The organism is Aeromonas sp. 3P (genome assembly GCF_051919745.1).
Classification (GTDB): Bacteria; Pseudomonadota; Gammaproteobacteria; order Enterobacterales; family Aeromonadaceae; genus Aeromonas; species Aeromonas veronii.
On record NZ_JBQBED010000001.1, the window covers coordinates 3,019,769 to 3,072,500 of the forward strand.

Below are 52,732 nucleotides of genomic sequence, written 5' to 3' on the forward strand. Positions count from 1 at the left end.
CGCCCTGCCGGTGCTGGTGCGCAAGGGGGAGCCTGCCGCTTATCGTGAACTGGAGTTCTGGTTTGCCACCGAGGCGGGCATGGCCATCGACCTCAACGAGCTCAAGCGGGCGGCCAAGCAGCAGCAAGCGCTCGCCTTGCTGCGCAAGGGGCCGCAGACCCCCTCCGCTCTCAAGCAGGAGGAGATCCAGAGCGCAGCTCTCACCGCGCTGGAGAAGAAGGGGCTGCTGGAGAAGCGTTCGCTGGAGCCGAGCCATGATGGCGATTGGGCTGCCCGCTTCGAGCCGGGGGAGGGGCTGCGCCTCAATGGCGAACAGGCGTTGGCCGTCTCTGCCGTTACCAGCCAGAGCGACAAGTTTGGTGCCTTCCTGCTGGATGGCATCACAGGTTCTGGCAAGACAGAGGTGTATTTAAGCATCCTCGAGCCCCTGCTCAAGGCGGGCAAACAGGCGCTGGTGATGGTGCCGGAGATCGGTCTTACCCCGCAGACCATCAACCGCTTCCGGCGCCGCTTCAACGTGCCGGTGGTGGCGATGAACTCTGCTATGAACGATCGGGAACGGCTTGACGCCTGGCTCGCCTGCCGCGACGGCGCCGCCGCCATCCTGATCGGCACCCGCTCTGCGGTGTTCACCCCGTTTCACAACCTCGGCATCATTATCATCGACGAGGAGCACGACGGCTCCTTCAAGCAGCAGGACGGTTTTCGCTACCACGCGCGGGATCTGGCGGTGATGCGGGCTCATCGTGCCGGTATTCCCATCCTGCTTGGCTCGGCCACCCCGTCGCTGGAGACGCTGCACAACGCCCGCACCGGCAAGTATCACCACCTCACCCTGACCCGCCGCGCCGGTAACGCCCAGACCGCCCGTCAGGTGATCCTGGATATCAAGAGCGTGCGGCTGCAGGCCGGGCTCTCTCCCCAGCTGGAGCAGCTGATGGCAGAGCATCTGGCGGCGGGCAATCAGGTGATGCTGTTTCTCAACCGCCGTGGCTATGCCCCGGCTCTGATCTGCCACCAGTGTGGCTGGAGCGCCGCCTGTGAGCGCTGTGATGCCTGGTACACCTGGCATCAGGCCGGACGACGGCTGCACTGCCATCATTGCGACAGCGTGCGCCCCTTGCCCCACCACTGCCCCGAGTGTGGCAGCAACGAACTGATCGGATCGGGAGTGGGCACCGAACAGCTGGAACAGCTGCTTACCACAGTGTTCCCGCAATATCCGGTGGTGCGCATCGATCGGGACAACACCCGTCGCAAGGGGGAGCTGGAGACCCATCTCGGCGACATCAAGGCGGGCAAGTACAAGATCCTGATCGGTACCCAGATGCTGGCCAAGGGCCACCACTTTCCGGATGTGACGCTAGTGGGTCTGCTGGATGTGGATGGTGCCCTGTTCAGCGCCGATTTTCGCGCCGCCGAGAAGCTTGCCCAGCTCTACACCCAGGTGGCGGGTCGCGCCGGTCGCGCCAGCAAACCCGGGTTGGTAGTGCTGCAGAGCCACCATCCCGAGCACGCCCTGCTGCAGGATCTGACCCAGAATGGTTACGGCCACTTCGCCGATACGGCGTTGAAAGAGCGCCGCCTGCTGGGGTTGCCGCCCTTCAGCTATCAGGGGCTGTTCCGCGCCGAGGCCAATGGCCGTGACGAGGTGCAGCTATTCCTCTCCCGTCTCGCCGATACCCTGCGCAGCGCCCGTTATCCCCACGTTCAGGTGCTGGGGCCCATCAGCGGCTTTATGGAGCGCAAGGCGGGCAAGTTCCGCATGCAGTTGCTGGTGCAGGGGCCGAACCGGGCACCGCTGGCCCAACTGCTGGATTGGGCGGTGAAGGAGCTGGAAGGCTGGCCCGAGACCAAAAAGGTGCGCTGGAGTCTGGATATCGACCCCACCGAGCTGAGTTGATGGTGGCACCGGCGCCGGTCGCTGGCAGTTATCGTCAGCGACCGATGGGTGATTTCATTTCAAGGCTCAGACCCGCAGATCGATCTGCTGCACCCAGCCTCCTTTACCCTGTTCGGTGAGATAGAGGCCGGATTGGCGCAGCACCCCCTGATTGCCGCTCTCCCCCAGATGGTTGAAGGGGGTGTCGAGGGGGCGCAGCAGGATGGCGCCGATCCCCAGCTCCACCAGAGCGATGGGGGTGTGATCCGGATGCCAGAACTGCAGGGCTGAAAACTGGCTATCGCCCTCATCCAGCACCCCGTTGCCATCCTCATCCAGGGTGGCCAACTCGCCGAAGCCATTGCCGGAGCGAGCGCCAAACAGCTCGCCCCCATCGTCTATGGTGCCGTTGCCATTGCGATCCAGCGCCACAAAGCCGCTCCCTTCCCGCAGACCCGGCAGGCTATCCTCCTTGCCATCCTGATCAATATCGAAAGTGATCCGAGCCTCGGTCAGATCGGCGATCTTGCCATCCAGACTGAGCACCAGCGGGTCTTTCAGGGCATTGAGGGTGGTGCGCCGCTGGCTCACCTCCAGCTGGCGCCAGTCGAGCACAAAGCCGAGATCGAGCTGAATAGTCTGACCATCCCGAGTCGCTACGCTGGCCGATGCCACCACCTTGAGCTGCTCCTGTTGCAGCAGGGTGTCAGTCACCTCCACCAGTTGATCCGGCTCGGCGGCTTGAGCAGCGGCGTCTCCTTGGGTCACTCCATCGCCTCCCTCTTCGGAGGGTTTGATCGGCTTGGGCAGCTCGATTTCGTGGCCCAGCATCGCCTCAATCATCAGCTTGATCAGCCGCTGGCGGTTATCCAGTCCATCGTCGGGAATACCATCCTGCTCTTTGCCGACGTCCGCTGCGGGCGGGGCGGGAGGTGTTGCTGCTTGCTGACTGGTGGCGGTTGCCTCGCGGTTTGCAGCGTCAGGGCGCTGGTGAGGGTCAGGGTGCTGCTGCGTTCGCCGGCCGCGGCCGTGTTGTTGCCCTCCGGTGGATTGACGGCGGGTGGCACTGGCCCGAGGTTGCGCACCTTGCGGCTCTGGGCCTGCTGTTGCCGGTATTGCACCTCCCCCTGGAGGTCGTAGTGATCGATGCGCATACGTTCGCCCTCGGCGCTATACATCTGGTCAGTTATCGACCAGTCAATGAGCAGGGCTTAACACCAAATCGGACTAATCAGAGAGGTGGTTAGTACTAGGTTGCAAGGTGGTGGCGTGGCAGGATGGCAAGAGACTGGATGGTGGCGCTCTAGTTGAACATTTTCAGGTAGCGCTGCGCACGCTGACTGACAAGCAGCATCGGTAAGGATAGGGAGAATTACATGAGAAATTGTCTGGTGATGGACGTGGCGGGCCATGGTGGATTCCTGTCTGGCGCCCCTTGCATCAATGATGCTGAGGGCTGCACTCATGCGTAATTGTCTGGTGATGGGAGCGGCAGGATATATCGGTTCCTATCTGGTGCCCCACCTGCAGACCCTCGGCTACAAGGTGATTGCCGGGGCGCGCCGTCCCTGTCGCTTGCCTGAGGGGGTGGAGTTTCGCCTCGCCGACAGCCTCAAACCCATCACCCTGCTGCCTGCGCTGGCGGGTATCGATACCGTCTTCTATCTGGTCCATGCCATGGGGGCGGGGGCCGATTTTCACCGTCTGGAGCAGCAGGGGGTAAAGAACTTCGCTGCCGCCGCTCGTGCCGCCGGGGTGCGTCGCATCATCTATCTCGGGGCAATCCAGCCCGAACAGTGCAACAGCCGCCATCTCAACTCCCGCCGCCACTGTGGCGAGCTGTTTCGCGAATCCGGCGTACCGACGGTGGAGCTGCGCGCCGGCATCATCATCGGGCCCGGTTCGGCGGCGTTCGAGGTGATGCGGGATCTGGTGTTCAACCTGCCGATGATGGTGACGCCCAAATGGGTGCGCTCGCGCACGCCGCCGATTGCGCTGTCCAACCTGCTGCACTATCTGGGCGGGCTGGTAGAGGCAGACGAGGTGGATGGCCGCATCTTCAATGCGGTCGGCCCCGAGCTGCTCAGCTATCAGCAGCAGTTGCAGAAGTTCGCCGCTCATATCGGCAAGCGCTGCCCCATCATTCCCATCCCGTTTCTGAGCCCGCGCCTCTCTGCCTGGTGGCTGCAGTTCGTCACTTCTGTGCCGCAGCCGGTGGCCAAGGCGCTGGTGGGCGGTCTCAAGCACGATATCCCGGCCGACGACGGCCCGCTGCGTGCCCTGCTGCCCCAGACCCTGCTCAGCTTCGACGAGGCGCTGGCGGAGAGTCTGGCGCTGGAGCAGAAGCTGGGTGCCGAACAGCAGGGGCAGGAGACCCCCCTAGGCCTGCGCTGGCGCCATCCCGAATATGGCTTCTACGACCGTACCGCCAGCGGCGAGGCCATCTGCCTCGCCTCTCCCGAGGTGGTGTGGCAGGTGTTGCAGCAACTGGGGGGTGAGCAGCGCTACTTCTACATGAACGAGCTGTGGGTGGTGCGCGAATGGATGGATCACCTGATCGGCGGCCCGGCCCGCACCCGTGGCCGCACCAATCCGGATCGCTTCGTGAAGGGTGACATGCTCGACTCTTGGCAGATCCTCGGGGTGGATGAGGGGCGCAGGCTCGATCTGTTGTTCAACATGAAGGCCCCGGGCGTCGGGCGGCTGGAGTTCAACATCCTGCCGGAGGAGTCTGGCCTGACCCGCATCCGGGTCACCGCTCACTGGCATCCGCAGGGCGCCTGGGGGCTGGCCTACTGGCTCGCCATGTTGCCGTTCCACCTCTTCATTTTTCAGGGGATGACCGAGGCCATCGCCCGTCAGGCCGAAGCGAGGGCAGGTATCCCGGTGATGGATTAACCCCTCTTCACACCATTCCCGCTGATAGAGTGCCCCGTTCGGGGCATTTTTTATGCGGCGGCCATGCCCGGTTATGGCAGATAGTGGTAGGCGTCTCATGGCAAAGGCTGGCATCATGCCGCGGTCTTGTTTACCGCGGATAGATAATCAGTCAGAAAAAGAAGGGATTATGAAGAAAAAACCGTCAATTTTGGGGGGCGCCTGCATCATTGCCAGCGTCTGCGTGGGAGCCGGCATGCTCGGTCTGCCGAGTTCGGGGGCGGGGGCCTGGACCCTCTGGTCGGTGCTGGCGCTGACCGTCACCATGGTGATGATGACCCTCTCCGGCTGGATGTTGCTGGAATCCTTCCAGCACCACGATATGCGGGTCTCCTTCAATACCGTGACTCGCGAGCTGCTGGGGGAGAAGCTCAATCTCCTCAACAACCTCTCGGTCTACTTTGTTGGCGGCATTCTGCTCTACGCCTATATCACCTCCTCCGGTGCCATCCTGCAGGGGATTCTGGGGATCGACAGCAAGCTCGCATCCGTGCTGTTCGTGGCGCTCTTCTCTGCAGTGGTGTGGCACTCGACTCGCGCCGTTGACCGCATCTCTGTGGTGCTGATCGCCTTTATGATCCTCAGTTTCGCCCTCGGTGTGGCCGGGCTGCTCGGCAGTATCAAGCTGCCGACCCTGCTCGATCTGGCGGGCAGCGAGAGTCGCTACGCCCCCTATGCCATGGCAATGCTGCCGGTGGCGCTCACCTCGTTTGGCTATCACCACTCTGTTGCCTCCCTGCGTGCCTATTACCAGAACGAGCAGCAGGCCAGATGGGCCATTCTGGGGGGAACCCTGATCGCGCTGGCGCTCTACGTGCTCTGGCTGCTGGGGATCTTCGGCAACCTGCCCCGTCAGGATTTTGCCCCTGTGATTGCCAAAGGGGGAGACGTGAGTGTGCTGCTCTCCGCGCTTTCAGGGGTGATCGAATCGGAGAAGGTGGCCAGCGCCATCAACGGCTTCTCCATGGCGGCCATTCTCTCCTCCTTTATCGGGGTGGGGCTCGGGGTGTTCGACTATCTGGCTGATCTGTTCAAGTTCGACAACAGCCGCGTCGGTCGCAGCAAGACCTGGGCGGTCACCTTCCTGCCGCCGCTGCTGCTCTCCCTGCTCTTCCCGTTCGGCTTCCTGCTGGCCATCGGCTATGCCGGTGCCGCCGCCACCATCTGGACCTGCATCATCCCGGCATTGCTGGTGCTGCGCACCCGGGCGCGGGCCGAGCGGGGCGAAGTGACCCCCCACTTCGTCACCCCCGGCGGCAAGCTGATGGCCTGGCTGCTGATCCTGTTCGGATTGGCGACCGCGCTGTTCCACTTCCTGTCGATGGCAAATCTGTTGCCGGTCTATCTGGGCAACTGAGTCAGGTCTACAGCACTGACAGAAAGGGCGGCAAGGCCAATTTGCCGCCCTTTTTGCTCCATTTTTATCCCACGCGGCAGAATCTATAACTAAAGTGGTAGGTGTGGGTGGGGTAAGGTGCTGAAATAACTGGTCTGATCTGGCTAGCGGCAGCATGATCTGCTGGGCATGCCCACCGCTTTCTTTTATGATCCCCGCCCTTCTGTGTGCCCCCTGTCGGCACCTCATTTGCACCAACCACATCGGGGTCCCCCATGTCCGATCTGCGTCAAGAAGCACTCGATTACCACGCCCTGCCCGTACCGGGCAAAATTGCCATCGCCCTGACCAAGCCTGCCGAAACCGCCCGTGATCTGGCGCTGGCCTACAGCCCGGGTGTTGCCGAGCCGGTGCGCGAGATCGCCGCCAACCCGGCCGATGCCTATCGCTATACCGGCAAGGGCAATCTGGTGGCCGTCATCTCCAACGGCACCGCCATTCTGGGTCTGGGTAATCTGGGGCCGCTGGCCTCCAAGCCGGTGATGGAGGGCAAGGCCCTGCTGTTCAAGCGCTTTGCCGGCATCGACGCCATCGACATCGAGGTGAAGCACGAGACCAGCCAGCAGTTCATCGACACGGTGGCGGCCATCGCCGATACCTTCGGTGGCATCAATCTGGAAGATATCAAGGCACCTGAGTGTTTCGAGATTGAAGAGGCGCTGATCGCACGCTGCGATATTCCGGTGTTCCATGATGACCAGCACGGTACCGCCATCGTCACCGCCGCCGGTCTGCTCAACGCGCTGGAAGTGCAAGGCAAGCAGATCAGTGACAGCCGCATTGTGTGCATGGGGGCTGGGGCTGCCGCCACCGCCTGCATGGATCTGCTGATCAAGTGTGGCGCCAGAGCGCACAACATCTTCATGCTGGATCGTCAGGGTGTTATCCACACCGGCCGCAGCGATCTCAACAAGTACAAGCAGCGCTTCGCCAACGAGACCCCGCTGCGCACCCTGATGGATGTCATCGAAGGGGCGGATGTGTTTGTCGGTGTTTCCGGCCCAGACGTGTTGCCCGCCGAAGCGGTCGCCCTGATGGCGCCCAATCCGGTGATCTTCGCCTGCTCCAACCCGGATCCGGAGATCAAGCCGGCGCTGGCCCACGGGGTGCGCAGCGACCTCATCATGGGTACCGGTCGCTCCGATTACCCGAACCAGATTAACAACGTGCTCTGTTTCCCCTTCATCTTCCGCGGTGCCCTCGATGCCCGTGCCAGCCGCATCAACGATGCCATGAAGATTGCCGCGGTCGAGGCGATCCGTGCGCTGGCCAAGGAGCCGGTGCCGGCCGAGGTACTGACCGCCGCCGGGGTGAGCGAGCTCGCCTTCGGCAAGGATTACGTTATTCCCAAGCCGATGGATGCCCGTCTGCTGCCGCGCGTAGCCCGCGCCGTGGCGCTGGCAGCGGTCGCCTCCGGCGTCGCCCGCATCGAGCTGCCCGCGGACTACATGCTGTAATCCGGCGTTGCAAACGGCCCCATAGCGGGGCCGTTTTTATTTGTGCTTCTGACGACAGCCAGAGACGCCAGTCGGGTGACAGGTTGGGGCTGATGGAGGCAAATCGGGTTCAAAGGTGGTCAAACAGCGCTCTCCTCTGACACAATATTGCCACTATGACGCTAACGAGAATCAAGATGCAGCAGCCTGTCAGTGGCCGTTTGGCCCACGCCCTCTCCTTCTTGCGCCATGATGGTCGCCACTTTGCCCAGTTTGTCTGGGGCCGTTTCCAGCAGGACAGATTGACGGTTACCGCCGGTTATCTGGCCTATGTCACCCTGCTTTCGCTGGTGCCGATGATCGCCGTGGTCTTTGGCATGATGTCCGCCTTCCCGGTGTTCCAGAGCCTCAAGCAGGCGATGGAGCAGTTCGTCTACCACAACTTCGTGCCGACTGCGGGAGACATGCTCAAGGAGTACATCGACGGCTTCGTTGCCAATGCCACCAACACCACGGCAGTGGGGATTGGGGCGCTGGTGGTGGTGGCGTTGATGCTGATCTCCGCCATCGACAAAAACCTCAACTACATCTGGCGTTCGACCCAGGGCCGCCCGCTGGCGCAGGCCTTTGCCATGTACTGGATGATCCTGACCCTGGGGCCTGTGCTTATCGGGGCCAGTATCGCCATCTCCTCCTATATCTTCTCGCTGCGGCTGTTTGGCGCCGAGAGCCTGTTCGGTATCGGTTATCTGCTGTTGCGCGGTTTGCCGTTCCTCTTCTCGGTGCTCACATTCCTGCTGGTCTATACCGTGGTGCCGAACTGCAAGGTGCGGCTGATCCACGCCTTTATCGGTGCGCTGGTAGCTGCGACCCTGTTCGAGCTGGCCAAGCGCGGCTTTGCCATCTACATCACCAACTTCCCCTCCTATCAGGCCATCTACGGCGCGCTGGCCACCATCCCGATCCTGTTTGTCTGGGTCTATCTCAGCTGGCTGGTGGTGCTGCTGGGGGCTGAAACCACGGCCTGCCTCGGTGAATATGAGAAACCGGCGAGTGAGGAGCTTGGCTAAGCCATCGCCTTGGCCATCGGTTTATTGGTAGCATCGACGACCGCCCCTGTGAGGGGGCGGTCGTTCTGTTTTCAAAGGAGAGGGATGTGATTGCATTGATTCAGCGGGTCAGCGAGGCCAGCGTGACTGTCGAGGGGGAGGTGACCGGCGCCATCGGTCAGGGATTGCTGGTACTGCTCGGGGTAGAGCAGGGGGATGACGAGGCCAAGGCCGACAAGTTGCTGCATCGGGTCAGTGGTTATCGCATCTTTCCGGATCAGGAGGGCAAGATGAACCTGAATGTCAGCCAGATCGGCGGCAGTCTGCTGGTGGTTTCCCAATTCACGCTGGCGGCGGATACCAAGCGAGGGATGCGTCCCAGCTTCTCCTGCGGTGCTCACCCGAGCGAGGCCGAGCGGCTCTATGACTACTTCGTGGCCAAGGCCGCCGCCAGCGGCATCCCGACCGAAACCGGCCGTTTTGCCGCCGACATGAAGGTGGCGCTGGTCAACGAGGGGCCAACGACGTTCTGGCTACAGGTCTGAAGATGTTTCGTCCCGCGGTGTGACGTGGACGATTACGTTGATGAGCCCCGCAACCGGATAGGGGGTGGCGGGGCCAATCCACTGTTCTATCAGTGTCAGGGCGTGGGTTAGCTCCAGTGCGGTGCGCGGCAGCAGGTTGATCACCAGGGTGCCGCAGAGGCGGGGAGCCAGCGCCCGGTAGAGCCGCTCCTGAAACAGCAGCAGCGGGTTGCCATCCTGACTGAAGAGATCGAGCAGGATGAGGTCGTACTGCTGCTCGCTCTGCTCCAGAAAGGCGAGGGCATCGGCCTGATGGAGTGCGGGAGCAGCGCGTTTATCGCTCTCCTGATGCTGGAAAAACTGCTGATAAACGGTCAGCACCTCTTCGTCGAGGTCAACGCACTCGTGGCGGGCCGAGGGCCAGCGCTGACTCAGATGGCGGGTGAGATCACCGCCACCCAGCCCCAGTTCGAGGATCTGCTCAGCCCGCTCCGGCAGCAGGCAGGCGATGACCCGTTGATGGGGCAGACAGAGGGTCGCGGGGTCGGCGAGCGACATGGCGGATTGCACCACGCCGTCTATCTCCAGCCAGCGGTGCTGGTCATTTTCCTGTACCGTGAGGCGGCGCTGGGGTTTGACGCTGAGGTGCAACAAGTGATCGGCTTGGTACGCTTGCAGATTGAAGTCCATGAATTTGCACGGCAAGATGGTTTCCGACCAGTGTAACTCAAGGATGAAACTATGTACCGGGTAGTCACCCCTCAGACAGTCGCCGAGCTGGATGCCTACTACCAGTTGCGCTGGGAACTTCTGCGTAAGCCCTTCAATCTGCCCGTCGGTTCCGAGCGGGACGAATACGACACCGTCGCCATTCACCGGCTGATGCTGGCCCCCGATGGCACTCCCATCGCGGTGGGCCGCCTCTTTATCGGCGGCGACGAGGCGCAGATCCGCTTTATGGCGCTGCGTCCCGAATATCGCGGCCAGGGGCTGGGCGCCAAAATGGTGGAGGATCTCGAGCAGTTGGCCCGCAGCGAGAAGGTGAAACGGCTGGTGATGAACGCCCGTCAGGAAGCTGTGGAGTTCTATCGCAAGTGCGGCTTTCTCGAAGTGGGGGGCGGCCCCGTCTCCTTTGGCCGCATTCCCCATCGCCAGATGATCAAATCCCTGAGCCCGTTGCAGACTATCCAGTACCGGCCGGAGTGGTGTCAGGATCTCACCACCCGCTGGTCGCGCGGGGTACCCATCAGCGAGAAGATGGGGATGCACATCAGCCACTACGACGGCCAGACCTTCCATCTCAAGGCCAATCTGGCGGCCAATTTCAACGTGCATGGCAGTATGTTCGCCGGCAGTGTCTATAGCCAGTGCGTGCTGGCAGGCTGGGGGCTGATCTGGTTGCAGCTTAAAGAGGAGGGGCTGGTGGGCGAGCCGGTGCTGGCCGAGAGCACCATCAAATATCATGGCCCGGTCGATGAGGAGCCGGAGGCGCGAGTGGCCCGCGAGGGGATGCCCGCCGTGCTGCAGCCGCTCAAACGGGGGGAGCCTGCCACCTTCAGCCTCAAGATCCAGCTGTTCAGCGGCAGCAAGCTGGCGGCGGAGTTCCTCGGTCACTACGTGGTGCAGCCGCCCCGCCGTCCGGGCCAGTAACCGCGCCATTTCCCCATCAAACAACAAGGCCTCATCATGAGGCCTTGTCTGTTTTTACCCTTGCTGGCTGTCGCTTGTCTGCCCGGCTTGGGTCTGCACTTGGGCCTGGTTTTGGGCTTTCGGTGCGGGAGCCGGTCGCCAGAGCGGGGCGCTGTTGCCTTGCGGCGGATAGCGTACTCCCACTTCCCAGCCGCAGGCATCCTGCTTTTGCGGGAAGCTCCAGGCCAGCGTGGGTTCCGTCAGCGGCCCGCGCCACTGGCCGAGCAGTTCGGCGCAGCGGTTGCCGTTGAGGATCCCCAGATCCAGCTGCCACTGCTCGTTGACCAGATCGATCCCCCCTTGCAGCGCCAGCAGATGAGTGATGGTGGAGGCGCCAGCCTGCTCGACTTGTAGTTGCCCCTTGTCGATCTTGCCCTGCACCCTGATGCGGTAGAAGGGGGTGTCACCCTCCTGCATCGCCTGCCACAGCTGATCCGGCGTCAGGGTGGGCGGGGTCGCCCCCTTGAACCACTCATCCAGCAGCGGGTCTATCTTTACCTTGTCCCAGAACGGCTCGTCGGCATCGAGGGCAAAGCTGCCCTGCAGGCTCTGGCGCCACTCGCCCGCCGTCTTGCCGTGTTCGGCTTGCAGGTCGGCGCTCACGTCCGCTTTGCCGGCAAAGGAGACCGGAGAGTGGAATATCTTGCCCCATTGCTGCAGATCCAGCTTGGTCGCCTGCAGTTGAAGGCGGCTGCTCTGGCCCGGTTCGCGGCCCCACTGGCCACTCAGACTGAGGGTGCCCTCATCCGGCAGCGAGCTGGTGAGTTTTCCCAGTTGCCAGGAGCTGGGGGTCAGTTCCCCATCCAGCTCGCCGTTGCGTGCGCTGAGTCCATCCCACACCAGCTCGAACCACTTGCTCTCGATACGGGCACGGCCGAGCAGCGGGCCGGGTTGGTTATCGCGCAGGGCGAGATCGCTCAGATAGAGCTGCCAGCCGGTCAGCGACAGGGGCAGGGTATCGTCGAAGGAGAGCACCTTGAGCTTGTCGAACGCCAGCTTGCGGATATCGACCTGCTGCGGGCGCCAGCTCTGCCAATCCTGCCACCAACCCTGCGGCAGGCTGATATCCATGCCGCTCAGCGCCACGTCTTTCAGGGTCAGCTTTTGCTGCTGGGTATCGAGGGAGAGCTCGACATTGAACTCCCCTTCATAGGCCTTGCCCTGCAGTTCGCCGTCGATCTGCTGGGGCGAGAAGGCGAGCTTGCCCTTGATCTCCTCCAGCTGGAACAGACCACGACCCATGTCCCCCAGGGTGCCGGTCAGATAGCCGGTGGGCTGGTTGCCCGCCTGCCAGTTGAAGGCGGTGAGCTGGCCGCTGAAGTTGTTGAAGGAGAGCTCCTGATTGATGTCGTTGAGGCTGACGCCGTCCAGCTGACCACGATCCAGCGATACGCTTTGCAACGGGAAGCGCTGCGGGGAGCCTTGTTGTGTCAGATCGCCCAGCTCCACCCGCATGCCGCGCGCCTTGAGATCGTGCAGTTGCAGGGTGCGGGCGGGCCAGTCCAGCACCATGCCGGTCTCCAGCAGACCGTCAAACAGGTTGGTCACCAGCTTGTCGGTGCGCAGCACTTCCCCCTCGAGCCGTCCTTGCAGGTTGAGACGGGCGAAGGTGAATTGCGGGGTCTCCAGCTGGCCGATATTGAGGTTCAGGTTGGCCTGTGGTTGCCGTTTCGGGTCGATCAGCTCCCAGTCGCTCAGAGTGGCGTTGAGACCGCGCAGGGTCAGCTCGGGGCTCTCCAGACTGAGGCGATCGATAGTGCTGTCACTGATGGTGAGGGAGTGCACCGGCAGGTTCGGCAGCTGGTTGGGCAGCGGCAGCTTGATGGCGGGGCGAATGAGGTCGAGATGGGCGATCCGCACATCGCGGCTCAGCCAGTCGATGCTCTCGATCTCCAGATAGATCTTGTCGAGGGAGACGGCATCGCCGTAGCGCACCTGCTCCGCCAGCAGGGTGTAGGGGTGGAGCGGGTTGAATACCAGTCGTCCTATGGTGACCGGTACGCCGGTCTGCTGGCTGATCCAGCTGGCGATGGGGCCTTTGGCGCGCTCGGCGTCGAACAGGCCGAGGGCAACCCAGACAAAGAGCAGCAGGAAGGCAAAGGTGTAGAGCAGGCCGCGTAGCCAGGAATTCATAAGTGCTTTCCTCCTGTTTCTGTTATGTGGTCAGGCGTTGGAGTTGTGATCTCGCAGGCCGAGCCAGCGGCGGATCAGCGGGTCGACATGGCTCGGGTGCCTATCCATAAGGACATGTGCCCATCTTCTGCATCTACCTCGATCAGGCATTGGAATAGTGATCCCGTAAGCCAAGCCAGCGCCGTATCAAGGGTTCGACATGACTCGGATGCCTATCCATAAGGAAGCGCGCCATCTTCTGTACCTGCGGAATAAGCGGCTGATCCCGCACCAGATCGGCGATCTTGAGATCGGCCAGACCGGTCTGGCGGGTGCCGAGCAGTTCCCCCGGGCCGCGCAGTTCCAGATCGCGCTGGGCGATGAGGAAACCGTCGTTGGTCTCACGCAGCACCCCGAGCCGGCTCTGGGCCGTTTTGGACAAGGGGGCATGATAGAGCAGCACGCAGTGAGAGGCTACCGCTCCGCGACCGACCCGGCCGCGCAGCTGGTGCAGCTGCGCCAGCCCGAGCCGTTCCGGGTTCTCGATGATCATCAGGCTGGCGTTTGGCACATCCACCCCCACCTCGATGACGGTGGTGGCGACCAGCAGTTGCAGTATGCCTGCCTTGAACTCCTCCATCACCCGCTGTTTCTCGACCGGGCGCATCCGACCGTGTACCAGCCCGATGTGCAGGCCGGGCAGCAGGTTTTGCAGCTCGGCGGCGGTATCCTCGGCAGCCTGACACTCCAGCACCTCCGACTCCTCGATCAGGGTGCAGACCCAGTAGGCCTGCTTGCCCTCGGTGCAGGCGAGCTTGACCCGCTCGATCACATCGCCGCGACGGCTGTCGGGTAGCGCTACCGTGGTGATGGGGGTTCGGCCCGGCGGCAGCTCGTCGATGACCGAGGTATCGAGGTCGGCATAGGCGGTCATCGCCAGGGTGCGGGGGATGGGGGTGGCGGTCATGATCAGCTGATGGGGATGCACCCCCTCCCGCTCCCCTTTCTCACGCAGGGCGAGGCGCTGATGCACCCCGAATCTGTGCTGTTCATCGATGATGACCAGCGCCAGACGCTGGAACACCACCTGCTCCTGAAAGATGGCGTGGGTGCCCACCACCATCTTGACGCTGCCATCGGCGATGGCGGCCAGCGCCTCTTCCCGCGCCTTGCCTTTCTGCTTGCCGGCCAGCCAGCCGACTCCGATGCCGAGCGGCTCCAGCCATTTGGCGAAGTTGATGGCGTGCTGTTCCGCCAGCAGCTCGGTCGGTGCCATCAAGCCCACCTGACAGCCGTTGCCGATGGCCTGCAGGGCCGCCAGCGCCGCGACCAGGGTCTTGCCGGAGCCCACGTCACCCTGCACCAGCCGCATCATGGGGTGACTCTGTTGCAGATCCTTGCTTATCTCGGCCACCACCCGGCTCTGGGCGCCGGTGGGCTTGAACGGCAGGGCGCCGAGCAGCTGTTCGACCAGCGCGGGCGCAGGTTTGAGGGCGCGGGCCAGCTGGGTTTGTGCCTGAGCACGCACCTTCAAGACCGAGAGGTTGTGAGCCAGCAGCTCTTCCAGCACCAGCCGCTGCTGGGCCGGATGTTGACCGCTTTCGAGCAGCGGCAGCGCCACCGAGGGGGGCGGACGGTGCAGCAGTTTCAGGGCGGCGGCCAGCTCAATCTGATGGGGATAGAGGCCGGCGGGCAGCAGCTCCTCGACGCCATAGAGGTCGAGCTGGGCCAGCGCCTGATCGGTGAGGTTGCGCAGGGTGAGCTGGCGCAGTCCCTCGGTAGTCGGGTAGACGGGGGTGAGCGCCTCTTCGGTCTGGCCGGCTTGCTCCTCGCCGAGCAGCTTGTACTCGGGGTGGGCCATCTCCAGCCCGTATTTGCCGGGGCGCACCTCGCCAAAGCAGCGGATCAGGCGGCCCGTCGCCAGACTGTTCTTCTGGGCGGCGGTGAAGTTGAAGAAGCGCAGGGTGAGGGTGCCGGTGCCATCGCTGATGCGACAGACCAGCATGCGACGGCGCCCCATCACCAGCTGAGTGTCCTGGATCTCCCCCTCGACGGCGCCGTGCAGGCCGGGCGGCAGATCGCCGATGGGCCACACCTGGGTGCGGTCCTCGTAGCGCAGGGGGAGATGGAACAGCAGGTCCTGTACCGTGGCCAGTCCCAGCCGCTCGAGCTTCTCCAGCATCTTGCTGCCGACACCCTTGAGGCTATCGAGAGGAATTTTATCCAATTTCATCAATTAGATGCCCGAAAACACTGTAAATATGTCCAGATGATAGGGGTTGTTGAGGGGCCGATGCAAGCCGAGTTGCTGCTGGCTGGGCCGCCAAGGCGGGGGAAACGGCGGATATAACAAAGGCCTGCCGAAAACGGGAGGCCTTTGTGTGGTTGCCAACAGGCAAGGTGCGGGCGCATGGCGCCCAAGGTCAGATGATGCGTTTTAGCAGCAGGTGGGCCTTGACCCTGTGGATCCGTCCCAGCAGCTTGCGCACCTGTTCCGGGTAGTCCTGGATCTGCTCCACCTGATCGAAGTGGCTGATCCGCTTGGTGTTGGTCAGGATGTTCTCCCGCTCGGCATTGAACTGGGGACGCAGCAGGTGGCGACGATCGTGTACCAGCAGGCCGTTCTCCAGATCCAGCGCCCAGGCGCGGGGGTTGAGGTTGTTGCCGGTGAGCAGGGCCCACTCGTCATCCACGAAGATCCCCTTGAGATGGTAGGAGTTGCGCTCGCAACACCAGAGCATCAGGTTGAGGCGACCGTCGTCGATGTGGCGCTGGTTGCGCTCGGCAAACTTGCGCAGGTTGGTCTCGTAGAGATAGGGCAGGCCACCGATAGTGGAGAACTTCTCTTCCGGCGGAATGAAGAAGTCGTTGGCGGTCTTGTCGCCCACTACGATGGTGACTTTGCAACCGCGCTGCAGCAGATCCTCGATATCCTTGCTCAACTCCTTGGGCGGGTTGAAGTAAGGGGTGCAGATGAAGATCTCCCGCTCGGTGGCGCGCACCAGATTGCGGATCATCAGGTTGAGCTGATTGTTGCGCTTGCCCAGACCCACCATGGGGGTGACGGCCACCTCTTGAGTGTTGACCGGCATGGTGCTGAAGCGGTACTGGCTCTGGCGCAGGTTCTGCTTGAAGCGGCGGATTGGCCCCTTCAGCTGCTTGGCGCTGGGGATATCGCTGTGATCCAGTCGCTGCACCGCGTCGCTCTTCACGAACAGGTCATCCACATAGTTGACCATGCTGCGGGCCAGCTCCGGGCTGGTGATCTGGTGATAGCGATCGAAGCGGTAGCGATCCTGCTGGTGCAGGTAGATGTCGTTGAGGCTGGCACCGGAGTAGAGCACCACATCATCAAAGATGAAGCCCTTGAGGTGGAGCACGCCGAGCAGCTCGCGCCCCTTGACCGGCACGCCATAGATTTCGATCTGGTGCTCGTGTTCGGCAGCCATGGCCTGATACATCAGGTGGTTGCCGCCCTGCTTGCCCTTGCCGATCAGGCCGCGCTGGGCACGGTGGAAGTCGACGAACAGCTTGATGTCGAGGGCCGGATTGCGTTGCTTGGCGGCGTAGAGGGCGGAGAGGATCTCCCGGCCTGCTTCGTCATCCTGCAGATAGAGCGCGACCAGATAGATGCGCCGGGTGGCACTGGCGATAAGCGCAAGAATGCGGCGTTTGAAATCCTGGGCGCTGTAGAGCACTTCAAACTGATCCGCTGCGACGGCGATCTGGGGCAGGCGCGCCAGCAGTTGTCGATAATGGGCCGATGAATGCATAGATAAACCTGAAATCACGGGGTTAAGCGTTCCACTCGGAGCGATGAATAGGCGATTCTAGCAATCTAGCCCTCTCAGCCAAAGAAAGAATCATCAGAAAGATGAAAAAGGCCTCACGAGTGAGGCCTTTTTGTCAGCATTTCGCCCATGTCAGAGGAAGCTGTAGATGATCATCGCCATCACGCCGCCGGTGGTGCCGATGATGGTCTCCATCACGGTCCAGGTCTGCAGGGTCTGCTTCTCGGTCAGGCCGAGGTAGCGGTTCGCCAGCCAGAAACCGGAGTCGTTGACGTGGGAGAGCACGATGGCACCGCCGCCGATGGCGATGGTGACGGCAGCCAGCTGGGCACCGTTCAGACCGAGGGGCTCCAGCATCGGCAGCACCAGACCACAGGCGGTCAGCATGGCGACGGTGGCGGAGCCCTGAATCACCCGTACCGCAGCGGCCAGAATGAAGGCCAGCGCGACGATGGGCAGACCGGAATCGGCCAGCATGTTGCCAAGGGCAGCACCCACACCGGAATCAACCAGCACCTGCTTGAACACGCCACCGGCACCGGTAACCAGAATAATGACGCCAGCCGGCTGGATGGCGCTGTTGCAGACGCTCATCACCTCGTCGCGGGACATGCCACGGCGAATACCCAGCAGATAGAAGGCGGCCAGACAGGCGACCATGATGGCGGTGAAGGGGTGACCGATGAACTCCAGCCAGTTGTGCAGGGTGGAGCCCGCCTCGACAAAGCGACCGACGATGGTCTTGAGGCCGATCAGCAGCAGCGGCAGGCCGATGAGGCCCATGGCCAGCCCGAAGGAGGGCAGGGATTTGCTGTCATCGTGGACACTGTTCTGGGCATCGGCAGGCAGCGGTACATCGACGATCTTGCTGATGAAGTCACCGAACAGCGGGCCCGCCAGGATCAGCGCCGGTACGGCGGCGATCAGGCCGAACAGGATCATGTAGCCGAAGTCGGCACCCAGCTGGGAAGCGACCAGGATCGGGCCCGGCGCCGGAATAAGGAAGGCTTGGCAGGTGGCGATACCGGCCAGCAGGGCGATACCGATCTTCACCACGCTGCCGCCGCCACGGCGGACGATGGCGAAGGCGACACCGATCAGCAGCACCACGGCCACGTCAAAGAAGAGCGGCAGGGCACAGACAAAGCCGGTCAGAGCCATGGCCCAGTTGGCGCGCTTGACGCCGAACTTGCCGAGCAGGGTGTGAGCCACCCGGTCGAGGGCACCGGTCACTTCCATCACCTTGCCAAACATGGCACCCAGCGCCACCACCACGGCGACGAAGCCGAGGGTGCCGCCCATCCCTTTCTGGATGGTGGCGGCGATGTCGGCCGGGTTCATGCCGGCGGCGAGACCCGCCACCATGGAGACCAGGATCAGGGCTACCACGGCGTGGAGCCGGGCCTTCATCACCAGGAAGAGCAGCAGCACAATCGAGCCGGCGGCTGTCATGATCAGGGAGAGGTCAGACATTGTTATGCGTTCCTTTTTCCAAGTTCAGTCGTGACACCTTGCCGATCCGTCGGCAAACCATATCTTTATGATTTATTTAGATTTATGGCAAGGGCTCAACATCATATGCCCAGGTGACTATGGGTTTGCTCAGTCTGTGGCAGACTTCACATTTTCAATCGTTACCGGTAACATGTTACCGGTAACGTGTTAGATTAGAACCCATCAACAGCTGGTTTTTTGAAAAGTGGGACAGAGGTCAAATTATGGCGGGTAAGTGCATTATCGTGATGGGTGTATGTGGCAGCGGTAAATCCAGCGTGGGCCTCAAGGTGGCAGAAGCGCTGGGCGCCAAGTTCATCGATGGTGATGATCTCCACCCCAAGGCCAACATCCAGAAGATGGCTGGCGGCAACCCCCTCAACGATGAGGATCGCGCCCCCTGGCTGGAGCGGATCCGCGACGCCGCCTACAGTCTCGAGCAGAAGAACGAGACCGGCATCATCGTCTGTTCCGCTCTCAAAAAGAAGTACCGCGACCAGATCCGCGAAGGCAACGAGTCGGTCAGCTTTATCTTTCTCGACGGCAGCCAGCCGCTGATCCTCGAGCGGATGCGTGCCCGCAAGGGCCACTTCATGCGTGAAAGCATGGTACAAAGTCAGTTCGATACTCTGGAGCGCCCGGATGGCGAAGCCGGTGTATTCCACATTGATATCGACGGCACCTTCGAACAGGTGGTTGACCGCGCCGTCACAGCATTGGAGCAAGCCCAATGATTCATCAGGTAATTTCCGACGTCACCGCCCGCATCCGCGAGCGCAGTGTCGCCCGTCGTCAGGCATTTCTGGCCCGCATCCAGCGTCAGGCAGAGCAGGGCAAGACCCGCGCCGCGCTGGCCTGTGGCAACCTGGCTCACGCCGTGGCCGCCTGCAGCAGTGACGAGAAGGGTCGCATTCTCGATATGACCCGCGCCAACGTCGGCATCGTCACCGCCTACAACGATATGCTGAGCGCCCATCAGCCCTATCAGGGCTATCCGGATCAGATCAAGGCGGTACTGGCCGAACTGGGCCACAGTGCCCAGGTCGCCGGCGGCGTGCCCGCCATGTGCGACGGCGTGACCCAGGGTCAGCCGGGGATGGACATGTCCCTCTTCTCCCGCGACCTGATCGCCCAGGCGACCGCGCTGTCGCTCTCTCACAACACCTTCGACGCCACCCTGCTGCTCGGCATCTGCGACAAGATTGCTCCGGGTCAGATCATGGGGGCCCTCTCCCACGCTCACCTGCCGACTGCATTCGTACCGGCGGGCCCCATGGCGAGCGGCATCAGCAACGACGAGAAGGTGAGGGTGCGTCAGAAGTACGCCGCCGGTGAAGTGGGCCGTGATGCCCTGCTGGAGATGGAGTGCGGCGCCTACCACGCGGCAGGCACCTGCACCTTCTACGGCACCGCCAACACCAACCAGCTGGTATTCGAGGCCATGGGCCTGATGCTGCCGGGCTCTGCTTTTGTGCATCCCCATAGCGAGCTGCGCCGCGCCCTGACCGCCGAAGCGGCCCGCCGCATCAGCGCCATGATCCCGGGTTCCCCGGCCTATCGCCCGCTGAGCGAGGTGCTGGACGAGCGCTCGCTGGTCAACGGTCTGGTGGCCCTGCTCGCCTCCGGCGGCAGTACCAACCACAGCATCCACATGGTGGCGCTGGCCCGCGCGGCCGGTCTGGTACTGACCTGGGATGACATCAGCGATCTCTCCGACGTGGTGCCGCTGCTGGTTCGCATGTACCCGAACGGCCCGGCCGACGTAAACGCCTTCGAACAGGCAGGCGGCGTGCCCGGCCTGATGCGCCGTCTGGCGCAAGAGGGGTTGATCCACATGGACGCCACTCCGGTCTTTGGCGAGATGCAGGATTACCTCAGCCGTCCGGCACTGGTCGATGGCCAGCTGGTGTGGCAGCCGGTGGGCGAAAGCGGCGATGCCAGCGTGCTGTCACCTTCCGGTAGCGTGTTCCAGGCCACCGGCGGCACCAAGCTGCTGGCGGGCAATCTGGGCCGCGCCGTGGTCAAGGTCTCCGCCGTGGCTCCCGAGTATCGGGTGATTGAAGCACCAGCGCGGGTCTTCTCCTCCCAGCATGCGGTGGAAGCGGCCTACAAGGCGGGCGATCTCAATCAGGATGCCGTGATCGTGGTGCGCCACAATGGCCCGGCCGCCAACGGCATGCCGGAGCTGCACAAGCTGATGCCGGTGCTCGGCAACCTGCAGAAGGCGGGTTACAAGGTGGCGCTGGTCACCGATGGCCGTCTCTCCGGCGCCTCCGGCAAGATCCCGGCCGCCATCCACGTCACCCCGGAAGCGCTGCACGGCGGGGCCATCGGCCTGCTTGCTGACGGTGACCTGCTGCGGGTTGATGCGGTAAATGGCAGCCTAGACTGCCTGACCGATTTGAGTGGCCGTACCCAGGCCGAGATTGACCTCACTCTGGAACAAGAGGGGTGGGGCCGTGAACTGTTCAGCGTGATGCGTCGCGCGGTATCGAGCGCCGAGTGTGGCGCTACCATCTTTGACTAAGGAAGAGCTATGCAGAACTGGAAAGTGACCCCGGCCGAGGTGTTTGCCGCCTCCCCGCTGGTACCCGTGATGGTTATCAACGAGCTGGATCAGGCCCTGCCGATGGCCAAGGCGCTGCTCGACGGCGGCATCTCTGTCTTCGAAATCACCCTGCGCACCCCGGTGGCGCTCGATGCCATCGCCCTCATTGCCAAGGCGATGCCGGATGCCATGGTCGGTGCCGGTACCGTGCTCAACTGCGAGCAGTTTGACGCCGCCGTTGCTGCCGGTGCCCGCTTCGTCATCTCCCCGGGCATGACCCCGGCACTGCTGGCCCACGCGGCCAAGAGCACTGCACCGCTGATCCCGGGTGTGGCAACTCCGTCTGAAGTGATGCAGGCGCTGGAAGCGGGCTACGACCACCTGAAGTTCTTCCCGGCCGAAGCGAACGGCGGCACCAAGGCGCTCTCCGCCATTGCCGCGCCGCTGCCCCAGGTGAAGTTCTGCCCGACCGGCGGTATCGGCCCGAAAAACGTGGCCGACTATCTGGCGCTCAAATGCGTGGCCACCGTCGGCGGCTCCTGGATGCTGCCGGCCGATGCGGTCAAGAGCGGTAACTGGGAAGAGGTTACTCGCCTCTCCCGCGAAGCGGTTGAGCTGGTTAAACGTTAAGCCTCAGTTGTGCAGAAAACCAAACAGGCCACCCTCGGGTGGCCTGTTTGTTATCGGCGTGACTTAAGTGGGTGAGGGAAGGGATTACCCCAGACTCTCCCCGACATAGAGGGAGAAGCCGATATCCTTGCGGGTGTCGGGTTGGGATTGGCCGTTGAGACGTGCCAGCAGCATGGTGGCCGCCTCCCGACCGATCGCTTCCCGCGGGGTGGCGATACTGGCCAGCTTGGGGGTCATGGCGTGGCCGATATCGAGAGCGTTGCAACCGGCGATGGCGATCTGCTGGGGCACCGGGATCCACTTGGCCTGACACTGCAGCAGGGCGCCCACCGCCAGGTCATCGTTGGTGCAGAACAGGCCGTCGAGGTCGGGATAGCGCACCAGCGCCTGATCCAGCAGCTCGCCCCCCAGAGTGAAGCTGGAGGATTGTTCGGTCAGCAGATGCTGGCCGGTGAGGCCGAAGTCGGTCATCGCCTGATAGTAACCCTCCATCCGCAGCTGGGTGCGCACGTCGAGCCGCGCTCCCAGATAGACCACCTTGCGTCGGCCCCGGTGCAGCATCTCTGTTACCATGGCCCGGGCCGCGGCTCTATGGTCCATGCCGACCACCATGTCGATGGGGGTTTGTGGCAGATCCATGGTCTCCACCACCGGAATGCCAGCGGTGGCGATCATCTTGCGGGTGCGCTCGGTGTGCTGGCTGTCGGAGAGGATCAGCCCATCCACGTGATAGGAGAGCAGGGACGCGACCTGCTCCTCTTCTCGCTCCGGGCTGTAGCCGTAGTGGGCCAGCAAGGTCTGGTAACCGGCCGGTCGGGTTACCGACTCGATGCCATGAATCACTGCCGAGAAGACCTGGTTGGAGAGGGAGGGGATCAGGATGCCGATCGCCTTGCTGGTCGCGTTGGAGAGAATATCCGGCGCCCGGTTGGGGATATAACCCAGCTCTTCCACCACAGCCGCGATCCGCTCGCGGGTCCCCTCCGCCACGGTCTGCGGGTCGCGCAGATAGCGGCTGACAGTCATCTTGGTCACGCCGGTCTGGTCGGCGATATCTTGCAGGGTGGGGCGGCGCTTGCGGGTGGGGCTCATAGGGGTGTCCAGCGTGGATGTTACATGTAACATTACCGTTTTTGGCGGATAAAGTCAGCATATGAAGCCGTTTTTGCAGGAGTTTTCCGATGATCAGAGGCAAGCAGTTCGTGGATGTCCGGTTCGAGCAACAGGATGTGGAGGGGGAACAGTTCTCGGAGTGCCGCTTTATCGGCTGCAACTTCTCCTGGCTGGATTTGAGCGATAGTCGCTTCATCGACTGCAGCTTCTACGATCGGGAAAGTGAACGGGGCTGCCTGTTGCAGGGTTGTGATCTGCGCGAGGCCAGCTTCCTGTGCTGCGATCTCACCATGGCCGATTGCAGCCGCAGCCAGTGTCTGGGGCTGGAGATGCGCGACTGTCAGGCGGTCGGTATCAACTTCAGCCATGCCAGCTTCGCCAACCAGATCACCGCCAAAAGCTACTTCTGCGAGGCCCATCTGACCGGCAACAACTTCAGCTACGCCAGCTTCGAGGGCTGCCTGCTGGAGAAGTGCGAGCTGACCGGCAACCGTTGGCAGGGGGCCAACCTGTTTGGTGCCTCGCTGGCGGGTTCCGATCTCAGCGGCTCCGAGTTTGGCCAGATTGACTGGACCAGCTTCAAGCTGCAGGGCTGCGATCTGCGCCAGTGCGATCTGCCGGGGCTGGATCTGCGGCGGGTCGATCTGCAGGGAGTACAGATCAACGAGGATCAGCAGCAGACATTGCTGGAGCAGATCGGTTTGGTTGTTTTCCCCTGAGCCGAGCGAAAAAATAGGTAATTTTTCATCAAATGGGACCGACAGTGGGGGGGCTATGCTCCTGAAATGACAAAAGCCTGCGTGATGCAGGCTTTTGCTAGTGAGTGTGTGACGCGTTTGTCGGCCGGGTTAACTCAACCCTTGGCCAGCCATTTGGTCGGGTTGATCGCCTCGCCCTGATAGCGAATTTCGAAGTAGAGGCCCGGTCTGTCCTGACCGCCGCTGTCACCGACCAGTGCTACCGGTTCACCCTGTTCCACATTCTGGCCAACCTGACGCAGCAGCGACTGATTGTGACCGTAGAGGCTCATATAGCCCTTACCATGATCGATTACCAGCAGCATACCGAAGCCATCGAGCCAGTCGGCGTAAACCACTTGTCCCGGTGCGACAGCCTTGACCTGGGTTCCTTCGCTGGCGCCGATCAGGGTGCCTTTCCACTTGAGCTGGGCGGTGCGCGGTGAACCGTAGGAGATGAGGATCGGCCCCTGTACCGGCCAGCGCAGGCTGCCATTGGTCTTGAGACCACTGTAGTGACCGGCACTGCTGATGCCCGAGCCGCGCTCCGGTTTGCTGCTGGCTACCTCTTCGGCCGGTTCTGCCGGTTTGACGGTTTTGTTCTGCTGAGCGGCGAGTCGTTGTTGCTCGGCGCGGCGCTGTTCGGCCAGCTTGCGCTGACGCTCCTGCTCCGCTTTCAGCTTGGCCAACCGCTCCCGCTCGGCCCGTTCACGGCGTTCCTGCTCTTCCCGCTTGCGGCGCAGCTCCTCCAGCCGAGCTTTCAGCGCTTTCTCCGCCTTGACCAGCTTGGTGAGCTTCTGCTCGTCATCTTGTACCGACTGCTGCAACTGGTTGCGCACCTTGGCCCGGCTCTGCTGGCTGGCCAGCAGGGTCTGGTGATGCTCCTGCTGTTCGGCAAGCAGGGTCTGCAGTCTGGTTTCGGTCTCTTTGGTGTCCTGCTGGTTTTTCGCCAGCTTGTCACGGGTGGCGCGCAGGGCGTCGATGGCCTCGATGCGGGCCTTGTTGAGGTAGTCGTAGTAGTCGAGGGAGCGGCTCAGTTTGGCCGGATCCTGCTGATTGAGCAGCAGTTTGAGGTAGTCGTGGTTGCCCGCCTGAAAGGCGCTCTCCGCCTGTTTGGCCAGCAACTGCTTCTGATGTTTGGCTTGAACTTCCAGCGCCAGCTTGTCTTTTTGCAGGGTCGCCAGCGTCTGCTGGTTCTGCTTCAACTGCTGCCTGGTCTGGTTGAGTTTGGCGGCGGCGGCCGAGATGGCCTGCTCGTCAGCCTTGAGCTGGGTATTGAGCTTGGCAAGCTCCTGCTTGCTGAGCTTGATGGTCTTCTGTTGCTCTTTGATCTGGGACTGCATGGTCCCCAGCTGATGATTGGCGGCCAAAGCCGGTGTGCTGGCACCAAATGACAGGCAAAAAAACAGCGCGCCGGCCAACAGGCCGACGCGACTGGTTTTCTGTGAAATAACTTCGCATCCCCGCATGGGGAAGGATTATTTCAGAATCATCAGGGGCTTGCCAGTCATTTCCGGCGGCACCGGCAGACCCATCAGGGTCAGCATGGTGGGGGCCAGATCGGACAGTTTGCCACCTTCAACTACCTCGGCTTTGCGACCGAAATAGATGAGCGGAACCGGCAGATTGGTGTGGGCGGTGTGGGCCTGACCAGTCTCTTCGTCCAGCATCTTCTCGGCGTTGCCGTGGTCGGCAGTGATCAGGCACTCGCCACCCACTTCGGCCAGGGCGTCGGTGACACGACCGATGCAGTGGTCAACGGCTTCACAAGCTTTGACGGCGGCATCGAACACACCGGTGTGACCAACCATGTCGCCATTCGGGTAGTTACAGATGATGACGTCGTACTTGCCGCTCTTGATGGCTGCAACCAGCTTGTCAGTCAGCTCTTCGGAGCTCATTTCCGGCTGCAGGTCATAGGTCGCCACTTTCGGGCTGGCCACGATCTCGCGATCTTCGCCGGTGAAGCAGGACTCTTCGCCACCGTTGAAGAAGAAGGTGACGTGAGCATACTTCTCTGTTTCGGAGATGCGCAGCTGGGTTTTGCCCTGCTTGGCCAGCCACTCACCCAGGGTGTTGACCAGAGCGGTCGGCGGGTAGGCACAGGCAGTTTTGATGTCGGCCGCGTATTCGGTCAGCATCACGAAGTTCAGCTTTGGCTCGACTGCACGGGCGAAGCCGGTGAAGTCGGTGTCAACGAAGGCGCGGGTGATTTCACGGGCACGGTCGGCACGGAAGTTCATGAAAATCAGCGCATCGCCATCTTCCATCGGTGCCGCTTCACCGATGCGAGTGGCTTTGACGAACTCGTCGTTCTCGTCGCGAGCATAGGCGGCAGCCAGTGCTTCGGTGGCGTTCTCGGCGGTGAACTCGCCCTTACCCTGGGTCATCAGGTCATAGGCTTGCTGCACGCGATCCCAGCGGTTGTCACGGTCCATGGCGAAGTAACGGCCGATCATGGAGGCGAAACGACCCTTGCCCAGCTTGGCGAACAGGGCATCGAACAGCTCGATGGAGGACTGGGCGGAGCGCGGCGGAACGTCGCGGCCATCCAGGAAGGCGTGCAGGTAGATCTTCTCGGCGCCACGCTTGGCAGCCATTTCGATCATGCCCATGATGTGCTCTTCGTGGCTGTGTACGCCACCCGGGGACATCAGGCCCATGATGTGAACGGCTTTGCCGTTGGTCACGGCAGCGTCAACAGCCTTGGCCAGCTCGACGTTCTGGAAGAATTCACCGTCCTGGATGTCTTTGGAGATACGGGTCAGCTCCTGATAGACGATGCGACCGGCACCGATGTTGACGTGACCCACTTCGGAGTTGCCCATCTGGCCATCCGGCAGACCGACGTCCAGACCGGAGCCGGAGATCAGGGTGCTGGTGTAGTCACGGGCCAGACGGTCGAGGTTGGGAGTCTTGGCGGCAGCGACGGCGTTGTGCTCTTGCTTGGTGCTGTAGCCCCAACCGTCCATGATGACCAGAACCAAAGGTTTCTTAGCTGTTGACATAAGACTATGTCCTCTCGGATTGGAAAAAATGCGGGAAATGAAACTAGCGTAATATTACTACATCTGCCGAAATAGTCACCTGATAGCCAAGGGGCGCTCCCGCGGCCCCGCAAGCCACGCCTTTCCTGCCATGCTCGCTGCCCAATGATGATGGGAGCCTGCTCGCGCTTTGCCGCCAAGATGGCTGATCTTATCAATACCCCCATGTATACTCGGGCCCTTGTCTTGGTCCCTGGATAGTAGAAGATGCAAGAGTATTTGGATTTTGCGGCCCGCAACCCGCTGCTGACCGCAGCCTGGTTGGGCCTTGCTGGCACTCTGGTTTACACCACTGTGCGTGCCCGTTTGTCCCCGGTAAAAACCGTCAACAACCACACCGCGACCCTGCTGATCAATCGCGAGAATGCCACCGTGGTGGATATTCGCAGTCAGGAAGAGTATGCCAAGGGCCATCTGGCCGGTGCCCAGCACCTGCCGCTGACCCAGATCCAGAGCAATAATCTGGGCCCGGTTGAAAAGCATAAAGATGCCCCCATCATAGTGGTGTGCGAGTCGGGAATGACTGCGGGCGGCGCGGGCCGCCAGCTGAGCAAAGCTGGCTTCAAGCAGGTTTATGTGCTCGGCGGTGGCATGGCCCAATGGCGTGCAGAAAATCTGCCGGTAACCAAGAAACGCTGATTTAAGCAGGGCCTGAGCCCACTTATCCATATAACAAGGAATCAAACGAAATGGCTGACGAGATCAACAACCAGGAAGTACAACCGGAATTCCACATCCAGCGTGTTTACACCAAGGATGTCTCTTTCGAAGCGCCGAACACCCCGCACATCTTCCAGAAAGAGTGGCAGCCGGACGTCAAGCTGGATATGGATACCAAGACCAACATCCTGGCTGAGAACGTGTACGAGGTTGTTCTGACCCTGACCGTAACTTGCAAACTGGAAACCGAAACTGCCTTCCTGTGCGAAGTACAGCAAGCCGGTATCTTCACCATCGGTAACCTGCCGGAGCCGCAACTGGCTCACTGCCTGGCTGCCTTCTGCCCGAACATCCTGTTCCCATATGCCCGCGAAGCCGTGGCCAACATGGTGAGCAAGGGGTCCTTCCCGCAGCTGAACCTGGCACCGGTCAACTTCGATGCCCTGTTTGCCCAGCACATGGCGCAAGCACAGGCCCAGCAGGCGACTGCGGAAGCCTGATAATGGCTGACCAGATCGCTATCTCGGTCTTGGGGGCGGGGTCTTATGGCTCCGCACTTGCCATTTCTCTGGCGCGCAACGGTCATCCGACCCTGCTGTGGGGTCACGACCCTGCTCATGTCGCCGAGCTGGAACAAGACTGCTGCAACAAGGCTTTTCTGCCTGATGTCCCTTTTCCTGCCGATCTGCAGCTAACTGCGGATCTGCAACGTGCGGTACAGGCTGCCCCCGTGCTGCTGCTGGTCGTGCCGAGCCATGTATTTGGCGATGTGCTGACCCGGATCAAGCCCTTCTTGCGCCCCGATACCCGTATCGCCTGGGCCACCAAGGGTCTGGAGCCGGACAGTGGCCGTCTGCTGCAGGATGTGGCTCGTGAAGTGCTGGGTGACGAGATGCCGCTGGCGGTCATCTCCGGCCCCACCTTCGCCAAGGAGCTGGCTGCTGGTCTGCCGACCGCCATCTCGGTCGCTTCGACCCACGACGAGTTCGCCGACGATCTCTCCCACCTGCTGCACTGTGGCCGCTCGTTCCGGGTCTATACCAATCCGGATTTCGTCGGTCTGCAGCTGGGTGGGGCGGTGAAGAACGTCATCGCTATCGGTGCCGGTCTCTCCGACGGGCTAGGGTTTGGCGCCAATGCCAGAACCGCGCTCATCACTCGGGGTCTGGTGGAGATGCAGCGTCTGGGGGCGGCGCTGGGTGCCGATGCCAAAACCTTTATGGGGATGGCGGGGCTCGGGGATCTGGTGCTCACCTGTACCGACAACCAGTCGCGCAACCGTCGCTTCGGGCTGGCCCTCGGGGCTGGCAAGGATGTGAACACAGCCATGACCGAGATCGGTCAGGTGGTGGAGGGGTATCGCAACACCAAAGAGGTGCATCTGCTGGCGGCCCGCTGCGGCGTCGAGATGCCCATCTGCGAGCAGATCTTCAAGGTGCTCTACGAGGGTAAGAACCCGAAAGAGGCGGCCGTCGCCCTGCTGTCGCGAGACAAGAAGGACGAGTAATCTGCCGATTGCCCATGCAAAAGGCCCTGCCAGATGGCGGGGCCTTTTCTTTGCTGCAAGGGCTGCAAATCAGTAGTAGGAGTGGTCGCCGCGCTGGTGCTCGGTGGCGTCTTTCACACCGTTGAGCTCACCCGGGAACTTCTCCAGCAGCTGCTTCTCGATCCCCTCTTTCAGGGTGTAATCGACCATGGAGCAACCGTTGCAACCGCCGCCAAACTGCAGGATGGCCAGTTTGTCTTCGGTCAGTTCGACCAGAGTGACCTTGCCACCGTGACCGGCCAGCATGGGGTTCACTTCGGACATCAGCACGTACTCGATGCGCTCGATCAGCGGCGCGTCATCGGCCACTTTACGCATCTTGGCGTTCGGTGCTTTCAGGGTGAGCTGGGAGCCCATCTGATCGGTCACGAAGTCGATGGTGGCATCCACCAGGAAGGGGGCGCTCAGGGGATCGACCATGCAGTCGAAGCCGCTGAAGGGCAGGTGTTGATCTTCCGGGTCCACGGCATCGGGCGGGCAATACGATACGCCACACTCGGCATTCTGGGTTCCCGGATTGACCACAAACACCCGGATATTGGTGCCATCAGGCTGTTTTTCCAGCAGTTTACGGAAATGGGCCTGGGCGGCGTCGGAAATGCTGATCATCACTATCCTCATAAACCTGAGTGTACGACTAGGGTATTCATGATAACGCGGTTATTAATGCTTGGGTAGCATGCCGATGGCTACTTGTTGTGCCGCAGGGTACGACAGATCGCCCACACTTCCACCTTTGTGATGCCGCTCTCATGGAGCAAACGACTTAGCTGCCCAGCGGTGGCGCCTGTGGTTACGACGTCATCGAGCAGGGCGACATGACGGTATTGGTGGGAGCGGATCCGGAATGCCCCGCGCAGATTGCGCCGCCGCTGCCCGGCGCTCAAGGTTGTTTGTTGCGGGGTCGCCTTGATGCGTTGCAACAGAGTGTTGTCGCAGGGAATACCGGTGAACTCGCCAAGGGCTTGCGCGATCTCCTCCGCCTGATTGAACCCACGCCGCCACTGCCGCCACCAGTGCAGGGGAACCGGAATGATCGCCTCCGGCGGCTCGTTGTCATCCAGATGGTCGGCCAAGAGGCGTGCCAGTAGCGGCGCCAGCAGGATCTGGCCGGAATATTTGAGCCGGGGGATCAGCATGGGGTAGGGGGTTTGGTAGTCGCCAATCACCTGCAACCGCTCCCAGGGGGGAGGTCTGCGCTGGCAGCGACCACAGACCGGTATGCTCTCTTCTATATAGTCAGCCAGCGGTGCGGCGCAGAGGCGGCATCTTGGCTGTGACTGGTGCAGCGCCTGCCGACACCAGCTGCAGAGCAGGGGAGCGTTGTCGCAAGGCTGATGGCAGAGCAGGCAACTCCCTTGCCAGTCACCGTGGCTGCCGAGCAGCGGGCTTGCTTTAGCGAGCAGTCGCTTTAACATGCTGACCCCAAGAGCATGAACAGGGATCTTGAGTCTAGATGAGCATATCGGTAGAGCAGTTTGGCCAGGGGCCCGATCTGGTGCTGTTGCACGGGTGGGGGATGAACGGTGCGGTTTGGCATGGTGTTGCCCAACAGTTGTCGTCCCACTATCGGGTTCATCTGGTGGATTTGCCCGGCTTTGGCAACAGCCTGCTGGCAGACGAGGTGGATTACAGCCTGCCCTGGCTTGCCGAGCAGGTGGCCGCCATCTTGCCGCAGAAGTGCCATCTGCTTGGCTGGTCGCTCGGCGGTCTGGTGGCAAGCCAGTTGGCGCTGACGCATCCCGATCGGCTGCACTCTCTGATCACCATGGCCAGCTCCCCCTGTTTCATGGCCCGTGATGAGTGGCCGGGGATCGCCCCCAAGGTACTGACCGGCTTCAACCAGATGTTGGCGGGGGATTTTCGCCAGACCATAGAGCGCTTTCTGGCGATCCAGGCCATGGGCAGCGAACATGCCCGGGATGATATCCGTCAGTTGCGCCACTGGCTGGCCGAGCGCCCGGCGCCCCAGTTTGCCGCACTCGAGGCCGGGCTGACGCTGTTGGCCGACATTGACCTGCGCGAACCGCTGCGGGAGCTGGATCTGCCCTGGTTGCGGATCTATGGCCGACTGGATTCATTGGTGCCCAAGGCGGCCATTCCCCTGCTGGATGATCTCTACCCTGCCAGCCGCAGCGTGACCCTCAATAAGGCCTCACACGCACCTTTTATCTCCCACCCTGACGAATTCATTGAAATCGTTCGAGATTTTGTTGGCTAAAAAACAGCCGGCAAGCTTCATTAATCCTCTGGTCTGGCGGATAATTAAGCTGTGACCAGAGGAGTAACACCATGCGTATTGATTCTGCTTTCAACAGCGGGGTACAGGGATTTCAGCGAGCCGAGCAGATTGCCGACAAGGCATCCAATCAGATCGCCCGCCTCAACACCCCCAGCGGGGATCAGGTGCAAGTGACCGATGAGCTTGTCAATCTCAAGGTGGCCGAGCAGCAGGCTGGCGCTTCCGCCAAGGTAGTGCAGACCGCCAGCGATATGATGGGAACCCTGATCGACATCCGGGTGTGAGATGAACATCAATGTCAGTCTGCCCCCCCTTATCCCGACACAACTGCAACCCCAGGTGGAAGCGGCGAGGACGGATAATCGCCGGGCAGAACTGATCCCGCAGGCCCGTGCGGGCCAAGCCTCCGTTGCCGAATCTGAAGTCGGCTCCCAGAAAGAGAAATCCAAAGCCGGTCAGGCCTCCAGCAATCAGAGCTCCCAGAACAGCCGTGAAACCGGGCAATTAGCCCCGACGACACTGCCAGACAATCGCTTTGTCGAGGCCACCGGCGAGGATGGGCAGCGCAAGCAGCAAGACCCTAAACAGCAGGAGCAGCAACAGCGGCAAGAGCAGCAGGTTCAGGATCTTGTCGAGCGTGACAAGGAGGTGCGTACTCATGAGCAGGCTCACCAGTCTGCGGGTGGAGAGTACGCCAGCTCGCCCACCTATCAGTTTACGCAAGGGCCGGATGGCAAGCGTTATGCGACGGGTGGCGAAGTCCAGATCGATACCAGTGTCGTACCCGGTGACCCTGCCGCTACCATCGCCAAGATGCAGCAGATCCGCGCTGCAGCGCTAGCGCCTGCCGAGCCTTCCGCGCAGGATCTGGCCGTCGCGCGCAGCGCCGCCGCGAGTGAGGCCAAGGCACGCAAAGAGCTGATGGCCGAGCAGAGCGCGAAATCTGGCGGTGTGCTGAGTGCCTATATGGACAAGCGCAACAGCGTCATCGCGGGCCACTATCAACAGGCTGTCAGCCCGGCCTCTACCCAGTCCCTCAGTCTGCATATCTGAATCACCCTCGCCAAACTTTCAGCTCCTTTGCCTGTTTTGCAACTAACCTGAAGATCAGGCCCATTCCAATTTCACAGGAGCTGTCATGCATTTCGATGAAGTCAAAGCGGAAGATTTCACCACCTTCTCCCGTGTACCGCCCCCCCACCTGCAGATGGAGCAGTTTCTGATGCAGCTCGGAGGAGGGGGAACTGAAGGAACCAGTTTCAAGAAGAAAGTGATGCTGGCTGCTGGCTGGAGCCACACCGGCGTCGTCTCTTACGGCAAGTATCCGCAAGAGGCCTGCAAGGCATTCAACCGACTGCGGGAGGTGCTGGCCCAGCATGGAGAGCCCGAGAGCATTCTTGCTGCCCTGACGCAGTGATCCTGAGCTTCGCGTGTAAAAAAGCCCCTTGCGGGGCTTTTTGCATTCAGAGGTGTTCTGGAAGGTGTCGTTACTTTTTCGCTTTGGAGAGCGCCGCCGCGAAGGCGTTGCCCATGGCACCACCCATATGGGGGCTTTGGCGCGGCTCATTTCTTGGCTTGGTGTTGCCAGCACTGCTGTTGCGCGCTTCAGCCGGCTTGCGGGCGGGCTGCCCTGCCTTTTCGTCGAGGCGCATAGTGAGGCTGATCCGCTTGCGCGGGGCGTCCACTTCCAGCACCTTGACCCGCACAATGTCGCCCGCCTTGACCACCTCACGGGGATCCTTGACGAAACGGTCGGTCAGGGAGGAGATGTGCACCAGACCGTCCTGATGAACACCGATATCGACGAAGGCGCCGAAGTTGGTGACGTTGGTGACCACCCCTTCCAGTACCATCTCGGGCACCAGGTCGCTGATCTGCTCCACACCTTCCTTGAAGGTCGCGGTTTTGAACTCGGGGCGCGGGTCGCGGCCCGGCTTGTCCAGCTCGCCGATGATGTCGGTGACGGTAGGTACGCCGAATTGCTCATCGGTATAGTCGGCCGGTTTCAGGCTGCGCAGCAGGCTGCTGTTGCCGAGCAGGCTCTCCACGGTCTGCTCCAGCTTGGCGAGGATCCGCTCCACGACCGGATAGGACTCCGGGTGTACCGCCGAGCTGTCGAGGGGATTGCTGCCGCCGCGAATGCGCAGGAAGCCGGCGCACTGTTCGAAGGCTTTGGGGCCGAGTCGGCTTACTTTCAGCAATTGCTGACGGCTCTTGAATGCGCCGTGCTCATCCCGATAGGCGACGATGTTCTGGGCCAACGTCTGGGAGAGGCCGGAAACCCGGTTGAGCAGGGCGACCGAGGCAGTATTCACATCCACACCGACTGCGTTCACGCAATCCTCGACCACGGCATCCAGCCGGCGGGCCAGCTGGCTCTGGCCGACGTCGTGCTGATACTGGCCCACCCCGATACTCTTGGGGTCGATCTTGACCAACTCGGCCAGCGGGTCTTGCAGGCGGCGGGCGATGGAGACGGCGCCACGGATCGAGACATCGAGATCCGGGAACTCCTGAGAGGCAAGCTCGGAGGCGGAGTAGACAGAGGCTCCCGCTTCGCTCACCACTATCTTCTGCGCCTTGGCGGCGGGGTAGCGCTCGAACAGATCGCTGACCAGCCGGTCGGTCTCCCGCGAGGCGGTGCCGTTGCCGATGCTGATGAGCTCGACCTTGTGCTTCTGGCACAACTCGCTCAGGGTCTTGAGGCTTTGATCAATCTGGCGTTTTGGTTCGAACGGATAGATGGTGGCGTGATCGACCAGCTTGCCGGTGGCATCCACCACGGCAACCTTGACCCCGGTGCGGATGCCCGGATCCAGCCCCATGGTGCAGCGCATGCCCGCCGGGGCCGCCATCAGCAGATCCTTGAGGTTCATGGCGAACACCTTGATCGCCTCCTCCTCTGCCGATTCGCGGATACGGCCGATCAGCTCGGTCTCCATCTGAAGCGACAACTTGATCTTCCAGGTCCAGCTCACCACCCCTTGCAGCCATTTGTCGGCCGGGCGGTTCTGCAGATTGAGCTTGAGGTGGTGGGCAATGATCCCTTCGCAGGGGCTGGCACTCTCATCGTCACCGGTTACCAGCGCCAGATTGAGGATCCCTTCATTACGGCCGCGCAGCATGGCCAGCACCCGGTGGGAGGGGGCCTTGTGCAGTGGTTCGTCGTGTTCGAAATAGTCCTTGAACTTGGCCCCTTCCTGCTCCTTGCCTGCCACCACGCGGGCGCGCAGGGTGGCATTTTGCCACAGGTAGTCACGCAGCTTCTCCAGCAAGTCGGCCTGCTCGGCAAAGCGCTCCATCAGGATATAGCGGGCGCCGTCGAGGGCAGCCTTGCTGTCGGCAATGCCCTGTTCGGGATTGAGGAAGGTGGCTGCAGCGTGCTCGGGATCCTGCATCGGGTCGCTGAGCAGCAGGTTGGCCAGCGGCTCCAGCCCCGCTTCGATGGCCATCTGTCCCTTGGTGCGGCGTTTGGGCTTGTAGGGGAGGTAGAGGTCTTCCAGCCGGGTCTTGCTGTCGGCGCCATTCAATTCGCGCATCAGCTCGGGGGTCAGCTTGCCCTGCTCTTCGATGGAGCGAATGATCACCTGACGGCGATCTTCCAGTTCACGCAGATAGCCGAGGCGGCTCTCCAGAGTACGTAGTTGGCTGTCGTCCAGACCGCCGGTCACCTCTTTACGGTAACGGGCGATAAAGGGCACGGTCGAGCCTTCATCCAGCAGGCGCACTGCGGCCTGCACCTGCTCCGGGCGAGCATTGAGCTCACCGGCAATCTGTCTCTCTATGGTTTGCATCATGATGTTGTTGAGGGCCTCTGTGGTCGAGTCCGCGCTATCAGGCGCCAAGTGTGAGCACTATATGGGGTCGTGTTGCGGGATGCCACCCTGCGCCGGGGTCTGCACCAGTCAGACTGATAAAGTCGCAGGGGAGGGCGTTTATCTTGCCATTGCACCTGTGACTCAGGATGTGCCTGTGGCAAGCAGTCCGGCTATTTGGGGTAGCTGATCTCGTTGATATACCAGCAGACGTCACCAACTGGCGTACGGACGATGGCCTCATCACCGACCTCTTTCTTGAGCAGGGCGCGGGCCATGGGGGAGTCGATGGAGATGTAATCCTTGCGCTCGAAGATCTCGTCATAGCCGACGATGCGAAAGCGCTTGGTCTCGCCATCATCGTTTTCCACCTCGACCCAGGCGCCAAAGAAGACCTTGCCCTCCTGCGCGGGGGCATAGTCGACGATCCCCAGCTCTTCGAGGCATTTGCGCAGGTAGCGCACCCGCCGGTCGATCTCCCGCAGCCGCTTCTTGTTGTACTGGTAGTCGGCATTTTCGCTGCGATCCCCCAGGCTGGCGGCCCATGCCACCTTCCTGGTGACCTCGGGGCGCTCCTGACGCCAGAGGAAATCGAGCTCTTCTTTCAGCTTGTTGTAGCCTTCGCGGGTGATCAGCTTTGTCTTCATGGTGATGCGGACCTGGTCAAAGGGGGGGATTCATCGCTAACTGCTCGGGAATATTAGCTTTTGTCCTCTTGCTGTCGAGGGAAATCGTGATGGCTCGGCTGGCGCCATTCAGGGAGTCGCTGGCCAGCGCAGTGACTTGATGGCCGTCACGCTCTCGGGACGGGTAATAACCGGTAACATATTTGTGCTTTGCTCCCGCTATATCCCCCCCTAGTATTGGGGGCAGCTAAAGAATGAAGAGGCAAAGCAATGAGTCAGCAGCAATACAAGGTCCTGGTCGTGGACGATGACCTGAAATTACGTTCCCTGTTGGAACGCTATCTCACCGAGCAGGGATTCGTAGTGCGCGGCGTGGCCAATGGCGAGCAGGCCGATCGCTTGCTGACTCGTGAAAATTTCAGCCTGATGGTGCTCGACCTGATGTTGCCGGGGGAGGATGGGCTCTCCATCTGCCGTCGTCTGCGGGAAGCGGGCAACCAGATCCCGGTGCTGATGCTCACCGCCAAGGGGGATGAAGTGGATCGCATCGTCGGGCTCGAGATGGGGGCCGATGACTATCTGCCCAAGCCGTTCAACCCCCGCGAACTGCTGGCGCGGATCCGTGCCGTGCTGCGCCGCCATACCGTCGAGCTGCCGGGGGCTCCCTCTGCTGCAGAAAAGGTGGTCAACTTCGGAGCTTTTCAACTCAATCTCGCGACCCGCGAGCTGAGTCGGGATGGCGAGCCGATGGCGCTCACCAGCGGTGAATTTGCGGTGCTCAAGGTGCTGGTCAGCCATCCGCGCGAGCCGCTCTCCCGCGACAAGCTGATGAATCTGGCCCGTGGCCGTGAATACACCGCCACCGAGCGCAGCATCGACGTGCAGGTCTCTCGCCTGCGCCGCCTGCTGGAACAGGATCCGGCCCAGCCCCGCTATCTGCAGACCGTCTGGGGTCTGGGGTATGTGTTCGTGCCAGATGGTGACGGTGCATGAAAAAGGTCGGCAGCATGTTCTCACGCATGCTCTGGTTTCTGGCCGCCGTTCTGGTGGTCTATCAAGCAGTCTCCTACGTCACCTTCTACAACTATCTGCTGGCGCCAACCGTCAAGCAGATCAGTCACTTGCTGGCCAATCAGGTCAAGCTGATCTTTCCGGTCAACACTGAACAACTGGCGCTGAGTGAAGATGCCGAGGCGCTGGTCTATGTGACGACCGGTACCGATATCTATACCCAGAGCGAGGCGGTGCAGCATGGCTTCAACGAGGCCAAGCCATACCCCTATCTGGAGGAGAACATCAGCCGCGAGCTGGGTGGCCCGGCCAAGGTGCGGGTCGAGATCCAGGATCACTACATCATCTGGATCCAGCCGCCGCAGGCCAGCAAAATCTGGGTGCGGATCCCGCTGACCGAGATTGAAGATGACGATATCGAACCCCTCATCATCTATCTGAGCGTGCTGCTGGTGATCACTCTGTTTGCGGCCTGGCGCTTTGCCCGGCAGCTGGTGCGCCCGCTCGAGGATCTCGAAGCTGGCGCTGTTGCGGTGGCCAGAGGCCATTTCCCCGAGGCGCTGGGGGAGCTGGGTTCACGGGAAGTAAGGCGACTGACCCGCACCTTCAACCATATGTCGCACTCCATCAAGAGCCTGATCGAAGAGCGTAACCTGATGATGGCGGGGGTTTCCCACGATCTGCGTACCCCGCTGACCCGCATCCGGCTGGCGACCGAGATGATGTCCTCTGGTGACGAGTACCTCAAGGAGAGCATCAACGCCGATATCGATGAGTCCAATGCCATCATCGATCAGTTCATCGATTACATCCGTCCGGATGAAGGGCAGGATCTGGAGCCGATCGACCTGACCCAGCTGGTGCACGATACCTTGCTGATCTACTCGGAGCAGGGACTGGAAGTTGATCTGGCGCTGCCGCAAGAGGCGGTGCGGGTGGCCTGCAATCCGGTCAGTATCCGGCGGGTGTTGAACAACCTCTCAAGCAACTCGCAGCGTTATGGGGCGAGCCGTTTGCATGCCGAGCTCAAGGACGATGGGCACTGGGTGCGCCTGCGCCTATCCGATGATGGCCCCGGCATTCCGGAGCAGGACTATTCCCGGGTGCTCAAGCCGTTTACTCAGGGGAATGTGGCGCGGACCGTCGGCGGTAGTGGGCTGGGGTTGGCCATCGTGGCCAAGATAGTCGCCCAGCACCACGGCACTATCCGGTTGGGAAGCTCGGATCTCGGCGGCTTGTTGGTCGAGATGCGGCTGCCGAAACATCAGCCACAGGAGTGGATGGATTGAGAGAAGGTCGTATCCGTGGATACGCCCTTCTGCATGGTCAGCTCTTGGTTTCGACTGATGCTCGATAGCGTTTGCCGTACTTGAGCTGCTGGATCAACAGGGCGGCAACGATGAGCGCCAACCCGATTGGGGTGGCTGGATGGATGGCTTCGCCGATCAACAGGTTGAGCAGCACCAGTGAGGCAAACGGCGAGATAAAGATGAGGTTGCTGATGGGGGCCGTGTTGGTGGCATGGCGCAGCGCCATCAGCCAGAGCACGAAACCGAAGCCCATTTCGAACAGTCCCACATAGATGGCACCAGCCCATCCCTGCCAGGCGGTCATGGCAAAATCGGAGAGCAACCAGGTTGCAACGACGATAAAAGGCAGGCTGATCATAAAGCCGAGCAACAGGCTGACAATGGGATCCCCCTGATTGCGGGTGTTGAGGATCCAGTAGCTGGCCCAGATGAGGGTCGAGACCAGCGCCAGCGTCACGCCGAGGGGGCTGTCGAACTGCAGGCCGAATACATCGCCTCTGGTGGCGATCACCAGTGCGCCAAAATACCCCAGCACGATGGCGACGCCATCACGCCGACGCAGCTTCTGGCCGAGGAAGGGGACGGCCAGCAGACTGAGGGTAATGGCCCAGGTGTAGTTGAGGGTCTGTGCCTGCTGGGCAGGCAGCAGATCATAGGCTTTGAACAGCAACAGGTAATAGAGAAAGGGATTCAGCACGCCCAGAGTCAGATAGTAGAAAGGGCGGGCCTTGATGTAGCTCCCCAGCAGCGGCAGTTTGCCCTGTTTGGCGACGACGGCTGTCAGCGTGAGAGTCGAGGTGAAGGCGGCCACAAGCAACAGTTGCACAGGTTCGAAATAGGCGAGGGAGATCTTGAAGGCTGTGGCGACCGTCGACCAGAGGGCAACGGCGCAAAGGCCATACTGATAGGCTTTCTTTTGATCTTTGAGCATGGGATGTCGTTCCACTGACAGAGGTAAGCGCACAGTCTACCAGTCTGCTTGTAACATTGTCGTTACCTGGGTGTTGGCACAGAGTGCGTTGCCGCAAGCGAGATCCATCTGTCACATAAAACTGCGCATAATCTGTTCGCTCTCCCTTGCGCAAATTTGAAAAATCCGTATAATCCCCTCCGCTTACCCATGAGGTAAGCCAGACGATATGTCTGCTGCTGAGTTTCCTGTTTACAGGAGCCAGCCATACAGTCCTCCCGATATGGGGGGAAACGTGAAAAATCACACCTCTGGCGGGAGAAATCTCGGTCGGGCGGTGTTGATTTATGTTCTTTTATCTATTGGAGCTCTGTCAATGCAGAACCAAAGAATCCGTATCCGCCTGAAGGCTTTTGATCATCGCCTGATTGATCAATCCACTGCGGAAATCGTTGAAACTGCTAAGCGCACTGGCGCGCAGGTTCGCGGTCCTATTCCGCTGCCGACTCGCAAAGAGCGCTTCACCGTCCTGATCTCCCCGCACGTCAACAAAGATGCGCGTGATCAGTACGAGATCCGCACTCACAAGCGTCTGGTAGACATCGTTGAGCCGACTGACAAGACCGTAGACGCCCTGATGCGTCTGGATCTGGCAGCTGGTGTAGACGTCCAGATCAGCCTGGGTTAATTACGGAAAGAGGTTGATAACAATGACAATCGGTCTTGTAGGTCGCAAAGTGGGTATGACTCGCATCTTCACTGAAGATGGCGTTTCTATCCCGGTGACTGTTATCGAAGTTGAAGCTAACCGTGTAACTCAGGTCAAATCTGTAGAAACCGACGGCTACAACGCTATTCAGGTTACCACTGGCGCCAAGAAAGCCAGCCGTGTGACCAAGCCGGAAGCTGGCCACTTCGCCAAAGCTGGTGTAGAAGCCGGTCGCGGTCTGTGGGAATTCCGCCTGAACAACGGTGAAACTTTCACTGTTGGTAGCGAGCTGAAAGTAGATCTTCTCGCTGACGTTAAGCTGGTAGACGTTACCGGCACATCCAAAGGTAAGGGCTTTGCTGGTACTGTTAAGCGCCACAACTTCCGCACCCAGGATATGACCCACGGTAACTCCTTGTCTCACCGCGTTCCGGGTTCTATCGGTCAGAACCAGACTCCGGGTCGTGTATTCAAGGGCAAAAAGATGGCTGGTCACATGGGTGCTGAGCGTGTAACGACTCAGAACCTGGAACTGGTTCGTGTTGACGCTGAACGCAACCTGCTGCTCATCAAAGGTGCAGTACCGGGTGCAACCAACGGCAACGTGATCGTCAAACCTGCCGTCAAAGCGTAACGTCTGAGGAGATAGTAATGGAATTGGTAATGAAAGACGCCAAGAGCGCTCTTGAAGTTTCCGAGACTACCTTCGGGCGCGAATTCAACGAAGCTCTGGTTCACCAGGTCGTCGTTGCATATGCCGCTGGTGCCCGTCAGGGTACTCGTGCGCAGCTGACTCGCTCTGAAGTGTCTGGTGGCGGCAAAAAGCCGTGGCGTCAGAAGGGTACTGGTCGTGCCCGTGCTGGCTCCATCCGTTCGCCCATCTGGCGTTCCGGTGGTGTGACTTTTGCTGCTAAGCCGCAAGATCACAGCCAGAAAGTAAACAAGAAGATGTACCGCGGCGCTATCCGTAGCATTCTGTCCGAGCTGGTACGTCAAGAGCGCCTGATCGTTGTTGAGAAGTTCGGCATCGAAGCTCCGAAGACCAAAGAACTGATCGCCAAGCTGAAAGAAATGGAACTGACTGACGTTCTGATCGTGACTGCTGAAGTCGATGAGAACCTGTTCCTGGCTGCTCGCAACCTGTACAAAGTTGACGTGCGTGACGTTGCCGGTATCGACCCGGTCAGCCTGATCGCTTTCGACAAGGTTCTGATGACTGCTGACGCAGTTAAGCAAATCGAGGAGATGCTGGCATGATCCGTGAAGAGCGTCTGCTGAAAGTTCTGAAGGCTCCGCACATCTCTGAAAAGAGCACCATGGTTGCAGAAAAGCAGAACACTATCGTGTTCAAAGTTGCTGTTGATGCTACCAAGGCGGAAGTCAAAGCTGCAGTTGCGAAACTGTTCGAGGTCGAAGTTGAGACCGTCCGTACCCTGAACATGAAGGGTAAGACCAAGCGCGCAGGTGCACGCGTAGGCCGTCGTTCCGATTGGAAAAAGGCTTATGTGACCCTGAAAGCTGGTCAGGACATCGACTTCATGGGCGCAGCCGAGTAAGAGGAGTTCTCAAAAATGGCAATCGTTAAGTGCAAGCCTACTTCTCCGGGCCGCCGCCACGTCGTCAAGATCGTCAATCAAGAGCTGTACAAGGGCAAGCCCTTCGCCGCTCTGCTGGACAGCAAAAGCAAGTCCGGTGGTCGTAACAACAACGGCCGTATCACTACCCGTCATATCGGTGGTGGTCACAAGCAGCACTACCGTATCGTCGACTTCAAGCGCGACAAAGACGGTATCCCGGCTAAAGTAGAGCGCCTGGAATACGATCCGAACCGTACCGCTAACATCGCTCTGGTGTTGTATGCAGACGGTGAGCGTCGTTACATCCTGGCTCCGAAAGGCCTGAAAGCTGGTGACGCGATCGCTTCTGGTGCTGATGCAGCCATCAAGGTAGGTAACGCCCTGCCGATGCGCAACATCCCGGTTGGTTCTACCGTTCACGCTGTAGAGATGAAGCCTGGTAAAGGTGCACAGCTGGCTCGTTCCGCTGGTACTTTCATCCAGATTCTGGCTCGTGAAGGTAACTATGTAACTCTGCGTCTGCGTTCCGGCGAAGTACGTAAAGTTCTGGCCGAGTGCCGCGCTACCATCGGTGAAGTCGGTAACTCCGAGCACATGTTGCGTCAACTGGGTAAAGCCGGTGCAAACCGCTGGCGTGGTATTCGTCCGACCGTTCGCGGTATGGCGATGAACCCGGTTGACCACCCGCACGGTGGTGGTGAGGGTCGTAACAAGGGCATGCAGCCTGTGTCCCCATGGGGCCAGAAGGCTAAAGGCTTCAAGACCCGTAAGAACAAGCGTACCGACAAGTACATCGTACGTCGTCGTAACAAGTAATTGTTAACATAGAGGAATCACCATGCCACGTTCTCTCAAGAAGGGTCCATTTATTGACCTGCACTTGCTGAAGAAGGTAGAGAAAGCGGTGGAAAGCGGGGATAAAAAGCCGGTTAAAACCTGGTCCCGTCGTTCAATGATCATCCCGAACATGATCGGTTTGACCATCGCTGTCCATAATGGTCGTCAGCACGTTCCGGTTTTCGTTACCGAAGAAATGATCGGTCACAAACTGGGTGAATTCGCACCGACTCGTACTTATCGCGGCCATGCTGCTGATAAGAAGGCTAAGAAGCGCTAAGGGATAAATGATGGAAGCTATCGCTAAACACCGTTATGCCCGTACTTCTGCCCAGAAAGCTCGTCTGGTAGCCGATCAAGTACGTGGTCTGTCCGTAGACAAGGCTCTGAATATCCTGACCTTCAGCCCGAAAAAGGCTGCTGTGCTGGTTAAGAAAGTGCTGGAATCTGCCATTGCAAACGCTGAGCACAACGAAGGCGCCGATATCGACGCGCTGCGTGTTGCTACTATCATGGTCGACGAAGGTCCCTCCATGAAGCGCATCCGTCCGCGTGCCAAAGGTCGTGCGGATCGTATCCTCAAGCGTACCGCTCACATCACTGTAGTGGTATCCGACGCTAAGGCTGGGAGATAAGCAATGGGTCAGAAAGTACATCCTAATGGCATTCGCCTGGGTATTACCAAGCCTTGGAATTCTACCTGGTTCGCGAACACCAAAGACTTCGCTGACAACCTGTACAGCGATTTTCAAGTACGCCAGTTCCTGACCAAGGAACTGAAAAACGCGTCCTTGTCCAAGATCACCATTGAGCGTCCGGCCAAGAGCATCCGTGTGACCATTCACACCGCTCGTCCGGGTGTTGTAATCGGTAAGAAAGGCGAAGACGTTGAGAAGCTGCGCAAAGCTGTAGCCACTATTGCTGGCGTGCCTGCTCAGATCAACATTTCCGAAGTCCGCAAGCCGGAGCTGGATGGCAAACTCGTTGCCGACAGCATCACTTCCCAGCTGGAGCGTCGTGTAATGTTCCGTCGTGCTATGAAGCGCGCCGTACAGAACGCAATGCGCCTGGGTGCCAAGGGCATCAAAGTGGAAGTTTCCGGTCGTCTGGGCGGCGCTGAAATCGCGCGTACCGAATGGTACCGTGAAGGTCGTGTGCCGTTGCACACCCTGCGTGCCGACATCGACTACGCAACTTCTGAAGCCCACACCACTTACGGTGTGATCGGCGTTAAAGTTTGGATCTTCAAGGGCGAAGTTCTGGGCGGTCTGGCTGCTGTTAACGCTGCCGCTGCTCAAGAGCAAGCTCCTGCAAAGCCCAAGCGTGACAACAAGCGCCGCGCTGCTAAGTAAGGAGATTCGGTAAATGTTGCAACCTAAGCGTACTAAATTCCGCAAGACCCACAAGGGTCGTAACCGCGGTCTGGCCACCTCTGGTAACGAAGTATCCTTCGGTACCTTTGGCCTGAAGGCGACATCCCGTGGTCAACTGACTGCTCGTCAAATCGAAGCAGCCCGTCGTGCCATGACCCGTCACGTTAAGCGTCAAGGTAAGATCTGGATCCGTGTGTTCCCGGACAAGCCTATCACCGAAAAGCCCCTCGAAGTTCGTATGGGTAAAGGTAAGGGTAACGTGGAATACTGGGTTTGCCCGATCCAGCCTGGCAAGGTTCTGTACGAGATGGACGGTGTACCTGAGGCTCTGGCGCGTGAAGCGTTTGCCCTGGCCGCAGCTAAGCTGTCTGTTCAGACCACTTTCGTAATTAAGACGGTGATGTGATGAAAGCCCAAGATCTGCGTCAAAAGAGCGTCGAAGAACTGAACCAGGAGCTGCTGGGCCTGCTGCGTGAGCAATTCAACATGCGCATGCAAGCGTCCACCGGCCAGCTGGCTCAGACTCACACTCTGAAACAAGTGCGTCGTGACGTCGCACGTATCAAGACTGTACTGACTGAGAAGGCAGGTGCGTAATGACTGACAAGATCCGTACTCTGCAAGGTCGTGTAATCAGCGACAAGATGGACAAGTCCATCACTGTTGCTATCGAGCGCAAGGTAAAGCACCCGATCTACGGTAAGATCATCAAGCGCACTACCAAGCTGCACGTGCATGACGAAAACAACGAGTGCAAAGCTGGTGACCTCGTGGAAATCCGCGAATGCCGCCCGCTGTCCAAGACCAAGTCCTGGACCCTGGTTGCCGTTGTAGAAAAGGCCTAATCGGTACTTTGTAGTCCAAGCGGCCCCTTTCAGGGGCCGTTTGTTTTTTAGGCTACCTTTTCTGAAAATCCTGTGTTATAGTTTCGCGCCTTTTGAAGGCAGCCAGATCCCATTAGGGATAAGAAGTAAACAAAGCGGAGCACTAAGATGATCCAGATGCAAAGTATGCTGGGTGTTGCCGACAACTCCGGCGCTCGCAGTGTAATGTGTATTAAGGTTCTGGGTGGCTCGCACCGCCGTTACGCCGGCATCGGCGACATCATCAAGGTTTCCATCAAGGAAGCCATTCCTCGCGGTAAAGTGAAGAAAGGTGATGTGTATAACGCGGTGGTCGTACGCACCCGTAAAGGCGTTCGTCGTCCGGACGGCTCTGTCATCCGTTTCGACAACAATGCGGCTGTGTTGCTTAACAACAACCAACAGCCAATCGGTACTCGTATTTTTGGCCCGGTGACCCGTGAACTGCGTAATGAGAAGTTCATGAAGATTGTGTCCCTGGCACCCGAAGTACTGTAAGGAGTCGAACGATGGCAGCTAAAATCCGTCGCGAAGACGAAGTGATTGTTCTTACCGGCAAAGACAAGGGCAAGCGTGGCAAAGTCACTCAAGTCCTGATTGCAAAAGGTAAGGTAATCGTGGAAGGCATCAACCAGGTGAAGAAACACCAGAAGCCGGTACCCGCACTGGGTCAGGCTGGCGGTATCGTCACCAAAGAAGCCCCCATCGATGTATCAAACGTAGCGCTGTTCAACTCTGCCACTGGCAAAGCTGACCGCGTTGGTTTCCGGATTGAAGACGGCAAAAAAGTCCGTTTCTTCAAATCCACCGGCGAACTTGTGAAGTAATTGGAGTTTAACGATGGCGAAACTGCATGATTACTACAAATCCGATGTAGTAAATGAACTGTCCAAGCAGTTCGGTTACAAGACTATCATGCAAGTCCCTCGGATCGAGAAAATCACCCTGAACATGGGTGTTGGTGAAGCGATCTCTGACAAGAAGTTGCTGGAAAATGCTGCTGCCGATATGGCTGCCATTTCCGGTCAGAAGCCGCTGATCACCAAAGCTCGCAAATCTGTTGCGGGCTTCAAGATTCGTGAAGGCTACCCGATAGGTTGTAAAGTAACCCTGCGTGGCGAGCGTATGTGGGAGTTCCTGGAACGGCTGATCTGTATCTCCGTACCGCGTATCCGTGACTTCCGTGGCCTGAACGCTAAAGCGTTCGACGGTCGTGGTAACTACTCCATGGGCGTGCGTGAGCAGATCATCTTCCCGGAAATCGACTATGACAAAGTCGATCGCGTCCGTGGTCTGGATATCACCATCACCACTTCCGCGAATACCGATGAAGAAGGCCGTGCTCTGCTGGCTGCCTTTAACTTCCCATTCCGCAAGTAAGGTTAGGGTTATGGCTAAAACATCCATGAAAGCGCGCGAAGCAAAGCGTGCCAAGCTGGTAGCCAAGTACGCGACCAAGCGTGCCGAGCTGAAAGCTATCATCGTTGACATGAACGCTTCTGAAGAAGCGCGTTGGGATGCTGTACTGCAACTGCAACAGCTGCCCCGTGATTCCAGTCCGTCCCGCCAGCGTAACCGTTGCAATATTACTGGTCGTCCGCACGGTTTCCTGCGCAAGTTTGGCCTGTCTCGCATCAAGGTGCGTGAGCATGCCATGAAGGGCGAAATTCCGGGCCTGAAGAAGGCTTCTTGGTAACGAATCTCGGGAGTTAGACTTATGAGCATGCAAGATCCGATCGCGGATATGCTGACCCGCATCCGTAACGGTCAGGCGGCGAGCAAAGTTGCGGTTTCCATGCCTTCTTCCAAGCTGAAAGTGGCTATCGCCAAAGTGCTGAAAGAAGAAGGTTACATCGCTGGCTACTCCGTAGCTGGTGACGTGAAGCCGGAACTGGAAATTGAACTGAAATATTTCCAGGGCAAGCCAGTTGTAGAACTGATCCAACGCGTAAGCCGTCCAGGCCTGCGTATTTACAAGCGCACTACTGATCTGCCGAAAGTTATGGGCGGTCTCGGTGTTGCTATCGTGTCCACGTCTAAAGGTGTGATGACTGACCGTGCTGCTCGCAAAGCAAGCATGGGCGGTGAGATCATCTGCTACGTCGCTTAATAGGAGGTAGGAAATGTCTCGTGTTGCTAAGGCACCCGTCACTATTCCTGCTGGCGTAGAGGTGACTCTGAACGGCCAGGAACTGACCATCAAAGGTGGTAAAGGTTCTCTGGTTCGCTCTATTCACGCCGGTGTAGAAGTGACCAAAGAAGACAATGTACTGAAGTTCGCCCCGCGCGGCAGCATCGCTGGTGCTGACGCTCAGGCCGGTACTGCCCGTGCATTGGTCAACAACATGGTAATCGGTGTTACCCAAGGCTTCGAGCGCAAGCTGCAGCTGGTTGGTGTAGGTTATAAAGCCTCCATCAAGGGCAATGCTGTTGCGCTGGCTCTGGGCTTCTCTCACCCGGTAGAGCATGCGCTGCCGGCTGGTGTGACCGCTGAGTGCCCGACTGCTACAGAAATCGTTCTGCGTGGCGTCGACAAGCAGCTGGTTGGCCAAGTCGCCGCCGATATCCGTGCTTACCGCGCTCCGGAGCCCTACAAGGGCAAGGGTGTACGCTATGCCAACGAGCAAGTGCGTACTAAAGAAGCTAAGAAGAAGTAAGGTAACACTATGGACAAGAAAGCAGCTCGTCTCCGTCGTGCTACTCGTGCTCGGAAAAAGATGCAGGAACTGGGAGCTACCCGTCTGGTTGTTCACCGTACCCCGCGTCATATCTATGCGCAGGTTATTGCAGCCAACGGTTCCGAAGTTCTGGCCTCTGCTTCCACAGTAGAGAAAGCCATCAGTGAAGCTCTGAAATACACCGGTAACGCAGATGCTGCTACCGCTGTAGGTAAAGCTATCGCTGAGCGTGCTATTGCCAAAGGCGTTCAGAACGTATCTTTCGATCGTTCCGGTTTCAAGTATCACGGTCGCATCGCTGCCCTGGCAGCTGCCGCACGTGACGCTGGTCTTCAGTTCTAAGCTAGGAGTCGAAGATGGCTAAAGTCGAATCTCAAGCCGGCGAACTGCAAGAAAAGCTCATTGCAGTAAACCGTGTTTCGAAAACTGTTAAAGGTGGTCGTATCATGTCCTTCACCGCGTTGACCGTGGTGGGTGATGGTAACGGCCGTGTAGGTTACGGTTACGGTAAAGCCCGTGAAGTTCCGGCTGCTATTCAAAAAGCAATGGAACAGGCTAAGCGTAACCTGAACAAGGTTGAGCTGAACAACGGCACTCTGCACCACCCGGTGCGTGGTGTTCACTCTGGCTCCACCGTGTTCATGAAGCCGGCCTCCCAAGGTACTGGTATCATTGCAGGCGGCGCTATGCGTGCTGTTCTGGAAGTTGCCGGTATCCACAACGTGCTGGCCAAGACCTACGGTTCCACCAACCCAATCAACGTTGTTCGCGCTACTGTAGACGCTCTGGTTCACGGTCAATCACCGGAACAGATCGCTGCCAAGCGTGGTCTGCGCGTTGAAGAAATTCTGGGGTAATGCGACATGGCTAACACTGTAAAAGTAACTCAAACTCGCAGCTCTATCGGCCGTCTGCCAAAGCACAAGGCGACTCTGCGTGGTCTGGGTCTGCGTCGCATTGGTCACACCGTTGAGCTGGAAGATACTCCTTGCGTACGCGGCATGATCAACCAGGTTTATTACATGGTTAAGGTGGAGGGCTAAGCATGCGTCTGAACACTCTGTCTCCGGCCGCTGGTTCCAAGCCTGAAAAACAACGTCGTGGTCGTGGTATCGGCTCCGGCTTAGGCAAGACTGGTGGTCGTGGTGTTAAAGGCCAAACCTCTCGTTCCGGTGGCGGCAAAGTTCGCAACGGTTTCGAAGGCGGCCAGATGCCTTTGAAAATCCGTCTGCCGAAGTTCGGTTTCTTCTCTCGCAAATCTTTGGTTTCTGCCGAAGTGCGTCTGAACGAAATCGCCCTGGTAGAAGGTGATGTGGTCGACCTGAGCACTCTGAAGCAAGCCGGTGTTGTTACTAAGAACATCGTGTTCGCTAAAGTTGTTCTGTCAGGCAACATTGACCGTGCTGTGACCGTTCGTGGTCTGTCCGTCACCAAAGGTGCACGTGCAGCCATCGAGGCCGCTGGCGGTAAAATCGAGGAATAATCAGTACAATGGCTAAGAAACCAGGATTGGATGTTAAAGCACAGGGTGGTCTGAGTGAACTGAAGAGCCGTCTGCTCTTCGTTCTCGGGGCGATTATCGTTTTCCGTGCAGGCTCTTATGTGCCGATTCCTGGTATTGACGCCGCCGTACTGGCCGAGTTGTTCCAGCAACAGAAGGGCACCATCATTGAGATGTTCAACATGTTCAGTGGTGGTGCACTCTCGCGTGCTTCTATTCTTGCGTTGGGGATCATGCCGTACATTTCGGCGTCGATCATTATCCAGCTGCTGACAGTGGTTCACCCCGCTCTTGCTGAACTCAAGAAAGAAGGTGAATCCGGCCGTCGCAAGATTAGCCAATATACCCGTTGGGGCACGCTGGTTTTGGGAACTTTCCAGGCCATTGGTATTGCAACCGGTCTGCCGAATATGATGCATGGACTCGTGACTAATCCGGGTCTAGGCTTCTATTTCACAGCGGTTGTGAGTCTGGTCACCGGTACCATGTTTTTGATGTGGTTGGGTGAACAGATTACCGAGCGTGGGATTGGTAATGGTATCTCGTTGATTATTTTCACAGGTATCGTTGCTGGTCTGCCGCATGCCATTGGCGCTACGGCCGAACAGGCACGTCAAGGGGAATTGCACATCCTGCTGTTGTTGTTGCTGGGCTTGATTGTTTTCGCAGTGACTTACTTTGTGGTGTTCGTGGAGCGTGGTCAGCGTCGTATTGTCGTTAACTATGCCAAGCGTCAACAAGGCCGCCAGGTATTTGCCGCGCAAAGCACACACCTGCCGTTGAAAGTGAATATGGCTGGTGTGATTCCTGCGATTTTCGCATCCAGTATCATCCTCTTCCCGGGGACCATTACCTCCTGGTTTGGTCAGGGTGAGGGTAAAGTAGCTGATATCCTGCAACAGGTCTCTATGGTCTTGCAGCCTGGTCAACCGCTTTACGAGATGCTGTATGCAGCAGCCATTATCTTCTTCTGCTTCTTCTATACCGCGCTGGTGTTCAACCCCCGCGAGACAGCAGATAATCTGAAGAAGAGTGGAGCCTTTATCCCGGGGATTCGCCCGGGCGAGCAGACAGCACGTTACATCGATAAGGTTATGACTCGCCTGACATTGGCAGGTGCGCTCTATATAACCTTTATCTGTCTGGTACCCCAGTTCTTGATGACTGCCTGGAACGTACAGTTCTACTTCGGTGGCACTTCGCTGCTGATTATCGTGGTAGTTATCATGGACTTCATGGCTCAGGTACAAACCCATATGATGTCTCATCAATATGGCGACGTCCTGAGGAAGGCCAACCTGAAGGGCTACGGCCGCTAAAGGTCGGCGTAGTTACGGAGTTAAGCAATGAAAGTTCGTGCTTCCGTTAAGGCAATCTGCCGTAACTGCAAAATCATCAAGCGTCACGGTGTGGTGCGTGTGATTTGCAGCGAGCCAAAGCATAAACAGCGCCAAGGCTAATTTTTTACGGTTAGTACTTGCAACAAATAGTTGTGCTGGCTAATATAGCCAGCCAACTTTTGTTGTGTATTGGTTGACCGCCACGTATCCGCTCACGGGCTTTGTGGTGGTCGTAATCTACTATATGTAGGAGTGAATAGTGGCCCGTATCGCTGGCATTAACATTCCTGACCATAAGCATGCAGTCATCGCTTTGACTGCGATTTATGGCGTCGGTCGTACCCGCTCCAAGGCCATCTGTGCCGCAGCCGGTATCGCTGAGAATGTGAAAATTAAAGACCTGGACGAAGCTCAGATCGAGAGTCTGCGTGAACAAGTAGGTAAATTCACCGTTGAAGGTGACCTGCGTCGTCAGATTTCCATGAACATCAAGCGATTGATGGATCTGGGTTGCTACCGTGGTTTGCGTCACCGTCGTAGCCTGCCTGTTCGTGGTCAACGTACCAAGACCAACGCTCGTACCCGTAAGGGTCCGCGCAAGGCTATCAAGAAGTAACGGGAAGGTAGAAAATGGCTAAAACTCCGACTCGTGCTCGCAAGCGCGTTAAAAAGCAAGTGAGCGACGGTATTGCGCACGTTCATGCATCTTTCAACAACACAATCGTGACCATTACTGACCGTCAGGGCAATGCTCTGTCTTGGGCTACTTCTGGTGGTTCCGGTTTCCGTGGTTCTCGTAAGTCCACCCCGTTCGCTGCTCAGGTAGCTGCCGAGCGCGCTGGTGAGATGGCCAAAGAATATGGCGTCAAGAACCTGGAAGTCATGGTCAAAGGTCCGGGTCCCGGTCGTGAGTCTTCCATCCGCGCCCTGAACGCGGCTGGTTTCCGCATCACTAACATTACTGATGTGACTCCGATCCCGCACAACGGTTGTCGTCCTCCCAAGAAGCGCCGCGTATAACGCTGTAGCTACTTGGTCTAGGATTGTTGGAGAAAGAAGATGGCAAGATATATCGGTCCTAAGCTTAAGCTTAGCCGTCGTGAGGGCACCGACCTCTTCCTGAAGTCAGGTGTTCGTGCGATTGATTCTAAGTGCAAGATTGACACCGCCCCAGGTCAGCACGGTGCGCGTAAAGCGCGTCTGTCCGACTACGGTGTTCAGCTGCGCGAGAAACAAAAAGTTCGTCGTATCTACGGCGTATTGGAAAAACAGTTCCGCAACTACTACCGCGACGCTGCCCGTCAAAAGGGTAACACCGGTGAAAACCTGTTGCAGCTGCTGGAAGGTCGTTTGGACAACGTTGTTTACCGTATGGGCTTCGGCGCTACTCGTGCTGAATCTCGTCAGCTGGTGAGCCACAAGGCCATCATGGTAAACGGTCGCGTTGTGAACATTCCTTCTTTCCAGGTTTCCCCTGAGGACGTGATCTGCGTTCGTGAGAAGGCTAAGAAGCAAGCGCGTATCAAAGCTTCCCTGGAAGTTGCTGGTCAGCGTGAGAAGCCGACTTGGGTAGAGGTTGACGCCGCTAAAATGGAAGGTGCTTTCAAGCGTCTGCCAGAGCGTTCCGACCTGTCTGCCGACATTAACGAACAGCTGATCGTCGAGCTTTACTCCAAGTAAAGCTAGCTTCTAAAGAGAGGACACAATGCTGGGTTCTGTAACAGATTTTCTTAAACCGCGGCTAGTTGACATCGAGCAAGTTAGCCCGACTCATGCGAAAGTGACTCTTGAGCCACTCGAGCGTGGCTTTGGTCACACGCTGGGCAATGCCCTGCGTCGTATTTTGCTGTCATCTATGCCCGGTTGTGCAGTTACTGAAGTCGAAATTGACGGGGTACTGCATGAGTACAGCAGCAAAGAAGGTGTACAGGAAGACATTCTTGAAATCCTGCTCAACCTGAAAGGTATCGCTGTGAAGCTGGAAGGCAAGGACGAGGTAACTCTGTCCCTGACCAAGTCTGGAACAGGCCCCGTTACCGCTGGTGATATCACTCACGGTGATGAAGTCGAGATCGTAAACCCGGAGCACGTAATCTGCCATCTGACTGGTGCCAATGCTGAAATCAGCATGCGCCTGAAAGTTCAGCGCGGTCGTGGTTATGTGCCTGCTTCTGCTCGTGTTCACAACGATGACGAAGAGCGTCCTATTGGTCGCCTGCTGCTGGACTCCGCGTTCAGCCCCATCGTTCGTATTGCCTACAATGTTGAGGCAGCACGTGTGGAACAGCGTACCGACTTGGACAAGCTGGTCATCGACATGGAGACCAATGGTACCCTGGATCCTGAAGAAGCCATCCGTCGTTCTGCCACTATCTTGGCCGAGCAACTGGAAGCCTTCGTGGATCTGCGCGATGTCAGCGTGCCCGAGAAGAAAGAAGAGAAACCCGAGTTTGATCCGATTCTGCTACGTCCTGTCGATGATTTGGAGCTGACAGTTCGTTCTGCGAACTGTCTGAAGGCAGAAGCTATCCACTATATTGGTGATCTGGTACAGCGTACCGAAGTTGAGTTGCTTAAGACTCCTAACCTCGGTAAGAAGTCCCTGACTGAGATCAAGGACGTGTTGGCCTCCCGTGGTCTGTCTCTTGGCATGCGCCTTGAGAACTGGCCGCCCGCCAGCATCGCTGACGAGTAATCCAGATTACGGGTTTCACAGATTTAGTTAGAAGGATAAGGTCATGCGCCATCGTTTGAGTGGTCGTCAACTGAACCGGAACAGCAGCCATCGTCAGGCAATGTTCCGCAACATGGCCAGCTCCCTGGTTCGTCATGAGATCATCAAGACGACTCTGCCTAAGGCAAAAGAGCTGCGTCGTGTAGTTGAACCGCTGATCACCCTTGCCAAGACTGATAGCGTTGCTAATCGTCGCCTGGCATTTGCCCGTACTCGCGATAACGCGATCGTGGCTAAGCTGTTCAATGAACTGGGCCCGCGCTACCTGGAGCGCGCCGGCGGTTATACTCGCATTCTGAAATGCGGTTTCCGTGCAGGCGACAACGCCCCTATGGCTTATATTGAGCTGGTAGACCGCCCGGCCGCTGCTGAAGCAGCTGCTGAGTGATAAAGAAAAAGCCGGGCTTGTCCCGGCTTTTCTTTTAATCCATTCTGATATTGCCTCAACTGCCTCAACTGCCTCAACTGCCTCAACTGCCTCAACTGCCTCAACTGCCTCAACTGCCTCAACTGCCTCAACTGCCTCAACTCATTATTCAACTTCTTCTATATAGGAAGTAAGAGTTGTTCCTGAACCTGGCGAAATGGTGAATTGTCTGTTCATTTCATCCGAAC

Annotated in this window: 61 protein-coding genes and 1 pseudogene (1 of these 62 only partly in view); 48 read left to right on the forward strand and 14 right to left on the reverse strand. The window is 59.2% G+C overall.

The genetic code is table 11. The features are described from left to right. On the forward strand, positions 1 to 1,903 hold the 3' portion of the coding sequence (gene priA / locus ACTG19_RS13870; RefSeq protein WP_439989182.1) for a primosomal protein N'. 305 nt of this gene lie to the left of the window's left edge; only the last 1,903 of its 2,208 coding nucleotides appear in the window; its start codon lies off the left edge, out of view; it ends in the stop codon at positions 1,901 to 1,903. 66 nt (positions 1,904 to 1,969) lie between these two features. Here the strand turns inward: priA and ACTG19_RS13875 are convergent. Continuing rightward, positions 1,970 to 3,060, reverse strand: a pseudogene (locus tag ACTG19_RS13875) (hypothetical protein). A 286-nt stretch (positions 3,061 to 3,346) separates the two neighbouring features. Here ACTG19_RS13875 and ACTG19_RS13880 point away from each other — a divergent pair. The 5 genes from ACTG19_RS13880 (at position 3,347) to dtd (ending at position 9,245) form a co-directional block, all read left to right on the forward strand. Then, positions 3,347 to 4,780, forward strand: a complete 1,434-nt coding sequence (locus ACTG19_RS13880; RefSeq protein ID WP_113740156.1) for a DUF2867 domain-containing protein — start codon at positions 3,347 to 3,349, stop codon at positions 4,778 to 4,780. A 169-nt stretch (positions 4,781 to 4,949) separates the two neighbouring features. Beyond that, a complete protein-coding gene (locus ACTG19_RS13885; RefSeq protein WP_111900459.1) occupies positions 4,950 to 6,176 on the forward strand; it encodes an aromatic amino acid transporter in 1,227 nt (408 codons plus the stop codon). Between the two features lie 254 nt (positions 6,177 to 6,430). Beyond that, positions 6,431 to 7,672, forward strand: coding sequence for a malic enzyme-like NAD(P)-binding protein (locus tag ACTG19_RS13890; RefSeq protein ID WP_164535822.1), 1,242 nt, complete (start codon positions 6,431 to 6,433; stop codon positions 7,670 to 7,672). A 176-nt stretch (positions 7,673 to 7,848) separates the two neighbouring features. Then, on the forward strand, positions 7,849 to 8,721 hold the full coding sequence (locus tag ACTG19_RS13895; protein WP_005340664.1) for a virulence factor BrkB family protein: 873 nt from the start codon (positions 7,849 to 7,851) through the stop codon (positions 8,719 to 8,721). Positions 8,722 to 8,807: 86 nt separating this feature from the next. After that, entirely contained in the window at positions 8,808 to 9,245 is a 438-nt protein-coding gene (dtd, locus tag ACTG19_RS13900; protein WP_005356887.1) for a D-aminoacyl-tRNA deacylase, read from the forward strand. Here dtd and ACTG19_RS13905 read toward each other — a convergent pair. After that, positions 9,234 to 9,914 (reverse strand): spermidine synthase, encoded by a 681-nt coding sequence (locus ACTG19_RS13905; RefSeq protein WP_439989602.1) that lies wholly within the window; start codon positions 9,912 to 9,914, stop codon positions 9,234 to 9,236. The genes dtd and ACTG19_RS13905 overlap by 12 nt on opposite strands. Positions 9,915 to 9,965: 51 nt before the next feature. On the opposite strand from ACTG19_RS13905, the gene ACTG19_RS13910 reads away from it, so the two are divergent. After that, complete coding sequence (locus ACTG19_RS13910) at positions 9,966 to 10,874, forward strand: bifunctional GNAT family N-acetyltransferase/hotdog fold thioesterase (protein WP_227341588.1); 909 nt, start codon at positions 9,966 to 9,968, stop codon at positions 10,872 to 10,874. 54 nt (positions 10,875 to 10,928) lie between these two features. Here the strand turns inward: ACTG19_RS13910 and ACTG19_RS13915 are convergent, their stop codons facing one another. The 4 genes from ACTG19_RS13915 to gntU form a co-directional block, all read right to left on the reverse strand. Further along, positions 10,929 to 13,046 carry an AsmA family protein gene (locus tag ACTG19_RS13915; protein ID WP_439989183.1) on the reverse strand — a complete coding sequence of 706 codons (2,118 nt, stop codon included), beginning with the start codon at positions 13,044 to 13,046 and terminating at the stop codon, positions 10,929 to 10,931. Positions 13,047 to 13,188: 142 nt separating this feature from the next. Then, positions 13,189 to 15,258: an ATP-dependent DNA helicase RecG gene (gene recG / locus ACTG19_RS13920; protein WP_164461656.1), complete on the reverse strand. Its 2,070-nt coding sequence runs from the start codon at positions 15,256 to 15,258 to the stop codon at positions 13,189 to 13,191. Between the two features lie 190 nt (positions 15,259 to 15,448). Next, positions 15,449 to 16,798: a CDP-diacylglycerol--serine O-phosphatidyltransferase gene (gene pssA, locus ACTG19_RS13925; protein WP_005342654.1), complete on the reverse strand. Its 1,350-nt coding sequence runs from the start codon at positions 16,796 to 16,798 to the stop codon at positions 15,449 to 15,451. A gap of 150 nt (positions 16,799 to 16,948) precedes the next feature. Continuing rightward, the gene (gene gntU / locus ACTG19_RS13930; RefSeq protein ID WP_069527617.1) at positions 16,949 to 18,289 is read right to left on the reverse strand and encodes a gluconate transporter; all 1,341 of its coding nucleotides are present in this window, start codon (positions 18,287 to 18,289) and stop codon (positions 16,949 to 16,951) included. A gap of 245 nt (positions 18,290 to 18,534) precedes the next feature. Between gntU and ACTG19_RS13935 the strand changes: the two genes are divergently transcribed. From ACTG19_RS13935 to ACTG19_RS13945, 3 genes are read left to right on the forward strand one after another with little or no spacing between them, the layout of a single operon-like run. After that, complete coding sequence (locus tag ACTG19_RS13935) at positions 18,535 to 19,044, forward strand: gluconokinase (protein WP_005340649.1); 510 nt, start codon at positions 18,535 to 18,537, stop codon at positions 19,042 to 19,044. Then, positions 19,041 to 20,837 (forward strand): phosphogluconate dehydratase, encoded by a 1,797-nt coding sequence (edd, locus tag ACTG19_RS13940; protein WP_113740149.1) that lies wholly within the window; start codon positions 19,041 to 19,043, stop codon positions 20,835 to 20,837. The genes ACTG19_RS13935 and edd overlap by 4 nt, the downstream gene beginning before the upstream one ends. Positions 20,838 to 20,846: 9 nt before the next feature. Continuing rightward, positions 20,847 to 21,488, forward strand: coding sequence for a bifunctional 4-hydroxy-2-oxoglutarate aldolase/2-dehydro-3-deoxy-phosphogluconate aldolase (locus ACTG19_RS13945; protein WP_005342660.1), 642 nt, complete (start codon positions 20,847 to 20,849; stop codon positions 21,486 to 21,488). Between the two features lie 84 nt (positions 21,489 to 21,572). Here ACTG19_RS13945 and ACTG19_RS13950 read toward each other — a convergent pair whose 3' ends face one another. After that, positions 21,573 to 22,580 carry a substrate-binding domain-containing protein gene (locus tag ACTG19_RS13950; protein ID WP_005355407.1) on the reverse strand — a complete coding sequence of 336 codons (1,008 nt, stop codon included), beginning with the start codon at positions 22,578 to 22,580 and terminating at the stop codon, positions 21,573 to 21,575. 89 nt (positions 22,581 to 22,669) lie between these two features. Between ACTG19_RS13950 and ACTG19_RS13955 the strand changes: the two genes are divergently transcribed. Further along, positions 22,670 to 23,320, forward strand: a complete 651-nt coding sequence (locus tag ACTG19_RS13955; RefSeq protein WP_043821543.1) for a Qnr family pentapeptide repeat protein — start codon at positions 22,670 to 22,672, stop codon at positions 23,318 to 23,320. 134 nt (positions 23,321 to 23,454) lie between these two features. Here ACTG19_RS13955 and envC read toward each other — a convergent pair whose 3' ends face one another. Both envC and gpmM read right to left on the reverse strand, forming a co-directional pair. Then, positions 23,455 to 24,807 carry a murein hydrolase activator EnvC gene (gene envC, locus ACTG19_RS13960; RefSeq protein WP_113740148.1) on the reverse strand — a complete coding sequence of 451 codons (1,353 nt, stop codon included), beginning with the start codon at positions 24,805 to 24,807 and terminating at the stop codon, positions 23,455 to 23,457. Between the two features lie 9 nt (positions 24,808 to 24,816). Further along, positions 24,817 to 26,346 carry a 2,3-bisphosphoglycerate-independent phosphoglycerate mutase gene (gpmM, locus tag ACTG19_RS13965; RefSeq protein ID WP_076493923.1) on the reverse strand — a complete coding sequence of 510 codons (1,530 nt, stop codon included), beginning with the start codon at positions 26,344 to 26,346 and terminating at the stop codon, positions 24,817 to 24,819. A gap of 246 nt (positions 26,347 to 26,592) precedes the next feature. Here gpmM and ACTG19_RS13970 point away from each other — a divergent pair, with 246 nt between their 5' ends. From ACTG19_RS13970 to gpsA, 3 genes are read left to right on the forward strand one after another with little or no spacing between them, the layout of a single operon-like run. Beyond that, complete coding sequence (locus tag ACTG19_RS13970) at positions 26,593 to 27,024, forward strand: rhodanese-like domain-containing protein (protein WP_005340640.1); 432 nt, start codon at positions 26,593 to 26,595, stop codon at positions 27,022 to 27,024. Between the two features lie 50 nt (positions 27,025 to 27,074). After that, on the forward strand, positions 27,075 to 27,545 hold the full coding sequence (gene secB, locus ACTG19_RS13975; RefSeq protein ID WP_005340639.1) for a protein-export chaperone SecB: 471 nt from the start codon (positions 27,075 to 27,077) through the stop codon (positions 27,543 to 27,545). 2 nt (positions 27,546 to 27,547) lie between these two features. After that, positions 27,548 to 28,552, forward strand: a complete 1,005-nt coding sequence (gpsA, locus tag ACTG19_RS13980) for an NAD(P)H-dependent glycerol-3-phosphate dehydrogenase (protein ID WP_113740147.1) — start codon at positions 27,548 to 27,550, stop codon at positions 28,550 to 28,552. Positions 28,553 to 28,621: 69 nt separating this feature from the next. Here the strand turns inward: gpsA and nfuA are convergent, their stop codons facing one another. Continuing rightward, positions 28,622 to 29,200, reverse strand: a complete 579-nt coding sequence (gene nfuA, locus ACTG19_RS13985; RefSeq protein ID WP_005340636.1) for a Fe-S biogenesis protein NfuA — start codon at positions 29,198 to 29,200, stop codon at positions 28,622 to 28,624. 80 nt (positions 29,201 to 29,280) lie between these two features. Beyond that, positions 29,281 to 30,009 (reverse strand): ComF family protein, encoded by a 729-nt coding sequence (locus tag ACTG19_RS13990; protein ID WP_421295122.1) that lies wholly within the window; start codon positions 30,007 to 30,009, stop codon positions 29,281 to 29,283. Between the two features lie 38 nt (positions 30,010 to 30,047). Between ACTG19_RS13990 and bioH the strand changes: the two genes are divergently transcribed. The 4 genes from bioH (at position 30,048) to ACTG19_RS14010 (ending at position 32,250) form a co-directional block, all read left to right on the forward strand. Next, a complete protein-coding gene (bioH, locus tag ACTG19_RS13995) occupies positions 30,048 to 30,812 on the forward strand; it encodes a pimeloyl-ACP methyl ester esterase BioH (RefSeq protein ID WP_113740145.1) in 765 nt (254 codons plus the stop codon). Positions 30,813 to 30,883: 71 nt separating this feature from the next. Continuing rightward, positions 30,884 to 31,117, forward strand: a complete 234-nt coding sequence (locus tag ACTG19_RS14000; RefSeq protein WP_005340632.1) for a flagellar basal body rod C-terminal domain-containing protein — start codon at positions 30,884 to 30,886, stop codon at positions 31,115 to 31,117. 1 nt (position 31,118) lies between these two features. Next, entirely contained in the window at positions 31,119 to 31,886 is a 768-nt protein-coding gene (locus tag ACTG19_RS14005) for a putative metalloprotease CJM1_0395 family protein (protein WP_088868230.1), read from the forward strand. An 85-nt stretch (positions 31,887 to 31,971) separates the two neighbouring features. Beyond that, positions 31,972 to 32,250 (forward strand): hypothetical protein, encoded by a 279-nt coding sequence (locus ACTG19_RS14010; protein WP_005355353.1) that lies wholly within the window; start codon positions 31,972 to 31,974, stop codon positions 32,248 to 32,250. A 70-nt stretch (positions 32,251 to 32,320) separates the two neighbouring features. On the opposite strand, the gene ACTG19_RS14015 is transcribed toward ACTG19_RS14010, so the two are convergent. Then, positions 32,321 to 34,630, reverse strand: a complete 2,310-nt coding sequence (locus ACTG19_RS14015) for a Tex family protein (RefSeq protein WP_439989603.1) — start codon at positions 34,628 to 34,630, stop codon at positions 32,321 to 32,323. 191 nt (positions 34,631 to 34,821) lie between these two features. Continuing rightward, entirely contained in the window at positions 34,822 to 35,295 is a 474-nt protein-coding gene (gene greB, locus ACTG19_RS14020; RefSeq protein WP_216947552.1) for a transcription elongation factor GreB, read from the reverse strand. A gap of 249 nt (positions 35,296 to 35,544) precedes the next feature. Between greB and ompR the strand changes: the two genes are divergently transcribed. Both ompR and envZ read left to right on the forward strand, forming a co-directional pair. Further along, a complete protein-coding gene (ompR, locus tag ACTG19_RS14025) occupies positions 35,545 to 36,267 on the forward strand; it encodes an osmolarity response regulator transcription factor OmpR (RefSeq protein WP_005340625.1) in 723 nt (240 codons plus the stop codon). Further along, positions 36,264 to 37,574, forward strand: a complete 1,311-nt coding sequence (envZ, locus tag ACTG19_RS14030) for a two-component system sensor histidine kinase EnvZ (protein ID WP_021230784.1) — start codon at positions 36,264 to 36,266, stop codon at positions 37,572 to 37,574. The genes ompR and envZ overlap by 4 nt, the downstream gene beginning before the upstream one ends. A 37-nt stretch (positions 37,575 to 37,611) precedes the next feature. Here envZ and ACTG19_RS14035 read toward each other — a convergent pair whose 3' ends face one another. After that, positions 37,612 to 38,526 carry a DMT family transporter gene (locus ACTG19_RS14035; RefSeq protein WP_005355344.1) on the reverse strand — a complete coding sequence of 305 codons (915 nt, stop codon included), beginning with the start codon at positions 38,524 to 38,526 and terminating at the stop codon, positions 37,612 to 37,614. A 355-nt stretch (positions 38,527 to 38,881) separates the two neighbouring features. On the opposite strand from ACTG19_RS14035, the gene rpsJ reads away from it, so the two are divergent. From rpsJ to rplQ, 28 genes are all read left to right on the forward strand, one after another. After that, complete coding sequence (gene rpsJ, locus ACTG19_RS14040) at positions 38,882 to 39,193, forward strand: 30S ribosomal protein S10 (protein WP_005307944.1); 312 nt, start codon at positions 38,882 to 38,884, stop codon at positions 39,191 to 39,193. Positions 39,194 to 39,215: 22 nt separating this feature from the next. After that, positions 39,216 to 39,848 (forward strand): 50S ribosomal protein L3, encoded by a 633-nt coding sequence (gene rplC, locus ACTG19_RS14045; protein ID WP_005340620.1) that lies wholly within the window; start codon positions 39,216 to 39,218, stop codon positions 39,846 to 39,848. Positions 39,849 to 39,865: 17 nt separating this feature from the next. Then, the gene (gene rplD, locus ACTG19_RS14050; protein ID WP_005340616.1) at positions 39,866 to 40,471 is read left to right on the forward strand and encodes a 50S ribosomal protein L4; all 606 of its coding nucleotides are present in this window, start codon (positions 39,866 to 39,868) and stop codon (positions 40,469 to 40,471) included. Beyond that, the gene (gene rplW, locus ACTG19_RS14055; RefSeq protein WP_005307955.1) at positions 40,468 to 40,770 is read left to right on the forward strand and encodes a 50S ribosomal protein L23; all 303 of its coding nucleotides are present in this window, start codon (positions 40,468 to 40,470) and stop codon (positions 40,768 to 40,770) included. Before rplD ends, rplW begins: the two co-directional genes overlap by 4 nt. Before the next feature lie 15 nt (positions 40,771 to 40,785). Next, a complete protein-coding gene (gene rplB, locus ACTG19_RS14060) occupies positions 40,786 to 41,607 on the forward strand; it encodes a 50S ribosomal protein L2 (RefSeq protein WP_005340614.1) in 822 nt (273 codons plus the stop codon). 22 nt (positions 41,608 to 41,629) lie between these two features. After that, the gene (gene rpsS / locus ACTG19_RS14065; protein WP_005307960.1) at positions 41,630 to 41,908 is read left to right on the forward strand and encodes a 30S ribosomal protein S19; all 279 of its coding nucleotides are present in this window, start codon (positions 41,630 to 41,632) and stop codon (positions 41,906 to 41,908) included. A 10-nt stretch (positions 41,909 to 41,918) separates the two neighbouring features. After that, on the forward strand, positions 41,919 to 42,263 hold the full coding sequence (rplV, locus tag ACTG19_RS14070) for a 50S ribosomal protein L22 (protein WP_005319741.1): 345 nt from the start codon (positions 41,919 to 41,921) through the stop codon (positions 42,261 to 42,263). A 3-nt stretch (positions 42,264 to 42,266) separates the two neighbouring features. After that, on the forward strand, positions 42,267 to 42,980 hold the full coding sequence (gene rpsC / locus ACTG19_RS14075) for a 30S ribosomal protein S3 (RefSeq protein WP_005307962.1): 714 nt from the start codon (positions 42,267 to 42,269) through the stop codon (positions 42,978 to 42,980). A 13-nt stretch (positions 42,981 to 42,993) separates the two neighbouring features. Continuing rightward, on the forward strand, positions 42,994 to 43,407 hold the full coding sequence (gene rplP / locus ACTG19_RS14080) for a 50S ribosomal protein L16 (protein ID WP_005340612.1): 414 nt from the start codon (positions 42,994 to 42,996) through the stop codon (positions 43,405 to 43,407). Next, positions 43,407 to 43,598: a 50S ribosomal protein L29 gene (rpmC, locus tag ACTG19_RS14085; RefSeq protein ID WP_005307965.1), complete on the forward strand. Its 192-nt coding sequence runs from the start codon at positions 43,407 to 43,409 to the stop codon at positions 43,596 to 43,598. Before rplP ends, rpmC begins: the two co-directional genes overlap by 1 nt. Next, positions 43,598 to 43,846 carry a 30S ribosomal protein S17 gene (rpsQ, locus tag ACTG19_RS14090; protein WP_005307966.1) on the forward strand — a complete coding sequence of 83 codons (249 nt, stop codon included), beginning with the start codon at positions 43,598 to 43,600 and terminating at the stop codon, positions 43,844 to 43,846. The genes rpmC and rpsQ overlap by 1 nt, the downstream gene beginning before the upstream one ends. A 147-nt stretch (positions 43,847 to 43,993) precedes the next feature. Next, complete coding sequence (rplN, locus tag ACTG19_RS14095) at positions 43,994 to 44,362, forward strand: 50S ribosomal protein L14 (protein WP_005307975.1); 369 nt, start codon at positions 43,994 to 43,996, stop codon at positions 44,360 to 44,362. 11 nt (positions 44,363 to 44,373) lie between these two features. Beyond that, a complete protein-coding gene (gene rplX, locus ACTG19_RS14100; RefSeq protein WP_005307977.1) occupies positions 44,374 to 44,691 on the forward strand; it encodes a 50S ribosomal protein L24 in 318 nt (105 codons plus the stop codon). A gap of 13 nt (positions 44,692 to 44,704) precedes the next feature. Then, positions 44,705 to 45,244, forward strand: a complete 540-nt coding sequence (gene rplE / locus ACTG19_RS14105; protein WP_005331162.1) for a 50S ribosomal protein L5 — start codon at positions 44,705 to 44,707, stop codon at positions 45,242 to 45,244. Between the two features lie 10 nt (positions 45,245 to 45,254). Next, the gene (gene rpsN / locus ACTG19_RS14110) at positions 45,255 to 45,560 is read left to right on the forward strand and encodes a 30S ribosomal protein S14 (RefSeq protein ID WP_005340609.1); all 306 of its coding nucleotides are present in this window, start codon (positions 45,255 to 45,257) and stop codon (positions 45,558 to 45,560) included. A gap of 21 nt (positions 45,561 to 45,581) precedes the next feature. Continuing rightward, the gene (gene rpsH / locus ACTG19_RS14115; RefSeq protein WP_005307980.1) at positions 45,582 to 45,974 is read left to right on the forward strand and encodes a 30S ribosomal protein S8; all 393 of its coding nucleotides are present in this window, start codon (positions 45,582 to 45,584) and stop codon (positions 45,972 to 45,974) included. A gap of 13 nt (positions 45,975 to 45,987) precedes the next feature. Next, positions 45,988 to 46,521: a 50S ribosomal protein L6 gene (gene rplF, locus ACTG19_RS14120; protein WP_005340607.1), complete on the forward strand. Its 534-nt coding sequence runs from the start codon at positions 45,988 to 45,990 to the stop codon at positions 46,519 to 46,521. A gap of 9 nt (positions 46,522 to 46,530) precedes the next feature. Further along, a complete protein-coding gene (gene rplR, locus ACTG19_RS14125) occupies positions 46,531 to 46,884 on the forward strand; it encodes a 50S ribosomal protein L18 (RefSeq protein WP_005340606.1) in 354 nt (117 codons plus the stop codon). 14 nt (positions 46,885 to 46,898) lie between these two features. Continuing rightward, positions 46,899 to 47,399 carry a 30S ribosomal protein S5 gene (rpsE, locus tag ACTG19_RS14130; RefSeq protein ID WP_005340605.1) on the forward strand — a complete coding sequence of 167 codons (501 nt, stop codon included), beginning with the start codon at positions 46,899 to 46,901 and terminating at the stop codon, positions 47,397 to 47,399. Between the two features lie 6 nt (positions 47,400 to 47,405). Further along, complete coding sequence (gene rpmD / locus ACTG19_RS14135; RefSeq protein ID WP_005307985.1) at positions 47,406 to 47,585, forward strand: 50S ribosomal protein L30; 180 nt, start codon at positions 47,406 to 47,408, stop codon at positions 47,583 to 47,585. Between the two features lie 2 nt (positions 47,586 to 47,587). After that, entirely contained in the window at positions 47,588 to 48,025 is a 438-nt protein-coding gene (rplO, locus tag ACTG19_RS14140; protein ID WP_005340604.1) for a 50S ribosomal protein L15, read from the forward strand. An 8-nt stretch (positions 48,026 to 48,033) separates the two neighbouring features. Beyond that, positions 48,034 to 49,362, forward strand: coding sequence for a preprotein translocase subunit SecY (gene secY, locus ACTG19_RS14145; protein WP_005340602.1), 1,329 nt, complete (start codon positions 48,034 to 48,036; stop codon positions 49,360 to 49,362). A 27-nt stretch (positions 49,363 to 49,389) separates the two neighbouring features. Continuing rightward, positions 49,390 to 49,503, forward strand: a complete 114-nt coding sequence (rpmJ, locus tag ACTG19_RS14150; protein ID WP_005319705.1) for a 50S ribosomal protein L36 — start codon at positions 49,390 to 49,392, stop codon at positions 49,501 to 49,503. Between the two features lie 139 nt (positions 49,504 to 49,642). Beyond that, the gene (gene rpsM / locus ACTG19_RS14155; protein WP_005307991.1) at positions 49,643 to 49,999 is read left to right on the forward strand and encodes a 30S ribosomal protein S13; all 357 of its coding nucleotides are present in this window, start codon (positions 49,643 to 49,645) and stop codon (positions 49,997 to 49,999) included. Positions 50,000 to 50,013: 14 nt separating this feature from the next. Then, positions 50,014 to 50,403: a 30S ribosomal protein S11 gene (rpsK, locus tag ACTG19_RS14160; protein WP_005307993.1), complete on the forward strand. Its 390-nt coding sequence runs from the start codon at positions 50,014 to 50,016 to the stop codon at positions 50,401 to 50,403. Between the two features lie 39 nt (positions 50,404 to 50,442). Next, positions 50,443 to 51,063, forward strand: coding sequence for a 30S ribosomal protein S4 (gene rpsD, locus ACTG19_RS14165; protein ID WP_005340600.1), 621 nt, complete (start codon positions 50,443 to 50,445; stop codon positions 51,061 to 51,063). 25 nt (positions 51,064 to 51,088) lie between these two features. Continuing rightward, positions 51,089 to 52,078 (forward strand): DNA-directed RNA polymerase subunit alpha, encoded by a 990-nt coding sequence (locus ACTG19_RS14170; protein WP_005307997.1) that lies wholly within the window; start codon positions 51,089 to 51,091, stop codon positions 52,076 to 52,078. A 43-nt stretch (positions 52,079 to 52,121) separates the two neighbouring features. Next, entirely contained in the window at positions 52,122 to 52,505 is a 384-nt protein-coding gene (gene rplQ, locus ACTG19_RS14175; RefSeq protein WP_005307999.1) for a 50S ribosomal protein L17, read from the forward strand. Positions 52,506 to 52,732: the final 227 nt, after the last annotated feature.

Bases quoted from the DNA above. Each gene is read 5' to 3' on its own strand.
- rplF (WP_005340607.1), top strand. From the start codon at position 45,988: ATGTCTCGTGTTGCTAAGGCACCCGTCACTATTCCTGCTGGCGTAGAG.
- rpsN (WP_005340609.1), top strand. From the start codon at position 45,255: ATGGCTAAAACATCCATGAAAGCGCGCGAAGCAAAGCGTGCCAAGCTG.
- envZ (WP_021230784.1), top strand. From the start codon at position 36,264: ATGAAAAAGGTCGGCAGCATGTTCTCACGCATGCTCTGGTTTCTGGCC.
- envC (WP_113740148.1), bottom strand. From the start codon at position 24,807: ATGCGGGGATGCGAAGTTATTTCACAGAAAACCAGTCGCGTCGGCCTG.
- rpsS (WP_005307960.1), top strand. From the start codon at position 41,630: ATGCCACGTTCTCTCAAGAAGGGTCCATTTATTGACCTGCACTTGCTG.
- ACTG19_RS13885 (WP_111900459.1), top strand. From the start codon at position 4,950: ATGAAGAAAAAACCGTCAATTTTGGGGGGCGCCTGCATCATTGCCAGC.
- rpsK (WP_005307993.1), top strand. From the start codon at position 50,014: ATGGCTAAAACTCCGACTCGTGCTCGCAAGCGCGTTAAAAAGCAAGTG.
- rpsJ (WP_005307944.1), top strand. From the start codon at position 38,882: ATGCAGAACCAAAGAATCCGTATCCGCCTGAAGGCTTTTGATCATCGC.
- rplN (WP_005307975.1), top strand. From the start codon at position 43,994: ATGATCCAGATGCAAAGTATGCTGGGTGTTGCCGACAACTCCGGCGCT.
- gpsA (WP_113740147.1), top strand. From the start codon at position 27,548: ATGGCTGACCAGATCGCTATCTCGGTCTTGGGGGCGGGGTCTTATGGC.
- rpsD (WP_005340600.1), top strand. From the start codon at position 50,443: ATGGCAAGATATATCGGTCCTAAGCTTAAGCTTAGCCGTCGTGAGGGC.
- rplW (WP_005307955.1), top strand. From the start codon at position 40,468: ATGATCCGTGAAGAGCGTCTGCTGAAAGTTCTGAAGGCTCCGCACATC.
- rpsH (WP_005307980.1), top strand. From the start codon at position 45,582: ATGAGCATGCAAGATCCGATCGCGGATATGCTGACCCGCATCCGTAAC.
- ACTG19_RS13955 (WP_043821543.1), top strand. From the start codon at position 22,670: ATGATCAGAGGCAAGCAGTTCGTGGATGTCCGGTTCGAGCAACAGGAT.
- rpmJ (WP_005319705.1), top strand. From the start codon at position 49,390: ATGAAAGTTCGTGCTTCCGTTAAGGCAATCTGCCGTAACTGCAAAATC.
- rplV (WP_005319741.1), top strand. From the start codon at position 41,919: ATGGAAGCTATCGCTAAACACCGTTATGCCCGTACTTCTGCCCAGAAA.
- rplR (WP_005340606.1), top strand. From the start codon at position 46,531: ATGGACAAGAAAGCAGCTCGTCTCCGTCGTGCTACTCGTGCTCGGAAA.
- gpmM (WP_076493923.1), bottom strand. From the start codon at position 26,346: ATGTCAACAGCTAAGAAACCTTTGGTTCTGGTCATCATGGACGGTTGG.
- ACTG19_RS13910 (WP_227341588.1), top strand. From the start codon at position 9,966: ATGTACCGGGTAGTCACCCCTCAGACAGTCGCCGAGCTGGATGCCTAC.
- rpmD (WP_005307985.1), top strand. From the start codon at position 47,406: ATGGCTAACACTGTAAAAGTAACTCAAACTCGCAGCTCTATCGGCCGT.
- ACTG19_RS13970 (WP_005340640.1), top strand. From the start codon at position 26,593: ATGCAAGAGTATTTGGATTTTGCGGCCCGCAACCCGCTGCTGACCGCA.
- rplB (WP_005340614.1), top strand. From the start codon at position 40,786: ATGGCAATCGTTAAGTGCAAGCCTACTTCTCCGGGCCGCCGCCACGTC.
- rplP (WP_005340612.1), top strand. From the start codon at position 42,994: ATGTTGCAACCTAAGCGTACTAAATTCCGCAAGACCCACAAGGGTCGT.
- nfuA (WP_005340636.1), bottom strand. From the start codon at position 29,200: ATGATCAGCATTTCCGACGCCGCCCAGGCCCATTTCCGTAAACTGCTG.
- rpsQ (WP_005307966.1), top strand. From the start codon at position 43,598: ATGACTGACAAGATCCGTACTCTGCAAGGTCGTGTAATCAGCGACAAG.
- rplX (WP_005307977.1), top strand. From the start codon at position 44,374: ATGGCAGCTAAAATCCGTCGCGAAGACGAAGTGATTGTTCTTACCGGC.
- ACTG19_RS14170 (WP_005307997.1), top strand. From the start codon at position 51,089: ATGCTGGGTTCTGTAACAGATTTTCTTAAACCGCGGCTAGTTGACATC.
- ACTG19_RS13935 (WP_005340649.1), top strand. From the start codon at position 18,535: ATGGCGGGTAAGTGCATTATCGTGATGGGTGTATGTGGCAGCGGTAAA.
- pssA (WP_005342654.1), bottom strand. From the start codon at position 16,798: ATGCATTCATCGGCCCATTATCGACAACTGCTGGCGCGCCTGCCCCAG.
- rplD (WP_005340616.1), top strand. From the start codon at position 39,866: ATGGAATTGGTAATGAAAGACGCCAAGAGCGCTCTTGAAGTTTCCGAG.
- rplE (WP_005331162.1), top strand. From the start codon at position 44,705: ATGGCGAAACTGCATGATTACTACAAATCCGATGTAGTAAATGAACTG.
- ACTG19_RS14015 (WP_439989603.1), bottom strand. From the start codon at position 34,630: ATGATGCAAACCATAGAGAGACAGATTGCCGGTGAGCTCAATGCTCGC.
- rpmC (WP_005307965.1), top strand. From the start codon at position 43,407: ATGAAAGCCCAAGATCTGCGTCAAAAGAGCGTCGAAGAACTGAACCAG.
- rpsE (WP_005340605.1), top strand. From the start codon at position 46,899: ATGGCTAAAGTCGAATCTCAAGCCGGCGAACTGCAAGAAAAGCTCATT.
- recG (WP_164461656.1), bottom strand. From the start codon at position 15,258: ATGAAATTGGATAAAATTCCTCTCGATAGCCTCAAGGGTGTCGGCAGC.
- secB (WP_005340639.1), top strand. From the start codon at position 27,075: ATGGCTGACGAGATCAACAACCAGGAAGTACAACCGGAATTCCACATC.
- edd (WP_113740149.1), top strand. From the start codon at position 19,041: ATGATTCATCAGGTAATTTCCGACGTCACCGCCCGCATCCGCGAGCGC.
- ACTG19_RS13945 (WP_005342660.1), top strand. From the start codon at position 20,847: ATGCAGAACTGGAAAGTGACCCCGGCCGAGGTGTTTGCCGCCTCCCCG.
- ACTG19_RS13880 (WP_113740156.1), top strand. From the start codon at position 3,347: ATGCGTAATTGTCTGGTGATGGGAGCGGCAGGATATATCGGTTCCTAT.
- ACTG19_RS14035 (WP_005355344.1), bottom strand. From the start codon at position 38,526: ATGCTCAAAGATCAAAAGAAAGCCTATCAGTATGGCCTTTGCGCCGTT.
- rplQ (WP_005307999.1), top strand. From the start codon at position 52,122: ATGCGCCATCGTTTGAGTGGTCGTCAACTGAACCGGAACAGCAGCCAT.
- ACTG19_RS13950 (WP_005355407.1), bottom strand. From the start codon at position 22,580: ATGAGCCCCACCCGCAAGCGCCGCCCCACCCTGCAAGATATCGCCGAC.
- gntU (WP_069527617.1), bottom strand. From the start codon at position 18,289: ATGTCTGACCTCTCCCTGATCATGACAGCCGCCGGCTCGATTGTGCTG.
- ACTG19_RS13890 (WP_164535822.1), top strand. From the start codon at position 6,431: ATGTCCGATCTGCGTCAAGAAGCACTCGATTACCACGCCCTGCCCGTA.
- ACTG19_RS13990 (WP_421295122.1), bottom strand. From the start codon at position 30,009: ATGTTAAAGCGACTGCTCGCTAAAGCAAGCCCGCTGCTCGGCAGCCAC.
- secY (WP_005340602.1), top strand. From the start codon at position 48,034: ATGGCTAAGAAACCAGGATTGGATGTTAAAGCACAGGGTGGTCTGAGT.
- ACTG19_RS13895 (WP_005340664.1), top strand. From the start codon at position 7,849: ATGCAGCAGCCTGTCAGTGGCCGTTTGGCCCACGCCCTCTCCTTCTTG.
- ACTG19_RS13915 (WP_439989183.1), bottom strand. From the start codon at position 13,046: ATGAATTCCTGGCTACGCGGCCTGCTCTACACCTTTGCCTTCCTGCTG.
- rplC (WP_005340620.1), top strand. From the start codon at position 39,216: ATGACAATCGGTCTTGTAGGTCGCAAAGTGGGTATGACTCGCATCTTC.
- rpsC (WP_005307962.1), top strand. From the start codon at position 42,267: ATGGGTCAGAAAGTACATCCTAATGGCATTCGCCTGGGTATTACCAAG.
- ACTG19_RS14005 (WP_088868230.1), top strand. From the start codon at position 31,119: ATGAACATCAATGTCAGTCTGCCCCCCCTTATCCCGACACAACTGCAA.
- ACTG19_RS14000 (WP_005340632.1), top strand. From the start codon at position 30,884: ATGCGTATTGATTCTGCTTTCAACAGCGGGGTACAGGGATTTCAGCGA.
- rplO (WP_005340604.1), top strand. From the start codon at position 47,588: ATGCGTCTGAACACTCTGTCTCCGGCCGCTGGTTCCAAGCCTGAAAAA.
- ACTG19_RS14010 (WP_005355353.1), top strand. From the start codon at position 31,972: ATGCATTTCGATGAAGTCAAAGCGGAAGATTTCACCACCTTCTCCCGT.
- bioH (WP_113740145.1), top strand. From the start codon at position 30,048: ATGAGCATATCGGTAGAGCAGTTTGGCCAGGGGCCCGATCTGGTGCTG.
- ACTG19_RS13905 (WP_439989602.1), bottom strand. From the start codon at position 9,914: ATGGACTTCAATCTGCAAGCGTACCAAGCCGATCACTTGTTGCACCTC.
- greB (WP_216947552.1), bottom strand. From the start codon at position 35,295: ATGAAGACAAAGCTGATCACCCGCGAAGGCTACAACAAGCTGAAAGAA.
- ompR (WP_005340625.1), top strand. From the start codon at position 35,545: ATGAGTCAGCAGCAATACAAGGTCCTGGTCGTGGACGATGACCTGAAA.